Source organism: Marisediminitalea lipolytica, from assembly GCF_001758465.1.
Lineage (GTDB): Bacteria > Pseudomonadota > Gammaproteobacteria > Enterobacterales > Alteromonadaceae > Alteromonas > Alteromonas lipolytica.
The window spans coordinates 1-57,671 of record NZ_MJIC01000014.1 but is presented as its reverse complement, the minus strand read 5'-3'; the positions used below and the strand labels follow the sequence as shown (position 1 = coordinate 57,671).

Below are 57,671 nucleotides of genomic sequence, written 5' to 3'. Positions count from 1 at the left end.
ATTAAAATTTTGTCCAGTTTTAAGGTATCAATGGGCAATTTTGACAGGTAGGAAAATGAGGTAAACCCGGCGCCGAAATCATCAATCGCCAGGCGCACACCAAGCAGCTTGAGCTGCCACAGCAGCTCCTCCAGATAGTGGGAATTTTCGGCTAACGCCGTTTCGGTTAATTCGAGCTCGATAAACGAAGGCGGCAAATAATAATGCTGCAAGCGTTCACCAATAAACTCAACAATTCGCGCTGACTGTAATTGTTTTGCCGAGATATTAATGGCAATGCTGGTCAGCTCACTGCTGAAACGTCTGAGTTCACTGGCCACTTTGAGCCCTTCGTCCAGCACCCATTCGCCAATGGCTTCTATTTGTCCGTCAAGCTCTGCCAGTCTGACAAATTCAGAGGGCGGCACCCAACCAAAGCTGTGATGACGCCAGCGCAATAATATTTCACCACAGTCAATCATACCGTTATTAGCTTTCACCTTTGGCTGAAAAGCCAGCTTGAATTCGTGATTGCGTAACCCACTTACCACCTCTGCACTCAACTGCTGCTGGCGGCGGTACTGGCTCAAGGTAGAATTATCCAGATGCGAAACACTTACGCGATGACTGTCTCGCACGATGGTATCTAAAAGACTGTTAATGAGGATATCATGATCCAGCTGGGCGTCCTTCAGATGCCTGAAGCCAACCCCGATATGACAAAAGATGCTTTGCTCCTTAATTGAAAAGGTGCGTTGCAACTGCTGGCGCAACTGACAGCACAGCAAACGAGTGCTCTCAGTAGTTGACGCTTCAAGATACACAGCAAAGACCCCCGGCTGGGTGCGTTGTAACAGATGAGGCTGAGAAATCATACTCTGTAGCCGCTGGCCAATGTGCGCCTCGGTATCCAGGGTCGCTGCTTCACCATACGCCAGACTGATATCCGAGATATTCATTAATTTAATGAGCACCACAGACTCGTAATCTCTGAGTGAAGGTGCTCGCAGTACCTCATTAAAATCTGCCAGATGCTGAGCCGAGGTTTTACTCTCCAATTCACAGGATTGATTAAGCACCTGTACTACCTCATTGCGCAGTTCCAGTCGGTTCCAGGGTTTGGTCAGGTATTTAATAATCATCCCCTGATTCAACAACTCCACTGCCGCCAGTAAATCGCCCTCTCCACTAAGCATAAACACGTGGGTTTCCGGAGCATACTGATGGGCAAACCGAACCAAATCCACACCATTTACACCTGGCATTTTGTGATCAGTAATAAGCAAGCAGATAGCTTGCTGTCGCAGAATGGACATCGCCTTTCGGCCTGACGTGGTGGTAATCACCTGGCAATTTAAATCTCTGAGTTCCCTTTTCAGGGCCTGTAAGACCCCTTTTTCATCGTCCACCAGCAGTATTTTTACCGCCGCGTCACCGCTGGCGCTGTGTAAGTCTTTAGTCATGCGACCGACCTCTGATTGGGTAACCACAATCAATGATGCCGTGCTACCGATACATCTTTGACATTTATTTAGTCACAAAATATCACAATGTCACTATTGTCGCAAATTATACAAATTACTTAATTGCCTTGCTTTATAATTAATGCTATAACTGCAACCTGACTTAATTTTAAACAGCGAGGGCTAACTGTGAAAACATTAACATCCGGCGAAATTGCCGAATACTGTGACGTTAATCTACGTACGGTTATCCGGTGGCTGGAAAGCGGCAAGTTAAAAGGTTTCAAACTTCCGGGGCGCGGCAATAACCGGGTGCTGATAAACGACTTTATCGAATTCTTAGAACGCCACAACATGCCAATTCCGGAAAGTCTGAAGCCCGAAGCTTCACCGCTCATCCTTATTGTTGACGACGAAATGCCCGTAGCCAAATCTATCCAGCGGGTTGCCCGCCGGGCGGGGTATGACACCCTGATCGCTACTGGCGGTTTTCAGGCAGGCATGATGTTAAGCCAGCATTCACCACGAATTATGACGCTCGACCTGAGCATGCCTGGTATGGATGGTTACAGTGTATTGCAGTACACCCGCGAGCAGGAATCTCAAAAAGGGCTTAAAATTATTGTTATTTCCGCACTGGACGATAGCAGTCTGGAAAAGGCGAAGGAACTGGGAGCTGATGCCACCCTGACCAAACCTTTTTCAAACCATGATCTGACCCAGCTGTTTGACCAGTTTATGCAGGTCTGAACCCAGACTTTAAAGGGGGGAATGCCGTGAAGTTTTTATTTTCCATTCTGTTAGCACTATGCGTAACACCGGCGATAGCCAGACTCGATAACACGTCGAATCCCCCCCGAGTCTATTCTTTTGGCGTTGTGCCACAACAATCGGCCTTTAAACTGGCCAAAATGTGGACTCCCCTGCTCCAGCACCTGTCAGAACAAACCGGCATCTCTATCCAGTTTGTGACCGCGAAGGATATCCCCAGTTTTGAAAATGAGTTGGCCGCGGGTAATTACGATTTAAGTTACATGAACCCTTATCATTATGTGGTGTTTAGTGACAAGGCGGGGTACGTTCCTTTAGTCAGGGACAGTAAAAAAGGCCTGAAAGGAATTATTGTTACCCGCCATGACAGCCCCATAACATCCATTCAGCAACTTCAGGGGCTTGCTCTTGCTTTTCCAGCACCAGCGGCCTTTGCTGCCAGCATTATTCCGCGTGCAGAGATGAACCGAGCGGGAATAAGTATTGTTCCCCGTTATGTAAATTCCCATGATTCGGTCTATCTTAATGTAATCAAATCATTGTTTCCGGCAGGGGGCGGGATCATCCGGTCACTGGAACATTTACCCGAAGCTCAGCGCTCGCAACTTAGAATATTGTGGCAGAGCAAAACCTACACCAGCCATGCGATAGCTGCGCACAGCCGGGTTCCGCCTGCTCAACGCAAACAGCTGGTCGCCTTTTTTGCAGGGTTGTCGCAGAGCGAACAAGGCCGTTCCCTGCTAAAGCAATTAAACTTTAGCCAACTCGACGCTGCCACCGACAGTGACTGGGACGACATTCGAGAATTAGGCATTCATTCGCTGTCCAGACCGGATTACTAAGGTTTTATGATGCGTCTGTCTCTGCGAACAAAAACAATGGCAGGTACGGCTCTAATCGAAGCAACATTGCTGTTGATTCTGATTATCACCAGCCTGTCGTTTATCAACGCACTTATCGAAGAGAACGTTGTTAAACGTGCCGAGACTACCGCCAATTTGTTTTCTTCTATTTCCAGAAACGCCCTGCTTTCGTTGGACCTGGCCACCTTGGAAACGTCAACCGACGAGTTGATGACCAATCCCGATATTATTTACGTGCGTATTTACGACAGCAACTATCAGACGCTGGCCTCGCGCGAGCGTGAAGGCTATCAAAGCAGACCATTTATCGAGGATAACTCAGTTCAGGATATAGACGACTCCGTTTATGACATCAGCAAAAGGGTGACGGTGTCCGATCAGTTTTATGGTGAGGTGCAAATTGGCATCGATGTCGCTTCAGTACAGGCATCAGTTCTCACTATCCGCAACTGGATTATCTCGCTGGCACTGCTGGAAATGATGCTGGTGGCCCTCTTTTCTTTCGGGCTCGGTACCTATCTGACATCCCAGTTAAAGTCACTTCGCAAGGGGGCCAGGGATATGCTGGCAGCGATCCCAACCCAGCAGTATGCTGACGTTACGATACCTATTAAAGGCAAAGATGAGCTTGCCGAGCTGGCGCAGTCATTTAATACCCTGGTCGACACGCTGGCATCAGAATACCGCACGCGCAGTGAGGCTGAACAAGAGCTTATCGATTTTAATGCCTCGCTGGAACAAACCATTAAAGAAAGAACTCAGGCGCTCACCGACAAAAACGAAGAGCTGCTGTTATCAAACAAAAACCTCAAAGAAGCCCAACAACAGCTTTTTCAGGCAGAAAAAATGGCGTCAGTGGGTCAGCTCGCCGCCGGTGTTGCCCATGAAATTAATAATCCGGTGGGCTTTGTCAGCAGTAATCTGAATACGCTGAAAGACTATCTTTCGCTGTTTCAGATATTAATGGATATGGCTAAAAAGCTTAAAAGCGAAACCGAAGAAAGTGCACTGCACCAGCGTATCAGCGAACTTCAGGCCTTTTATACGCAGCATGATATGGACTTTATCAGTGAAGACGTAGGCCCGTTAATTGACGAATCAATTGAAGGATTACAACGAGTCAGCGAAATCGTAAAAGGCCTTAAGGTATTCTCGCGGGTAGATTCTGACGAGCAGCAATGGTTCGACTTAAACCACTGTATCAATACCACGCTCACCATGGTGAATAACAAACTAAAGTACATCTGTAAGGTCGAAAAACAATTCGCGGATCTGCCCAAGGTGTTCTTTAATTTAGGCAAGCTAACCCAGGTATTTACTAACTTACTCATGAATGCCGGCCAGGCCATTGAGGCCACGGGTAAACAAGGCGTAATTAGCATTGTTACGCAGCGAGAAGGTAACAACGTAAAGGTTCGAATTCAGGATAGCGGTTGCGGAATATCCCAGGAAAACCTGGATAAATTATTTAACCCGTTCTTTACCACTAAACCGGAAGGCCAGGGCACAGGGCTGGGACTATCAATTACGTATGGGATTATTCAGGAGCATGGCGGCCAGATAGTGGTGAGCAGTACGCCTGGAGAAGGGAGTCTGTTTGAAATTACATTACCCATAAACGGTCAGCATGACCAATCCCCTGTCGCCACTGTGTAGGGCAATGGTCGGGTGCATCGAGGTATCAATATGGTAAACACAGAACAGTCAGAAAGCCCCAAATACACGGTATTGTGTGTCGATGACGAACAGAATATCCTGCGTTCAATCAAACGTGCATTGTTCTCGTTAAAAATCGAACTGGTGCTGGCCGACAGCGGCGAACAAGCGCTGGAGATCCTGGCAAAAAAACCGGTACACGTGATTATTTCCGATATGAAAATGCCCCAGATGACGGGAGCAGAACTGCTGGAAAAAGTCGCCGAAAAATATCCTGATACGTTTCGGGTTGTGCTAACCGGCTTTGCCGACATTGATGCCACTATAAAAGCCGTTAATCAGGGGCGTATTCATCGATACCTGCAAAAGCCCTGGGACAACCAGGAACTCATCTGCACCATTGAAGAAGGCCTGGAACGGGTTAAGTTAAAAGATGAAAACGCGCGTTTACAAAAATTAACCCGGCTACAAAATGCTAAACTCAAAGAGATAAATAACGATTTGGAACAAACGGTACAAAAGCGTACCCGCCAGATAAAAGCCGCACTTAGCCGCATTGAAATGCGCAACCGGGCTCTGGAGCAAGTGCTGTTTAATGTTATTTCCATCAATCCCGATATCGATGGCAAATTTGCTATTGAAGTCAGTGAATTAACCAAAAAATTAGCACGCAAGTCGGGCTGTAGTGCCGAGGACATCAAACTCTTCGGCTACGCCAGTCTGATTGGCGAATTGGGTTTGTTAGGGCTACAGCCGGAAAACTTCAGACCCCCCTTTGCCAAACTGACCTATCAGCAGCAAAAAGATTATTTATCACAAACGCAACTGGCAAAAACCATACTGGCGCCAGCCGATCACCTGCAACCAATAAGCGAAATTATTGAGTTACAGTTTGAACACTATAACGGCAGTGGCCTAAACAAAAAGGTAGCCAAAGAAATTCCTCTGGGCGCACGCATTCATGCGGTAGCGCGGGATTACTGGCGTTTGGTGAGTGGACGGCTTAGTGCTCAGCGCCTGGAACCCAAAGAGGCTAAAGCTGAACTCAAAAAGCACCGAAATACCCGCTACGACGGCGAAATACTGGATATTTTATTGTCTGATCCCAACATTGATAAACCCAGTTACATCGAGAATCACCTCAACAGTGGGCAGCTTAAAGCCGGCATGGTACTGAGTAATAACCTGTACAACGAGAATCACATTCTGTTACTTCCCTCCGGGCATGTTTTTACCGAACACACTATTGCCAAACTCAAGCAGTACGAAAACGAGCACCAACGCAAGTTTGATATCGCCATTGAAAACGAAAATACCGAAGAGACGATTTAGCGCTGAACTCAGGCGCTGGCAAAAAAAGCCCACATCAGTGGTGTGGGCAAAATGGGAAGAAACACAAATGAAGAGAAAAAGAACTAGTTACTTAACTGGCCGGTAGCCGATTCAATGTGAGCACGAACAAACCATTGGAACTGCTCTAACTGCGCTAGCTGGCCAGTAATCATGTCTTCCGATACGGGATCTAAATCTGCCAGTGAGGCAATAGCACTGCGATGGTCCTCATTAACACCAACATACACTTTATCCAGCGCTTTCAAATGGTCGACAACCAGACCTTTACCTACCGGATAATCATCCCAACGACGACGATCTACAATAGATTTAGGCGTTCCTACTGGTACGCCACCCAAGGTAGCAATACGCTCTGCGATGGTATCCGTCATTTCGCGAACCGCATCTACCTGAGGGTCCAGCATTTCGTGTACACCGATAAAGTTAGGTCCTACCACATTCCAATGAATATGTTTAAGGGTTAACTGTAAGTCAATCAGCGCTACCATGCGGTCGTCCAACACAGCAATCGCTTCTTGTGCTGCATTATTTTTGATACCGGGGGCGGTAAATTCTGCAATTTTAACGTTGCTCATAAATACTCCTGTTCGTGAGTGAAAGCTGAATGAATCAACCTTCTGAATTTGTTCACTTAAGCTGTTGCATAGCCTGTGCCTGATTGCCCTTTAATCACGCAGCCCCCACCAGTACTGACTTGCAGAAACTAAGCCCGCCACGACCCCGGTTTCACTGTTACTAAAACGCCGGTAAAAAATGCAAAGATATGTAAATTGTTCAGACCCACCAGCAGCTTAAGTGTTAGGTTTGTCAGGAAGTGTTAATTCAGACTGATTTCACATTTATTATGAAAGCTAACACCCGCATTTCAGGTCAGATAGATTTCAGTAAAGACAGGCTTGATAACCTGCACAAGATCCATAATCAGCGTTATGATTAAACCTGATCTCATTGACCGGACTAAGTTTGTCCGGGGTTAGTAAATCATGCACAATGACAGCAAGACAACGACGAGAGAATTGGCAATGCAAGAGTTTGACTATATCTGTATAGGCGGCGGAAGCGGTGGTATCGCTTCGGCTAACCGCGCGGCAAAACATGGCAAAAAAGTACTGTTAATCGAGGCAAAAGCCGTTGGCGGCACCTGCGTTAACGTAGGCTGCGTGCCGAAAAAGGCGATGTGGTATGGTGCTCAGGTAGCCGAGGCCATTCATAAGTATGGGCCGGATTACGGCTTTGACGTGACCGTGAATAAATTTGACTGGTCAACACTGGTGGCCAATCGCCAGGCTTACATTTCGAGAATTCACGCTTCTTACGACCGCGTACTGGGCAACAATAAAGTGACCTTGTTAAACGGTTTCGCCAAATTTATCGATAGTAAAACCGTTGAAGTTAATGGCGAACAGTACACTGCGCCGCATATCTTAATTGCGACTGGCGGTAAACCTTTCCGACCTGATATTCCGGGCGCTGAATACGGTATCGACTCCGACGGCTTTTTTGAAATCGACGAACAGCCAAGACGCGTTGCCGTTGTGGGCGGTGGTTACATTGGCGTAGAACTGGCGGGCGTATTAAACGCTTTAGGGTGCGAAACCCATTCTATCCTGCGCCAGGAATTACCACTGCGCGGATTTGATGCCATGCTGCAGGAAACACTCAAAACGCTGATGCTTGAAGAAGGCATTGATATTCATGAAAAAACCGAGATTAAGCAGGTTACCAAGCTGGATAACGGCGATCTGGAATTAGCCTTAACCGATGGTAATACACTCACCGTGGATTGCCTGATTTGGGCGACTGGCCGTAAACCGAATACGGCGGGAATTGGCCTGGAAAACACCGACGTTGAAATGCGTACTAACGGCCAAATCGTGGTCGACAAATTTCAAAATACCAATATTGAAGGCTTGTACGCCGTGGGAGATATTACCGGGCAGCCAGAGTTAACCCCCGTTGCGGTAAAAGCGGGGCGCATGCTGAGCGAGCGTTTATTTAACGGCCAGACTAACGCACATCTCGATTACGATTTGGTGCCGACGGTTGTATTCAGTCACCCGCCTATCGGGACTATCGGCATGACAGAAAGCGAAGCCGAAGCGAAATATGGCAAAGATAACCTGACCATCTACCGCTCGAATTTTGCCGCCATGTACACAGCGGTAACACATCACCGTCAGTTAACCAGCATGAAGCTTATTTGCGCCGGTGAAGACCAAAAGGTGGTTGGCTTACACGGCATTGGCTATGCCATGGATGAAATTCTGCAAGGTTTTGGGGTGGCAATAAAAATGGGGGCCACCAAAGCTGACTTTGATGCCTGTATCGCTATTCACCCCACCAGCGCCGAAGAGTTTGTAACCATGGCGTAGCGCCAGGCTACCGACTGTTTAGCAACATGAAAAATGGCCCGTGATTGCGGGCCATTTTTGTATTTGTAGCAATGTAGCAAGGACAGTCACTATTTATAACAAGGACAGTCACTCGCTAGACTCATGGTCAGTTGGATTTTGCCTTTGTGCTGGCACAATTAACACACAACTTTTCTAGTTTAGTGAAACCGTGTGTCCAGACCTCGTAAAGCCCTTATCAACCTTGCAGATACCCCTTACTACCATTGTGTTTCCCGCTGTGTGCGACGGGCATATTTGTGTGGAAAGGACGAAATAACAGGTAAGAGCTACGAGCATCGCAGGCAATGGGTAGAAGACCGGTTGTTGTTTCTGGCAGAGGTATTTTGTGTTGATGTATGCGCTTATGCGGTAATGAGCAACCATACCCATGTGGTCTTACGCATCAATAAGCAAAAGGCCGATGCATTAAGTGTTAAAGACATCATCAGACGATGGCACCGGCTCTACAAAGGCATGCTATTGTCTCAGCGCTACATCGACCCAGCTCAATGCAATTCTTTGACTGAAGCTGAAATTGAAACCGTGACAAGCCTTGCTGAAATTTACCGGCAGCGGCTTTATGACATCAGCTGGTTTATGCGGTTGCTTAACGAATTCATCGCCCGTCGGGCTAATAAAGAAGATGAGTGTACAGGTCATTTCTGGGAAGGTCGGTTTAAGTCTCAGGCGCTCCTGGATGAAGCCTCTTTAGCCGCCTGTATGGCATATGTCGACTTAAATCCTGTACGCGCCTGTTTAGCTGATAAACCAGAAACATCAGCGCACACAAGCATTCAAAAACGAATCAAGGCAGCCAGGTCAAATCGACAACCGGAGCAATTACTTCCTCTCGCAGGCAATCCAAGTAATAACATGCCTGACGGCCTCCCTTTTCGGGTAGAAGATTATATTCAACTGGTTGAACTGTCAGGACGGCATTTCCACCCTGGAAGAAATGGGAAAATTGATGATTCAGCATCCCCAATTCTGCTCCGAGTTGGATTGGAGCAGTGTGATTGGAATAAGATGGTAACCGGGATCGAGACTGCATTTAAGTCTTCAGTGAGTGTTCAAAAATCAACAAATCAACGCAAAAAACATGCAGGTTCTGGTTAAATTAACCGGAACTTTTACGCATAACGTCGATTAAACGTTACTTCTCCATTCCAAGTCCCCGCTCACTGAGAGAGTGAACGACTTAGCACCAACAACAGAGATCTCTTTTTCAAACCAACAGCTTGAATTTAGCATTCTGAGATAAAAGTCTGTAGTGACTGTCCACATCGAAGAACTACTGTCATAAAGTGACTACTGACTACCGTGACTGTCCTCATCGAAGAACTACTGTCATAAATTGACTAGAGTGAATGTCCAAATTGAAAAGGGTAGGAGTGACTGTCACAAAATGACTCAAAATGACTAAAACTGCCTGTCGATGTAAACAGGCAGTTTTATCCAATGCGTACTATAGTTTCGTTAAGAAAGTAATGAGGTACGCAGACCATGTTGGGTGATGAAGTTATATTTGCCGATGATGAAGACGTTGAAAGTCAGCAAGAGGCGCTGACTGCCTGGAAAATTCTTGTGGTCGACGATGAGCCGGAAATACATGCCATTACCCGACTGGTACTGAATGACTTTACCTTTGAGCAACGACCGCTGGAAATCATTACTGCCAACAGCGCCAACGAGGCCAGACAAATTTTACTGGCTGATTCTCAGAGCACTATCGCCGTCGCTATTGTCGATGTAGTTATGGAAACCACCCAGGCCGGCCTGGAACTGGTTCGCTGGGTTAGAGAGAACCTTAACAACCATGTTATCCGGCTTATTTTGCGCACCGGTCAGCCTGGTGAAGCGCCAGAAGAAAGGGTGATCCGCGATTACGATATCAATGACTACAAAAATAAAACCGAACTTACTGCTCTGCGACTAAAAACCAGCATGTACGCGGCCTTGCGCGCATACCGCGATATCAAGCTAATTGAGCGCCACCGCTTGGGCCTGGAAAAAATAATCACGGCCACAACCAAGTTTATAGAGTGTGATACCCTGCCCCAGTTTGCTTCCACTATTCTTAATCAAATCTCGCTGCTGCTGGGCATCGAATCTTCAGATATTATTTGTTGTGCCATCTCACGGGATAAACAAAACGGTAATAAATATAAAATGCTGGCCAGTAACTTACAGGCGCAGTCTCTGGCTGCCATTCCTGTGAGTGTGCAGCACCGTATTGAAGACGCCCTAAATCAGCATAAAAGCATTCAGGGAAGTGATTATTTTGTTAGCTATTTCACCACCCGCCGGGGACTAGAAAACGTGTTGTATGTGGCAAAAAATGAGCCTTTAGAGCCGGTTCAACATCACCTGCTGAACTTTTTTGCCAACAACATCGCCGTCGCCCACGAAAACATAAAATTACGTGAAGTGATCCGGGAATCGCAAAAAGAACTGTCCTACATTATCGGCGAAGCGGTAGAGGTTCGCTCTAAGGAGACCGGTTCTCACGTAAGACGAGTGGCACATATCTGCGCCCTGATGGCCCAACATTTTGGTCTGCCAGAAACGGATATTGAAGTACTTAAACTCGCCGCTCCTCTTCATGATGTAGGTAAGGTGGCGATCCCTGACGTTATTTTAAATAAGGCCGGGCCTCATGATGAGCATGAGCGCGAGATTATGCGCACGCATGCCAAAGCAGGCTACGACATGCTGCGAAAAAGCACCAATCCTATATTGCTGGTAGGTGCAAAAATCGCTCACGAGCACCATGAATGCTGGGACGGCAGTGGCTATCCCAATGGCCTTACCGGCTGTGAAATTTCAATAGTAGGACGCATCGCCGCAGTAGCGGATGTGTTCGATGCCCTCGGCAGTAAACGCTGCTACAAAGGCCCCTGGTCAGAAGACCATATCCGCCAGCATTTTATCGAGCAGCGAGGCAAACAGTTCGATCCTAAACTGGTAGATTTATTACTGACCCATTTTGATGAATTCACCGCCATTCGCGCCCAGTACCCCGACCCCGAATAAGAGATTCTCAGTTTACCGCCAATCTTATCCGATGAACGGCAGCCTATTGCGGTAAACATACTTTATACTGACTGTTAACAACCCGGAGGCTCTGCGCCTCCGGTGTTAGTATTACAACAATAAAGACGATGAGAATAACAATGACGTTGACGACAACAATGTATCTGAAAAAGCAAAAATTAACGCACCTAAGCGCGGCTATTCTTACCTCTCTGTGCCTGCTCAGCACACCGCTGGCAGCAGAAGAAAACAGCGAAAGCAAACCCGAAGAAAAGTGGGATGTAACAAAGCCTCCTTATCCACTGCACGACCTGACAATTAACACCAACGAAACCACCTGGTCGAGTCTGGATGTTGCGCCAAACGGCGAGTATTTTCTGTTTGATATGCTTGGGGATATTTACAAAGCCGATATTGATGGTGGCAACGCCACACCGCTCACCCAGGATTTTGCCTGGAATATCCAGCCCGCCATCTCGCCTGATGGCAGCAAAATCGCATTTATTTCAGACCGTGGCGGCGTGTCTAACGTCTGGGTAATGGACGCCAATGGGGAAAACCTGCGTCAGATCACCAAAGAAAAGAACAACACCATTCACTCTCCAAAATGGAGTCCGGATGGGCAGTATCTGGTGGTCACTAAAGGCATTACTTCGTCACGCAGTATTCCAGCCGGCGAAATCTGGATTTATCACCATACCGGCGGCTCGGGCCTGCCAATTAAAGAGCGGGTGAACGGCCAGCGCGAACAAAATAATATTACCGACCCGGCCTTCTCCCACGACGGTAAATACATCTACTACACGCAAAATACCGTACCGGGCTATCGCTTTGATTATAACCGCGATCCGCTGGAAGGCATTTTTGCAGTAACCCGCTTTGATCGTACTACCGGCGAAGAAGAACGTATTATCAGCGGTACCGGTGGCGCAGTGGTACCAACACCATCACCAGACGGTAAATACATCGCCTTCTTGCGTCGCGTAAAATATGACACCGCCCTGTTTATTAAAGATCTGGCTACCGGCGAGGAAACCCTGTTAAGTCGTGAGATGGAGCGTGACATGCAGGAAGGTTTTGGGGTAGAAGGTTACTATGCCTATTTCGACTGGATGCCAGACAGTAAAGCGATTGTTTACTGGGCCGGCGGCAAGTTTCACAAAATTAACGTAAACGATAAGTCAGTCGCCAGTATTGATGTAGCGGTAGAAGCTAAGGTGCAATATGCCGATGCCCTGCGTTTTGATGTGGATGTAGCCCCGGATACCTTTAACGTTAAAATGATCCGCTGGTCGCAAAAATCGCCCGACGGTAAGAGCATGCTGTTCCAGGCCCTCGGCAAACTCTACGTAAAAGATTTAAAAAGTGGCAAAACCAAACGTCTCACCCGCCAGGATGAGCACGATGAGTACTATCCACGTTATTCAGCCGACGGTAAGCGTATTATCTATACCACCTGGAACGATCAGGAACAGGGCGCGGTAAGAATAATCTCGGCCCGTGGCGGTAAAGGCAAAGTGATTACCCCTGAACCGGGTCATTATGTGGAACCCGCATTTTCACCGGATGGTGAGTACATTACTTACCGTAAATTTACCGGTGGTTACCTGCTGGACCCTAAATACTCAGTAGAACCCGGCTTGTATGTAATGAACCTGGACAAAGGCGAGCCAGTAAAAGTAAGTAGCAGCGGCTCGCAACCGCATTTTGCCGGTGATAATGAACGCCTGTATTTTACCGAGTACAACTTCGAATCGCCCTATGGTGCAACTCAGTTATCCAGTGTTAACCTGAACGGCGATGATCATCGCACCCACTTGTTTGGTGCCGATAAAGTGGCCGAGTACCGCCTGTCGCCCGATCGTAAATGGGTAGCTTTTGTGCATCAATTTAATACTTACGTTACTCCATTTGTGGATAACGGTAAAAAGGTCACCATTGGCCCGGATATGTCTTCCATGCCGGTGACTCAGCTTTCAGACCGTGCAGGTGAATACCTTACCTGGGCACCAGACAGCAAGCGTGTAGGCTGGTTCCACGGCCCTTATTACTTTGAACGCACGCTGGAAGATGCCTTTGCATTTGCAGGCAGTAAAACGGCCGAAGAGTTACCGGATCCGCTCGCAGAAGGGCTGGATTTAAGCTTTACCGCCACCAGCGACAAACCTACCGGCTACAAAGCGTTAGTTGGCGGTACCGTGGTTACCATGCGTGACGCCAATAACAGCCAGGAAATCATCGAAGATGGTGTGGTACTGATTTTAGATAACCGCATTGCTGCTGTTGGCAAACGTGGCGACGTAGAGATCCCAAGCGACGCTATGCTTATCGACACTACGGGTAAAACCATTTTACCGGGCCTGGTCGATACTCATGCGCACGGTGGTCAGGGGCGCAACGAAATCATCCCGCAGCAAAACTGGATGCAATATTCCAATCTTTCCTTTGGGGTAACCACTATTCACGATCCGTCGAACGACACCACAGAAATCTTTGCGGCGTCTGAACTGCAACGCGCCGGTGACCGTGTTGCGCCACGCACCTATTCTACCGGCACCATTTTGTATGGGGCCGAAGGAATTGGCTATAAAGCCGTAATTAATAATTACGACGATGCTTACTTTCACGTCCAGCGCCTGAAAGATAGCGGAGCTATCTCGGTGAAAAGTTATAACCAGCCACGCCGTGACCAGCGTCAGCAGGTGCTGTGGGCAGCTAAAAACCAGCAGATGATGGTGGTACCGGAAGGCGGCGGTAAATTCCAGCAAAACCTGACCATGCTGGTTGATGGCCATACTGGCCTTGAGCACTCTTTACCTGTTGCCCGCGGTTATGATGATTTAACCCAGTTGTGGAAAGCTACCGACTTTGGCTATACGCCAACCTTTGTGGTGTCTTATGGCGGCCTGATGGGCGAGGAATACTGGTACGATCGCACCGAGGTGTGGAAAAACGAGCGCCTGCTGCGTTACGTTCCTTCTACCATTCTGGATGCCCGCGCTATTCGTCGCCCAACCGCACCGGATGATCAGTACAACCACGTAAATGTAGCCAGCTACGCCAAAGAGCTGCGTGACAACGGCGTAAGTGTGCACATTGGTGCCCATGGTCAGCGTGAAGGCTTAGCGGCACACTGGGAAATGTGGCTGATGAATCAGGGCGGTTTTACCCCTTGGGAAGCCCTGCGCGGCGCTACTATTGATGGTGCAACGCATCTAGGCATGGGCCAGGACCTTGGCAGCATTGAGCCGGGTAAACTGGCCGACCTGATGATCACCGATGGCGATGTGCTTAACGACATTCGCCGCAGTGAGTATGTCACCTACACCGTGATTAACGGGCGGGTGTATGACGTTGCAACCATGAACGAAATGGGTAGCAAGCAAAAACGTCAGCCGTTCTTCTTCGAAGGCAACAATGAAGCCTTTATGCCACAGCAAACCGCGGCCGAAGTAGAAGCGAAAGCCCACCAGTATCACTGGAAGCATACTAACCACTAGTTAAGCGCTCTTAAACGCCAAAAGCCGAAATCACAGGTTCCGGCTTTTTTCTATTGGTTTACAGATTGCAGTCTCTAGCTACCTAAATCTGCCACACGTTTGGCATCGAAAATTTCAATCCAGTAGCCGTCGGGATCCTTAATAAACGCGATATTATTCATACTGCCGTCAGACAGGCGTTTCTGAAATTCCACACCCAGGGATTCAAAACGCTCACAGGCGGCTTCGAGTTCTGGCACATGAAAACCAATATGGCCAAAACCACGGGGGTCGCTGTTGCCGTTGTGATAAGTAGTAGTTTCTGCTGTATCGCCCCAGTTGTGAGTAAGTTCCAGCATCGCCGGGCGACCAAAAGTTTGTGCTGTGCGCTCAACAGCGTCACTACTGATTTCAGAAAAATCCTCGCCAGTGGTTAGAAAATACAGGCTGAACTCCATCTCGGGAAAATCCAGCTTGCGCAGCAGCGTCATACCCATTACGCGGGTATAAAAATCCAGCGAGCGTTTGGGATCGGCAATCCGCAGCATGGTCTGGTTAAACACAAAACCATTAGTGGCTGGGTCTTTTGTTTCGCACAATCCCTCTGCCTGTTCAAAATGTCGGGACATCATTCGCCTCATCAAGTTTATTCATGATTAAATAAACTGGGGATGAAAAGCCATAACGCAAGACAGGTAATGAATTGGGGCTGGCTTTTGTGTTGGCAATCCTGTTTACATCTGTTGTAAGCTGATTTCAACCCGGTAAATGGAGAGCTTCATTGGCGAATTCAGTTTCAACTAAATTAACCGCATTTCTTGAAAAAGTTTCCCTTGCCCGGCAGCAGGCACTGCAGAACAGTATCCAGCCCACGCCGGAGATTGCTCGCACTAATATGCAAAACCTCTCGGCAATGAGTGGTGAAGGACCCGAAATTCAATATGTGTCAGACGGTAGCTTTTTTATCAGTGCCGCCACACGTACAGAAATCCCCTTTCGTATTTATTCGCCGGCTCCGACTCAAAAGCTGCCGGTGATACTTCACCTGCATGGTGGCGGCCATATGTGTGGTGACCTGGAGTGTTATGATGCCATCAGCCGGAAGATGGCAAAGTTTACCCATAGTACCGTTATCACCCTGGATTATCGGTTAGCGCCTGAACATCCCTATCCTGCTGCCATAGACGACTGCAAATTTCTGTTAACCCACTATCGTGAATTGCTGTCAGGTATACAATTTAACGATGAGATTATCCTGGCGGGAGACAGTGCTGGGGGCGCATTGGCAGCAACATTGTCAGCCTCGCAACAGAACAACGGACCACAGATTAGTAAACAAATTCTTGTCTATCCGAGTCTCGACTACACGATGAATCAAGCTTCTATAGACACTTATCAAACCGGATTCCTGCTGGAAAAAGCGGGCATTGCCTGGTATTTCGAAAACTACCTGCAACATGGCGAAGAAAGACGCCAGATTTCGCCCCTGTATATGCCTGCAACATCCGGGATGCCAAGCACTCTCTTAATTGTCGCTGATTGCGATCCGTTGCAGGATGAGGCTTATGCCTATGCCGATACCCTTAAAAATGCGGGCGTATCAGTGGAGTTAAAAACGTTCACAGGCATGGTGCACGGCTTTATGCAGTTAAATAGCCTGGTTGAAGAAGAATGCGCTCAGGTTTACCAATGGATGGATAAGTTTATCAACAGTTAAACCATTTAACGCGACTGTCTTCACCAGCCAGATTTACCTGGGCACTGCATAGCTTTAAAGGCTTGTTACAAATTGACACTGGTGCCCTGCCGGGCCTGACTGCTATAAATCCTCCAATATGTATTTTCTTTTATAAAAATAATTTGGCCAGCTTTTTACATTAGCTTGCAGGAGGAAACCCAAACATGAAATTGGTTGGAGTATTGTTATTTTGTAGCGCGTTGTCCTTACACGCTTTGGCCAGAGACAATGATAAACCCGCTATTGAACGTGCGGTAAAAGACTATATTGAGTCTCAGCACAAAGTTCTGCCGGATATGATGGCCAGGGGGATTGATAAATCACTGGCCAAACGAACTTACTGGCGCTCTTCTAATGGTAACGAGTTTATCCTGGAGTCTAGTTATGAAGACATGGTTGATCTCGCCGCTCGCTACAATATAAATGGAGATAAATTCCCGGAATCCCCCAAAATGAACATAGAGATCTATGACATCGACAAACGAGTTGCCTCGGTAAAACTCACCACAGACGACTGGATTGATTTTATGCACCTGTATAAAAACGAAGAGGGAAACTGGAAGGTCATTAATGTGCTGTGGCAATTTAATGACACCACTAATCATGTGAGTAATTAAGGCTGGCAAAGTGTTCAGCGCTCCTGAACTGACCAAGTACAAAAACAGTACTCAATCAATTCTGGAGTTTCTGATACTGCACTGAACAGGCGTTTATCTGATTGATATTTAACTTTACAAATCGCTTGTATGTGCAGTGTTTCCTTGCAGAATTATCGCCAGCTTCGATGCCAATGCAGTGGCTTTGCTTTTGGCGTTTTGCAATGACTGTTCATGCCGATGATCAGCAAACTCCTGATACTCCGAAGCAATCTCGTAAATATCTGCCACGCCAAGATATTTGCTTAGCGTGCGCAAATGCGGCACCAGATGACCTGACGATTCGTTAACGCCCCCCTTTTCAAAGCCAAATTCGCCACTTGACGTAATGATCACTAAGGTTTTGCCCGATAACAGCGGTGCCAGTGGCTTTTCGCCACGGGCTAAGTCAAAGTCGAAGGTTTTATTTATTCGGATAACTTGGTCAAACCAGGCTTTTAACTGTGCCGGCATACCGTAATTATACATCGGCGCAGACATAACTATGAGATCAGCGCGCTCTACCTCGGCTATCAGTTCATCCGACAACGCGAGAGTTTGCAATTGCTGCCTGTCCCTTTTAGCCTCAGGAGTGAATACTGCCCCAATCCATTCCTGAGTAATGAAGTGCGGAGGGTTACTGCCAACATCACGATAGATATACTCATCTATCTCGATTTTCTTTATTAATTGATTAATAAACAGCTTTGCCAGCTTTTTAGATATTGAATCGTGCTCAGGATTAGCATTGGATACAGCTCTTACGCTTGAATCCACGTGCAATATAATACTCATTTTCATTACCTTTATTAGTTAACTCTGGCTGTTATTTTGAAGCGATTGAACATAGGTAACAAACGAGTAAAATGCACTTATAGATGACTTTAACTCATCCATTCTGAATATTATGATGACAGGAGAATGGCAATGCAGGTTTCTTTACCCGCTCTGAAAGCCTTTGATGCTGCAGCACGGCTCGGAAGTTTTAAGGCCGCTGCAACCGAATTATCGATTTCACCTACTGCGGTATCTCATCACATTTCAAACCTGGAACAGCGTTTAAGTGTGACGCTTTTTGAACGCACTGCAAGGAAGATAAAGCTCACCTCTGTAGGCTTGGAACTATCGGCTGCTACCGGTCATGGATTTCAAATCATTGACGCTGCCATCCAAAAAATAGCCCTAGCGGAAAAACATATTACAGTGTCTACGACCTCGTCATTTGCTGCGTTAGTGCTAATTCCATCGCTACAGGCGTTTTATAGCAGGTACCCCGATGTCCAGGTAAATATAACAAGTGGCGAAAGTATCGATACCCATAGCTACCATTTGCCGGTCAGGTTTGGTGAAACAGCCAAACAGAACGCAGATGATATTCTAAGTACGGAACGCTTTAACATGTTTTGTATTGCTCAGTCGGCCCCCCAATATGAGCAGGCCGAGCACCTAACCATTTACACGACTAACTGGAAGAATAGCGAACTGCCAAAAGTACCTCTTCAGGCCTGGCTTGAGCTTAATGGTTTACAGAATAAGCCTGTAACGGTCAGAACTTTTGATCAGGAGCTGTTTGGGATCCAACAGGCAATGCTAGAAAATGCGTTAGTGTTTTGTTCTACCACACTCGTGAATGGTTATGTTAAAGCCGGTGTGCTCAAAGCACTTAATACGAGAGCTGTTGATTCAGCGCTTTGCTATTACATTGCCGATAAGGCAAAACGTTGCGACCGACATAACGTTAAGTTTATTGAATGGCTGGAAAATCTCATCAATAATTGAGGACCACATGTAATCCCCAAAGATAATAGTCTAATTCTGAAAACCAAAAAACGGCCTTTCAGGGCCGTTTTTTGGTAATTTATATATTAGATTTAATTCACTACATAGTCGGCTTGCAATACGCCTGAACCGTAGTCGCCTCCTTTCCAACTAAGGTCATATAGACCATCAAAGTCTACAATTAACGCTCCGTCAGCAGGCAATGGATTACCGCGACTTGCGCCAACTAGTTTCTTTTCGACTTCTTTAGGAGTAAGAGTTGGATTAGATTGTAAAAGCATTGCAGCTATCGCAGATACATGTGGCGCAGCCATACTAGTGCCGGATAAGAAGTAATAATTGGTATTATCGGCAAAAGCTGATTTATACGGGCCTACAACATTACTACCGGGAGCAGAAACATCTAGATCTTTGTGCTTTTGTCCCAAAGCTTTTACTGGTCGGGAGCTGTAGTCAGCAAGATAATACTGAGTATTATTACCCAGTAGATCATTACTGTTGGTTTTCTCCGGGACATCTTCCTGCCAACGATTAGGCATTGCCAGCATCTGAGACCAACCAATAGCGCCTACAGACACTACTTGTGGCAATCCTCCAGGATACCCCATTCCGGCTTCCCCCTCATTACCCGCTGATGCGACCACTACAACATTCTTACTCAATGCGTAATCAATAGCATCCTCGATAATTGGCGAACGGCTTGCCCCACCCAAACTCATGTTAATAACAACTCTGCCATCAAGCTCTAGGTCCGCAACATATTTAATACCTGCGGAAATCATTTCATCCGTACCACCACTAAAGCCTTGCAGTCCCTCTGGGGTGTCAACGACCCATGCATCCAAGACTAAAACAGGAATAATCGTTACTTTTGGAGCAATGCCCTCAACCCAATAACTACCATTAACGCTAAATCCTGCTATGGTGCTGGTTACATGAGTACCATGACCACTCGCATAGTTCGACGCTATACCACGATCATCTCGTAGCGGTCCGAGAACGATGCCTCCAACTTCATTATCCCAATAGACATCATGACTAAAACCTTTCGCCAAGTCGTAGGCAATATTTGCATCAGAGAAAAAGAATGGAGCTTCAGGAAGAAGCCCTGTATCTAATACCGCTACATAAACGCCTTCACCGTCTGTTGTGATATTCTCAACGTTTACCATATCAGCATTGAAAGCTCTAACAATTGGTTGCCCTGTTGTTTCACTAAACCTACCTGTGTTAACCAGTTCCTGTAGCGCTTCTTCACTTACTTCTTGTGACTTCACCATATCAGGCTTGTACAGTGGTACATTCAGCTGTTCCTCTGCAACACTTTGATAGGGAAGAAAAATAGCCACACTTACTGCACATATGATGGAGGTTATTTTCCCCTTATATTTTGTCGTCATTATTAACTCCGTTTTCTTTAATTATTAATTGGTCGGTTCCGCCTCTTAATTTCCAAACTTAGCGGTGACATACTAACTGAAACTAAATTTTTAACTTCAGTTCTTAATAACATAATCTAATAGTCAAAGAACAACAAAGAACAATTTTCGAAAAAACTCGAGGTAATTCTGTCGGCTGCTTTGAGTTTAGCGCTACTTAAAGCGCTGTAAATCACGGTTGTATCGCTATGGACAACAAGAAAGTGCCTGTCCTATTTATTTCCGCTGCCTTTATCATAAGCTCCTGATTAGTTATTTCGACGCGCTAAAAGCATGCCGATAAATCCAAGTGACAATAGGGCTAATCCGGCTGGCGCTGGTGTAGGTACAACGTCATCCGTGATAGCGTCTGTATCGGTCATCATGCCATAGAGTCCAGGGGCATATGGATCTGAAAAACCATAAGCATAAATACTCTGATAATCTGTAGCAAAAGGGCGGCCAGCGCCGGAGCCATCGCCGTTATCCCCTTCGACCCCATCAAAAACGAATCCTGCGTCTCATATCGAAATAGAAATTGCGGGAATAAGAGGGAGCGCACCTTCTGTGCCGGAATAAAATTCCCATACCCCTACGAATACGCCAGGAAAATCGGTATTAGAACCAAATGAATCACCATCGAGAGTGAGTGTCCACCCGTCCGCCACCCGTCCGCTCAATCTACAAAGTGAACGCGATCTATCTGCACCACATTTCAGTGATCCTAGAGTCCAAGGCCGCCAAGTACCTGGCAAAAGCATGAATTTTTTGTCTTTGACTTATGACGACTCAGTAAGGGAACCGACTATCAAATAGCTACTTCACTGGCCGCTTTGTACACGTTAATAAAACCCTCAGTCTTGAACAACCACATCTGCCCATCAATCTCTGCGAAAAGTTGCGAGTGAGAAAGCATCTCCTTAGTTACAAACTCAATAGCCTGGTCGGTGTACATCACATGAGACATAAAATTCACCTCTGCTCCAAGTGTTTCACTCACCTCCGGGCTGGGAAGACATGCGGCCAACGTTTTTACCTTCTGTCCATTAATCCGAATGAATGAGTCAAATCGCTCATCACTCGTGGTTATTTCACATTCACCAGTTACCGTAAAAGAAAATGTTGCACCATAAGCTTTCGATTCAACAGCTACAGAACCATAACTAACCATTTTTCTCGTTTCCCGACTAAAGAATGTCGTCGTAGAAAGTGACCCGGTCTCCTTGAATGAAGATTGATTAGGTACTGCGTTTTCAAAATCAATGCGATTCATAACGCTATTGAGTAGCTGTTCCATTGCCGCACGGTCGTAATGCGATGTCGTTTTTTCTTGCTTGGTATTTGTGGTGGACTGGCACCCGCCGAAGGCTAACACTGGCGCCAAAATCACCATACTCGCTATTTTATTCATTTAACTCTCGTTGTTCGCTGCTGAAAATGAAAGTATATAGCGGATATTCTCGCTCTATTTCAACACGCTACCGCAATTTATGGCGTATTTGAGGAACGTTTGTTCACTACTTAACCGATAAGGCTGGTCGCAATAGCCCCCCGGTTTTATCTGCAATAAATACCCTCCGTATTGCTCTATCTTCAACAAGAAAGTGCCTGTTCTGTTTATTGCATGCTGTTTAATCTGTAAGAGATCCTGAAGAAAAAGCAAAATCAGCCAGACACTTTTTCCCACGTTAATACCCCGGAATTCACAGGCGCTCTGATGGTGACCTTATTGCCATCAATTTCGAGATAGCGCTCCTGTATCTGATCCTGCCAGGTTGGGTTCATACTCACGTCCATCTGATGTCTGACCATGGTATTTACCTCATCCACCGAGTATTTACCCGCATAGGCAATGTAACCTTCAGCGGCAGCCGCCATTTCTTCCGGGGTGCCTTCGTGCAGGTCGCCGCTTTGATAAACCGGCCGCCCACTCGCCATTAATTGTGCTGAAACATACCCATCGGCGGTGTATATCAGAAAACCGCGACAATCTTCCCCAAGAGGGAAATAGTCTGTGCCGTCATCGTTCTGCAACGTGTATTTAAGCAGGCACCAGGTGCCGATGAGTTGTTCTTTAAGTGACTTTGCCATGATTAGTCCTTTATTTCTTGGTGAAGAATCACGACAACAAGTTCCAGCCAGCCCCGTTAGCTACCAGAAAAAATAAAAGCGGAATAAGGCGTTATATGAGTTATGTTGTCGCTCAGTGAAACGGAATCGGTAGCAATGCTATCCTGCCAGCGGAACAATTATTGTACATCCGGTGGTAAGCTGTTTAGCCGATATTTGTCGATAGCTGCCCGGCTACGGGATATTACTCCTCATACAGCAACACTGCTTACCCAAAAGCAGTCATAGGCTGAAGCAGGATTTGAGTATTAAGCCTGCATCTACACACTTTTTTATTTTGCCGGATAAGGCTCGAGCAACTCATTTACTAATTTGGTGAGTGCTTCCTGGGCGGTGATTCTGTCGGCCGCTTTGAGTTCCGCACTCCCGGCAGCGCTGTAAATAAAGCTGCCGTTTTGAATAATATCGATATGCAAATTCTGATACTGACTAACTTGCTCACCCACCGGCACCTTAAAAATACTGCCCAGTGAAATCCCGCCGACACGCCCTAAAAGTCCGGTTCCCACGCCAATATTCAGCGATGAACCGCCTTCTTTGTGAGCCGTAGAAGGTAAAAAAGCAACCTTAATATCAGCCTTGTCTTTAGTCTCCGGCCTTAATCCTTTGCGCTGCATAATACTGGTAATAGCAGTTATCAGATGAGACTCGATAGTTTCGTTCAGGGAATTTAGCGGCGGCTCCACATAAAATGTATTAATGGCCGTAAAATTAACGCCTTCAGCAAACTTAACCTGTGGGGAATGACTCGCACAACCGTTTAAGGCCAGGGCAATAAAGAAAGCCAGTAAGAAAACCAGGTGGCCTGACTTTACCACTTTAACTAAGCGCATGATTGTATCCATACTATTTCTTGGTTTTTACGGGAAAAGGCAGTGGTTGGGATCGCTTTTTATTACGAATATCCCAACTTTGATAAACCACGCGCTAAAAAGTAATCGTTTTAGCGTGAGTGGCAATTTCCGCCCGCCAGCCTTTAGCGGCAAGCGCCGATTTTAAAGCCTGCTTGGCAGTGTCTTCTCCGTGTACCAGATACAGTCTCGGCTTGGGGTTTTCAAAATGGCTGAACCAGTCTATTAGCTGCGACTGACTGGCATGGGCCGAAAATCCGCCCAGCGTATGAATTTGCGCTTTTACGGCAATATCTTCACCGGCCATACGAATATGAGTGGCGCCATCCACTAAAATTCGCCCCGGCGTGCCAACCGCCTGGTACCCCACAAAAATCACGTGTGACTGACTACGCCATAAATTGTGTTTAAGGTGGTGGCGAATGCGCCCCCCATTGCACATGCCGCTACCGGCAATAATAATGGCTCCGCTGGCTATTCGGTTTACCGCGATGGATTCTTCTGTGGTAACAGCGTAGCGTAGGGTAGGTAAAAAGGAGTGCAGGCTTTTCTGGTTAGGATCGCGGGTATGACTGTGTTGCTCGATGGCCTGCTTATCCTGCTGGTTATAAACATTTTGGTAGCGGTGATATATCTCGGTTACTGCGATAGCCATAGGACTGTCCAGGCACACCAGTTGCTGCGGCAATTTCCCCTGTTGATAGAGTTCACCCAACCGAAAAATAATCTCCTGGGTGCGCCCCACCGCAAAAGACGGAATTAAAATATTGCCGCCATTTTGAGAAGCCCGGGTAATTACGTCTTCAAATTCGTCGAGGGTTTCTTCCATAGAGCGATGTTCGCGGTCGCCATAAGTGGATTCCATAAGTACAACGTCCGCATCGGCAACCGCCGCCGGATCGCGCAGTAATGCCGCCTGAGAATTGCCCAAATCGCCAGAGAACACCAGCTTATGTGGCCGCCCGGCTTCCATCGCCGTTAATTGCACAACAGAAGAGCCCAGAATATGCCCGGCCTCACGTAAAGTGATACTGATATCCGGCGCAATCTCCATAGTGGTGTTGTAGTCGAGTCCATGGCAAAGCTTAAGCGTTTCTTCCACATCGTCAAGGTTGTACAGTGGTGTAAGTTCAGCTTTACCAGCTCTACGCCGTCGCTTGTTTTCCCATTCCACATCGCGCATTTGTAAAGACGCCGCATCTTTTAACAACACATCAATTAAGTCCTGGGTCGCCGACGTCATGTAAATTGGCCCCTGATACCCATCCTTAACCAACAGCGGTAACCGGCCAGAATGATCCAGATGCGCGTGAGAGAGCACAACCGCATCAATTTCACTTATCGAAAACGGGAAAGGATCGTCGTTGTGGGCTTCTTCATCCCGTCCCCCCTGGTAAAGCCCGCAGTCGAGTAAAATCCGGCACGAACCGGACTCAACCAGATGCATAGAGCCGGTGACACCGTCAACCGCACCATAAAAAGTGACCGTTGCCATAAATTATTCTCCTGTCTTTCCGGCCATTACCGGGGTCAATAAAGCCGCCAGCGTGTTAAGCCGGGTAGCTGCTTTGTGCCAGGTTTTAGCGGTATGCCATGCCTCGTGCAAACTATCTACCGCTACCGACATGTGTGACACTTCAATATGGTGCAACGTACCCGCCAGAATAAGCTGGTCTTTAATCTCGTCTTTCAGACGCAGCAGTTCTTCCTGAGTAAGCGGCGTATCACTTACCACCATATTGGCCGTTTGCCGCATATACTCGAGCACCTTAACAAGATAGCCCTGCAAGGCCTCCTCAAGTTCAGGCTCTTTAAGTTTTTCGCGGTTAGTCCAGTGGCTGGCCAGTAAGTCGCTGGCCAGAGCACAATCATACAAATAACCTTCTATGCGCATCATGGTTGCCAGTTGTGCGGTGGTTTCTTCATTAAGCGCCGCGGTTTCAAGCTCAACAATAAAGCGGGACACCTGCTGAGTAAGCGACTTGATCACATTAGACTGCTGATGAAAGTGACGAATATCATGCTGGCTGGAATCAATCGCTGACGCAAAGAGATTGATCACCCGCTTTTGCAAACCTATCAATTCGTTGAGTAAAGCGTTGGTAGCCAGCGCCGGGGTTTGGGCAATATTTTTATCGATATAGCGTGGATTAGATTCAGTTTCTTCCCAACTGGTAAAACGCTTTTCCAGCCAATCTGCCAGCTTGCCAATAAAGGGATAAACCAGCACCAGTCCCAGCAAATTGAACAAAGTATGAAATAACGCGAGCGACATGGCCGTGTCAGCGTTCAGATGCAACAGTTTGCTTAACGACGTAATAATGTAAAACAGGACAGGCAGGATAAGCAGCGCCACAACGGCGGTTATCAGATTAAACAATACCTGCGCCGCTGCTGCCCGTTTAGCGGGCGATGTGGCCCCGATTGCGGCAAAGGCGGCGGTTGAGGTAGTGCCAATATTTGCCCCGATGATCATCGCACCGGCAGCATACATCTCCAGCATACCACTGGCGGCAGCTGTAATTGTGATAGCAATCGACGCACTGGAGGACTGGGTAAGAATGGTGATCACAATGCCAATCACTAAGTACAGCAGAATACCACTCATCCCCTGGCCACTAAGCTGGCTTATCGAGAAGGTTTGGGTAATGCCTTCAAAAGCGTCTTTGAGGACATCAAGGCCAATAAAAAATAAGCCAAAACCCACAATTGCCTGGCCAATGGCAGACGCCCTGCCCTGCTGCTGAGAAAGCTTTAAAATCATGCCAATCCCCACCATGGGTAGCGCAAAGCCGGCGATATTAAGATTAAAGCCTAAAATTGCCACCAGCCAGCCGGTCATGGTGGTACCAATGTTGGCGCCCAGAATAATGCCCAGTACCTGGCGCATATTCAGCAAACCGGCATTAACAAAACCCAAAGAGGCAACCGTGACCGCACCAGAAGATTGCACTATAGCCGTCATCAGAAAACCACTAAAAATGCCACGCGCGGGGGTCCTGGTCCAGCTCGCCAGAATGTGCCGCAAGCTTGAGCCTGCTGCCGCCTTGAGGCCATCGGTCATTAACCCTATAGCCAGAATAAATAACCCCAGTCCGCCTAAGCCAGCACCGACAACACCTATTACTTCGCTCATAACACCCTGAAGAAGGAAAGACACAGTCACATTATTATCGTGCCACGCAATAAAGCCGCTGTATCAGATCAATAATTATTATTAACTGAATGAATTCTAGTCGCTGAAAGCCAAATAACCCATAAACAAAAAGCAAAAGCCTGCTTAGCGCGATAGAAAAGAGAAAGGGAGTGAGAACGAGGCGACAATCCCGCCGCCTCTTTTTACGCTTAATTAACGGTTACGGCCGTACTGTTCGTGAGAAGACACCCAGTCGGAGCTTGATATGGCTGATGCCAGGGAGATTTCGCCTGCCAGTGCTACCGCGCCCACGATTTCGGCAAACTTATACACTTTGTCACGCCCATAACAGCCCAGCAATTCCAGACACTCGCGCTGAGTACCAATACCGGTACCACCGCCATAGGTAGCCACAATCAGCGATGGAATGGTAAGTGAAATATACAAATCCCCTTCATCGGTGAGTTCGGAATACATAATACCGGCGGAGGATTCAGACACGTTAGCCACGTCCTGCCCGGTAGCAATAAACATAGCGGTAATACCGTTAGGTGAATGTAAGCCAGTGTTATTAACGCCAGATAAAAACGAACCAACGCCAGCCACGCGGCCATGGTAGTCAATCTGTTTAGGATCAACGCGCATCACCGACAGTAAGTGCTCACGTTTTATGGTCGCTTCGGCAATTACCCGCTTACCACGGGTACGCATAATATTAATCTGCGAGGCTTTCTTGTCCGTTGCAAAGTTAGATTCTAAATAAAAGTTTTCAATCCCCTCATAGTGATCGAGGATCCAGCCACAGGCGGCAAAGGTGGCGCGTCCAACCATGTTCTGACCTGCTGCATCACCGGTGCGGTAGTTAAAACGCAGGAAGGCAAATTTGGTCGACAAAAAACTGTCGATGTAAGTGAGTTTGGCAATCGACGAGGTCGCTTCGGCTTCTTCGCGGATTTTGTCGATATTCGCATTCACCCAGGCCACAAAATCCCGTGCGCCGCGGGCATCAGAAAACACAAATACCGGCGCGCGCTGCATGGCATCATCCACCACGGTGGATTTAATCCCACCACTCATATTCAGCAATTTCATGCCGCGATTATACGAGGCCACCAGCGTCCCTTCGGTGGTGGCCATCGGGATCATAAAGTCCCCTTTTGCATGCTCACCGTCAATGGTCACCGGGCCAGCCATGCCAATGGGTACCTGGGCCACGCCAATAAAGTGTTCGATGTTGCCGCGCAGGGTTTTAGGATCAATCGAGTATTGCCCTACATGATGGATATTGGCCCCGGAAAAGTCTTCAAAAAAGCGCTGCCGCTTTTGTATAATTTCCGGTGAGTAATCATCGTGAGGGTCACGCGGAATATGGCCCTGTTTCAGACTTGGCGCCGACACGTTATCTTCTACACTAAACTTTAATTTACCGAAGGGCGATGCGCGAAATACCAGTTCCAGAGTATGCTTTTCAGGGCTAACCGGTAACGATTTATTCAGGTAAACCGTAATAACCTGCTTAAGCTCAAACGGCACCTCACCATTTTCGTTAATATCAGCCATCGACATTATTTGTTCAGGCCCCACTTGCAGGGTAATCGCCTCTGGTGAGATTTCCTCGCCATTAATAGAAATACTATCAACCTGTTTAAGCACCGCATCCTTAAGACGATTTTTCAGCATAAACTGTAAACCGTCTTCGGTTTGGGTCAGGCTACCATGGGTGTACAACTGGCGAAGTAAAATACTGGGTATAAACATAACAACGGCTTCCTTGGCAAAACGTATTTCTAGTGTAGAGCTTTATGAGGTAACCACAATATATTAACAATTGGTATTAGGAAAGGCGCTCAGCCAGTCTGTTTGACTTATCACAACTGATAGACCAGTCGATTTAGCAGGTACACATTTAGGACACGGGCTGCAAATATGGGACATTATTTTTCTGCCGTCCCCTTGTAGGCCACGCCAGGCCTGACATCCGCAACGGGCACATCAGTACTCCCTTAAAGTTGATTCATCTTCAACAGCAGGAAGGGACGCCATGCAAAGTCAAACTTTATTCCGCCAACAGGCCGTCGTTTCACAGCAGCAAAGAATAGACGGTACCATTTTACTCAAACCTAAATTACCTACGCTGGGTATAACCCTGTGTTTGGTTTGCTGGCTAATTGCTGTAGTCGGCTGGCTGATTTCCGGACGTTATACCTATACCCAAACGGTCAGTGGCTGGCTGGAGCCTGCGCAGGGTATTACTCACGTTTACTCGCCATCGGCCGGAGCCATTGTAAGTGAGCTACTGGTGGCCGACAACGAGGTCGTCAGCAAAGGGACACCACTACTCAGACTCTCCCGCGATGCCATGTTTAATGATAACCAAAGCATTAATCGTGCATTGATTACAGAATTGTCTAACCAGATTGAACGCCTGCAACACCAGTATAATCTAACCGAGCAGGGGTTCGTTACGCAGCAGCAACGCCTGCACAAAAACGCTTTGAGGCTCACAGCAGAGCGCGAGCGACTTGCCGAAATGAGAACGCTGCTCAACGACAAAATGACCCTGCTGGATAAGCAAATCCAAACGCTCAGCCGTTTAGCTGAACAAGGATTTTACAGCCAGCATCAGCTACAAACGCTCGAAACACAAAAAATTGATGAGACATACCAGCGTCAGCATCTCGAGCGCGAGTGGATTGCCCTTCTGCAAACCATTGAGGATAATCAACTGGAACAAGACGCGGCAGAAAACAACCATCACCTGGCATTATTGAATCTGGAAAACCAGATCAGCGAGTTACAAAAAAGCCTGGACCAACAGCACAGTCAGCAAGAGCTGCTGATTACTGCCCCCACTGATGGCCGGGTCACCAATTTGCTGACTCACTCCGGTCAGTTTACGCAGCCGAATGTACCTTTACTGTCCTTAATGCCGCAAAACGAAAGCGTTACCGCAAAATTGCTGGTGCCGGTTGCGGCGGCGGGGCAAATCGCCCCCGGCCAACGGATAGCCATACGCTACGATGCATTCCCCTATACCCAGTTTGGTACCTATGACGCTGAAATAATCTCAATGTCAGAGCATTTATTGCTGCCGCAGGAGGTAGCGCAAACACCTATATCTATCAATATGCCCGTTTATCTGGCCAGAGCAACCCTGAGCACAATGCAAATTGAGCACCTCAATCAGCAGATTTCGCTACGGGCGGGCATGACTTTTGTCGCCGAAATTGCCATTCGCGAGCGCAACTTACTGGAATGGCTGTTTGAGCCACTGTTCGAGCTGAAAGGAGGCCTACTATGAATCCTTCACTCACTTTTAAACTACCATTGCAATTATCCTGGCGTCGCTCGACACCGCAGGTTCTGCAAGCAGAGAGTGCAGAATGCGGGCTGGCCTGCATTGCCATGATAGCAGGCTATCATGGTCTCAATGTCGACCTCGCTCAACTGCGCAGTCAGCGCGCCTTTAGCCAGCAAGGGGCAAACCTGAAACAACTGATTGATTTTGCCCACACGCTTAATCTTAACAGCCGGGCGCTGAAACTGGAGCCTCAGGACATGAATGCGTTGCAACTGCCCTGTATTTTGCACTGGAACATGCAGCACTTTGTGGTGCTCACCAGAGTTACCCGTCGGGGCATCGAAATTCAGGATCCCGCCGCCGGTAAACGCCGGCTCAACTGGCAACAAGTCAATGATGCCTTTACCGGCATCGCGCTGGAGCTGCAACCCGCCTCCGACTTTACCCGAGCGGATTTACGACAGCCCTTAAAAATTGGCCAGCTTTGGCAACGCATTGTAGGAATTAAGCGTTCACTCATCGTAATATTTGTGTTGTCACTGCTGTTACAGTGCTTCGCGCTGGCATCCCCCTACTACATGCAGCTGGTGATCGACTCAGTCATCGTCAACAATGATGCGCCGTTACTTAATGTGCTGTTTCTTGGCTTTTTGCTGCTCATTATTGTGGAAAGTATTACCAATCTCACCCGGCAAGTAGCGGGCATTGCCATGTCCAGCCACCTGGCACAGCAACTGTCGGTCAATGTATTTACCCACCTTATCCGTTTACCTTTCAGCTATTTTTCGCAGCGTCACATCGGTGATCTGGTAGCCCGGTTTGGCAGTTTGCAGGACGTCCGGCAGTTTATCAGCCAGGGTATCGTGGCCATCATTCTCGATAGCCTTATCATGCTCTGCACCCTGGTTTTGATGGCGTTGTACAGTGTAAAACTGGTCTGTGTGGTACTGGCGTTTTCGGTTGTTTTTTTAATATTGCGGCTGTTATTACTGGCTCCTATTCAGCGTTTACAGCAAGAAAAAATCGCCTGCGCCGCTAAAGAGAACACCCACTTTATCGAGACCATTCGCGGCATTCAGTCCATTCGTATGCTCAGGCTGGAATCCTTCCGTTTACATGGCTGGCAACACTTGCTAACCGATACACTTAACCGCGACATTCAGTTACGGCGCTGGGAACTGGGGTTTAATATTGTCCATATATTTTTGTTTGGAATGGAAAACCTGCTGGTAGTGTATCTGGCCGCCACACTTGTTATGGAGCAGGCGTTTACGGTTGGCATGCTCTACGCCTTTACCAGCTACAAAAACCGCTTTAATACCTCGGTTAATGGCTTGCTTGAGCAGTTGATACAGTGGCGGATGCTGCGAGTGCATCTGGACAGACTTGCCGATATCATTAATACACCAGTGGCGGTTAGCTCACTGGCTCATCCATCGTCCTGCGTGGCAGAACGCCCAACCATCGCCCATCAGGTAACACTTCAACAGCTGAGTTTTGCTTATCAGGGTCAGCCACCGCTGTTTGACAACATCAACCTGAACGTCGCAGCCGGGCAGCTGATTGTGATCACCGGCGCCAGCGGCAGCGGTAAAACCAGTCTGGCCAAATGCCTCACCGGTTTATTGCCCGCATCTTCGGGGCAAATACTTATCGATGGCAACCCGTTAAACAACCGCGATCCCAATCAGCGCATCAGCGCGGTTATGCAGGACGATATCAGTTTGTCTGGCTCTATTATCAACAATGTCAGCGGCTTTCAGCAGCACATTGACATGCCACGCCTGATTGAATGCTGCAAGCTGGCTTGTCTGCATGACACCATTGCTACACTGCCAATGCAGTACTACACCCTTTTGCAAGAGGGTGGCAGTAATCTGAGCGGAGGGCAGCGTCAGCGGCTGTTTCTGGCCCGCGCCTTATATCAGCGCCCGGCCTTGTTATTGTTGGACGAAGCCAGCAGCCATCTCGATGTAAAAAGCGAACAACTCATTAATCACCACCTTTCCCGCTTGCCCATGACCCGGATTGTGATTGCGCACCGGCGGGAAACTATCCAAATGGCCCATCAACGGTATCACCTGGCAGGCGGCCGGTTGACGGAAGTAGCTATTAATTTTACGCCTGATTTACTAACCCCCACTCAACAAGGAGATCATCATGTTTGATCAAGAGTTATTACACCCTGAGCATCTGGAGCAGTTGTCTAAGCGTGAACTTCAGGTGGCGCATAAGATTATCGAAGGCTTACCCAATAAAACCATTGCATCGCAATTGTTTATCAGTGAGCGAACGGTGAAGTTTCATTGCGCTAATATTTACCGCAAACTGGAAATTCGTAACCGGGCAGCATTAATGGCAAGGTATTTCAGAACGCTGTATACCCAAATTCCAACGGTGTAAGCCGGAATGGATGAAGCGAAACATGGCCGGTACGAACGTACCGGCCGGTTTGTTTTCTTACAGGATAAAGCGGCTTAAGTCTTCGTTATCCACTAAGGTTTCCAGGTGCTGATTCACGTAGTCGGCATCAATGGTATAGACCTCACCCTGCTTTTCAGAAGCGTCGAAGGAGATATCCTCCATCAACCGTTCCAGCACAGTGTGCAGGCGGCGGGCGCCGATGTTCTCGGTTTTCTCATTAACCTGCCAGGCTGCTTCGGCAATTCGCTGAATACCGCTTTCGGCAAACTCAACGGTTACGCCTTCGGTTTTCATCAGTTCAATGTACTGCTCAGTCAGCGATGCATTTGGCTCGGTCAGAATGCGTTTAAAGTCTTCTACCTTCAGCGCCGACAGTTCCACGCGAATTGGCAGACGGCCCTGCAGTTCCGGGATCAGATCCGACGGTTTGCTCATCTGGAAGGCTCCAGAGGCCACAAACAGGATATGGTCGGTTTTGATCATGCCGTGTTTGGTAGACACTGTTGAACCTTCTACCAATGGCAGCAGGTCGCGTTGAACACCTTCACGGGAGACATCTGCAGAAGTGGTGCCTTCACGCTTACAAATCTTATCGATTTCGTCGATAAACACGATACCGTGTTGTTCAACCGCTTCCAGTGCCTTTTCTTTAAGATCTTCTTTGTTGACCAGACGCGCAGCTTCTTCTTCCACCAGCACCTTCATGGCATCTCTGATGCGCATTTTCTTTTTCTTCTTCTGCGAACCAGAAGAAGACAGGTTTTCGAACATGCCCTGTAGCTGATTGGTCATTTCTTCCATCCCCGGCGGGGCCATGATCTCTACGCCAATCTGTTGCTGCGCCACATCGATTTCGATTTCTTTGTCATCCAGTGAGCCTTCACGCAGTTTTTTACGGAAAGACTGACGGGTACCGCGATCTTCAGTGCGCTCTTTTTCGCCCCAGGCATTTTCCGGCGGCGGGATCAGAATATCCAGAATACGCTCTTCCGCGGCTTCTTCAGCGCGGTAGCGCACCTTTTCCATTTCCTGCTCTTTGGTCATTTTTACGGCGATATCAGCCAGGTCGCGGATAATGGTTTCGACTTCCTTACCCACATAGCCAACTTCAGTAAATTTAGTTGCTTCTACCTTAATAAAAGGCGCATTGGCTAACTTGGCCAGGCGGCGGGCAATTTCGGTTTTACCCACACCCGTCGGGCCAATCATCAGAATGTTTTTCGGGGTCACTTCCTGGCGCAGCTCTGGTTTAAGCTGCATACGGCGCCAGCGGTTTCTAAGAGCAATGGCAACGGCGCGCTTGGCACCCTGCTGGCCAATGATATGGCGGTCCAGCTCGTGGACTATTTCTCTTGGTGTCATTTCAGACATAATTAATCCTTATGTGGGACTGACTCTGGTCAGCAAGGCAGCGGCATTAAACGCCACTGCAAACACAATTTAATCCGGCTCAACTCGCAATTAATAATCGAGCACTTCAACCGTTTGATTATGGTTGGTAAATACGCATATGTCGGCAGCAATCGATAAACTCTGGGTAGCAATATCGTGCGCTGAAAGCTCAGTATTATTCAGTAGTGCGGTCGCCGCAGCCTGGGCATAGTTACCACCAGAGCCAATAGCGATTAAGTCCTGCTCGGGCTGCACTACATCACCATTACCGGTAATAATAAGCGAGGCGGTTTCGTCGGCCACGGCCAGCAGCGCTTCGAGGCGTCTTAACATACGGTCGGTGCGCCAGTCTTTTGCCAGCTCAACGGCGGCTTTGGTTAAATGGCCCTGATGCAATTCCAGCTTGGCTTCAAAACGCTCAAACAGCGTGAAGGCATCGGCCGTACCACCGGCAAATCCGGCTAATACTTTATTTTTGTACAGGCGGCGAACTTTACGGGCATTGCCTTTCATTACGGTATTGCCTAAAGACACCTGGCCATCACCGGCCATTACAACCTGATTATCTCGTCTGACTGATACTATTGTAGTCACGTTTACTCCACTGTAGTGGTTTGGCACAGCGCAGTTAAAGCCCGCCGTGCATGGACAATGATAAGAAAGTGGGGGGGCGTTGGCGGTTTTTCAAGACTTAAAAATGGAATAAAAAAAGCCGGCGATTGCCGGCTCCTGAGCATTATTAACGGTTATAAATTCCAGAACCAAATCTGACAAGTGGTGATGTTGACCTTGCGCAGCGCATGTTTAGCCCGTTCGGCATCCCGCTTGGCATCATATGGCCCCAGAATCACGCGGAACCACTCACCGTTATCGCCATCGCTGTGGCGAATTTGTGCTTCAAAGCCCTGAAACGCAATTTTAGCGCGCATTTCATCGGCCTGAGCGCGAGTGCGGAACGAGGCGCACTGCATCAGGTAACGTTTATCCGATTTTTCCTGCTCGGCAACTTCCACTTCCACTTCGTAACCCGGCAGCGTTTTAATGTACTCCCACTCTTCCTCAGGAAGCTCGGGGAGTTCATCTTCTATCGGCGCAGGTTCAACCGTTAACGGCTGGGCCGTTTCCGGATCGGCATTGTCTTTAATTGACCATAAAAACCAGGCAAAACCCAATAACAACGCCACCACAACAGCTACGGTTACCCACGGCACGGTGACCTGGGGTTCCTGCTGATTGCGGCCGCGCTTTGCCGCACCTTTGTTTGTCGTTTTCTTCGTATTTTTCTTTTGTGGCGCACGCCCACGAGAAACGTAATCGCGTTGAGACATAATGCTGTTTCGATTTCCCTGAGTGGATGATAGTTATTATTTACTGCAGGCAGTGTACCTGCTCTTAGTAAAAAATGCTGCCCTAAAGTGTGGTTAAACCTGAAAGTTTACACTGCCAGGAATACCACTAACTTAAATCTACCGGATCGATGTCCAGACTCCAGCGTACTTTATTGGCCAGCGGTAAGGATTCCACCTCTTTAAGGTGGTGTTTAAGCCAGCTGTGTAAGGCACCGCGCTGCGGGCATTGCAGCACCAGCATAAAGCGAAAACGCCCCTGACGCTTTTCAATCAGGCAGGGCAGCGGTCCGATAAAGCCGCCTTTAGCAGCATTAACACTGGGCCGGTAACAGTCCCTGACCTGTTGCAAAAAATTGAGTGCCAGCCCGGCCTCATTAGCCTCAGCACGGAAGATAGCCTGACTGCTATAAGGCGGCAGTAACGCCAGCTTGCGTTCCTGTAGTGCCTGACGGGCAAAATGGGCAAAGCCGTTGTTAATCAGATCCTGCAATAAGGGATGGCCCGGATTATCGGTTTGCAGCCACATTTCACCGGGCTTATTGGCTCGCCCGGCCCGCCCGGCTAATTGTGTTATCAGCTGAGCCAGTTTTTCTGCCGCGCGGAAATCCGCAGAAAATAACGCACCGTCACAGTCGAGTACCACCACCAGCGTAACATGGGGGAAATGATGCCCTTTGGAGAGGATCTGCGTACCCACCAGCAACTGATATTTACGGGCATTAATTTCGTCCAGCCGGGTGATCAGTTTGTCCTTTCCTTTTACTGCATCGCTGTCGATACGCACCTGCTTTACGTCAGGAAATAATGTGCCCAGACCATGTTCGAGCTGCTCAGTGCCAATCCCCGATGTTTGCAGGTCGTGACTATGACATTCGCCGCACTGCTCCGGCAAACGCCGGCTGGCGCCGCAGTGGTGGCATTGCAGTCGTCCCTGGGATTTATGGTAGGTGAAAGGACGTTCGCAGCTTTTGCAATCTACGGTCTGGCCACAGTGATGGCAGATTACCGCAGGCGCAAAGCCGCGCCGGTTTAAAAACACCAGTACCTGATTGCCCTGCTGCAAATGGCTGCGCATGATACTAACCAGCCCCTGGGCGATGCCCGCATGTAACGGCTGATCGCGTGAGTCGAGAACTTTTAGCTGGGTATGGCTGGCACCACCGGCACGCTGGCTCAGGGTTAAATGGGTATAGCGTTTGTTCAACGCGTTGTTCAGGCTTTCCAGTGAAGGCGTTGCGCTGCCTAAAATCAGCGGTACGTTTTCGCTGTGGGCTCGTTTTACTGCCAGGTCGCGAGCGTGATAGCGTAAGCCATCCTGCTGCTTAAACGACTCATCATGTTCTTCGTCTACAATGATCATCCCCGGGCGTTTAAGCGGCGTAAAAATAGCCGATCGGGTGCCTATAATAATGCCGAGTTCGCCGCGTCTGGCCTGCTGCCACACATTGAGTCGGGCCAGGTCGGTCATTTGTGAATGCAGCACACCCACGGTAATACCAAAACGGCGCTCAAAGCGCCCTACCGTTTGCGGCGTCAGGCCGATTTCCGGCACCAGGATCAACACTTGCTTCCCCTGCTTCAGCACCGGCTCGATTACCTGCAAATACACTTCGGTTTTACCGCTACCGGTAACGCCATCCAGTAAATAAGGCACAAAGTGATGCGCCTGCTGGTTAATTGCCGCGATAGCAACGCCCTGCTCTGTGGACGCGGTTGGCGGGGTTTGTTGCAAGGTAAAGGATGACCAGTCAGCACTGGCCTTATGGGCAATGGTGGTTGCCGTGATTAACGCTTTTTCCTCAAGCGCTTTGAGCACTGCAGAGGAAAAACGGGATTTAACCTCTTCCTGAGCCATGGGACCAGAGGCCAGCAACGCAATACATTCGAGCTGTTTCTTACCCTTTAGCGTTTTGCTAAGCGCTTCCTGCTCACCGGCTTCAGTTAACGTATACGCCGGGCTTTTATCGCTCAGCGGCGACCCTTTGCGCAGCCGGGAAGGCATGACAGTAGCCCAGACTTCACCAACAGGGTGATGATAATAACTCGCCAGCCAGTCGGTGAGACTCAGTAAGGTTCTATCGAACAGCGGTTGCTCGTCGAGCACTTCGCTGACCGGCTTTAATGCGGGCGTCGAGTCATCGGCCCCTGGCGGATCGTCATAGCTTGCCGTTACCACACCAATTAGCTGACGCCGCCCAAAAGGCACACTCACCCGCACACCAGCAGCCAGCTTTGACTCGCAGGTATAACTAAAGGTTTGTCGCAGAGGGACCGGAACGGCTACATCAATGACTGGCATACGCGGCGTAATAAAATAAGGGTATTAAAAAAGAGAAATCACCTTCATTTATCCTATCATGAGCTGACTCGCCCCGTGATAATAAACTTTATAAATAATCACCTTATCATTTTAGTCTGCATATCAGTTGCATTTGCCACTTTCGTACCGTTAGTAATGAACAAATAGGTTTCACAATAGTCATAATGATATGAGAAGGAACTTCAGAGTTAGCCTGTTGATGAAGCAGGCAGCGATCACAACGCATTGGAAGCTAGCGAAACCGGTGCTGTGGTGGACGACATGTTTTGTCAGGGTTCTTAACGCTATCTTTGCCACGCCTGACCTGTCGTTAATTAAAGTGGCTAAGAAAACCCTTGATTGATTAATCGACATCCATTAATATGCGCCGCTCTAAAAAGCGGGTAAGCTTTTTCCCGTATTGAATATAGTCACGTATGGTGGCCAACTTCGGGTTGGTTAGCGATGCGGCCTTATTTTGAGGTAATCCAATGAAACAAGATATCCATCCAAAATACGAAGAAATTACTGCTAACTGTTCTTGCGGTAACGTAATCAAAGTTCGTTCAACACTGGGTAAAGACATCAACCTGGACGTATGTTCAGCTTGTCACCCTTTCTACACTGGTAAGCAACGTAACGTTGACACCGGTGGTCGTGTTGACCGCTTCAATAAGCGTTTTGGCGCACTGGGCAAAAAATAAGCCCTATATTGAAGAAACAGCCTTGAAGAGAAAGCGCCCATGCGGCGCTTTTTTTGTGCCTGTTTTCCAGTTTCTATCACTTTGTTAATTGATTGGGTTAATGGTAAAACCATTTTCCATAAATAAAACAAATTGTGATTATTTCTTCCTCGGCGTGGCGATTGATGACGGATCGCGTTATGTTAGATATCATTAACAAGTTTGTAAGGTACTATCGATTTTTCAGTTGATAGTTATCATACCAACGGACATACGCTGTGATACAGTTCGCCTATAATAACAATAACCTAGCGACTGCTAAGCAAGATAAAAATTACAGGACTTACAAAAATGTCAGATTTTCGCCAACGTGCCCTCGACTACCACGCAAAACCTACGCCGGGTAAGATCCGCGTAGAACTATCCAAACCGGCAGAAACGGTTGATGATCTTGCTCTGGCTTACAGCCCGGGTGTGGCAGAACCCTGCCGTGAGATCGCAGAAGCTCCCAACGCCGCCTATACCTATACGGGTAAGGGCAACATGGTTGCGGTTATCAGTAACGGTACTGCTATCCTGGGTTTGGGTAACTTAGGCCCACTGGCGTCCAAGCCGGTAATGGAAGGTAAAGCGTTACTGTTTAAGCGTTTTGCTGGTCTGGATTCTATCGATATCGAAGTTAAACACCGCACCACCGAAGAGTTTATCAATACGGTAGCTAACATCGCCGACACCTTTGGTGGTATTAACCTTGAAGATATCAAAGCACCCGAGTGTTTCGAGATCGAGCAGGAGTTGATTAAGCGCTGTAAGATCCCGGTTTTCCACGACGATCAGCACGGTACCGCTATTGTAACCGCTGCCGGTATGCTTAATGCGCTGGAGATACAGGGTAAGAATATCGGCGATGCTAAAATTGTCTGTATGGGTGCCGGCGCCGCTGCGGTTGCCTGTATGGAGCTGTTGATTAAATGTGGTGCACAGCGTGAACGCATTTATATGCTCGACCGTAAAGGGGTAATTCATACCCGTCGTGACGACCTGACTCCGCACAAAATGCTGTTTGCCAATAACACCGACAAGCGCTCGCTGGAAGATGTTATGGAAGGTGCGGATATTTTTGTTGGTGTATCCGGCCCGGATTTATTGCCACCGGAAGCGTTAGAGCTGATGGCGCCCAATCCTATTGTATTTGCCTGCTCTAACCCGGATCCGGAAATCAAGCCCGAAGTAGCACTGGCGGTTCGTTCTGATTTGATTATGGCTACCGGTCGTTCTGATTACCCGAATCAGGTAAATAACGTACTGTGCTTCCCGTTTATTTTTCGTGGTGCACTGGATGTTCGGGCGACAGCCATTAACGATGAAATGAAAGTGGCGGCAGTAGAAGCATTACGCTCGATATCTAAAGAGCCAGTACCAGAATCTGTGCTTAAAGCCAGTAAAACAGACAGCCTGACTTTTGGTAAAGACTACATTATTCCTAAACCAATGGACCCACGCCTGTGCGCTCGAATCGCCAAGGCAGTGGCACAAGCCGCTATCGATTCTGGTGTTGCCCGTCTGGAGGTTATTCCTGACTACCAGTAACGGCTATGGTTTGCTGATACGAATGCCATCCTCCAGGATGGCATTTTTGTTTGAGCAGTACTCAGGCTTCGCGCAACTGGCTTGGAGTAAGCCCGGTCCAGCGCTTTACTGCCCGACGGAAATTAGTCAGGTCACTAAAGGCCATTTTTAGCGCACTTTGCTCGTTATTGAGTTTTTGTACCTGCAGGTAATATATGGCTTGCTGACGGCGAATATCATCGTGCAACAGACTGAAGGTGGTGTCGTGCTCAGCCAGCTTTCGTTTTAGCGACGCCGGGCTTAAACCCAGCACCCGAGCAATGTCAGGCAACGTAGAACTAGCTGAGCGTCGCAGATGAAAGCGCACGGCATCCAACAGCGTCAGGCGGTATTCGCGCTGTTCCAGAAAACGCTGCAGAGCAAACTGTTTAAACGCTCGATTGTGTTGAATACAGGGCGTTTTAAGTGCTTGCCGACTTACCCGGATGGTAAAGAAGGGCTGATCAAAGGCAATTCTAAAGCCCAGCCCTTCTTCGTATTCCTGGATGTGTCTGGGCCGTGCAAACGGAAAAGTAAAATGAAATGCCAGTCGCTTACCGGTGCAATGACGCGCCAGTGCCACCAGCGCAGCACAATACGCTTCGGCCATGAACCGGAACTGTTTTCCACTGCCCATGGCATCCTGCAGCACCAGTAACACGTCGTCGCCATCTTCATAGCGATAAGCCGAAACAAAAGGACATAACCGGGTCTGAAAAGACGCCAGCCCGCGCAGGCATTCAGCAAAGTCCCGGGCATGGGTAAAATAGGGTAACGCATCATTAACGAAAGCCGAAACCAGGTGATGGCCAAACTGAAAAGCCAGGTCGAAGCCTTTACTGTGCTGCGCAGCATTCACCGCTAATCGCTGCAGCTGAATACAGCTTAGCGCTTTTGCAGTCACTAAGTCTTCGCTAAATATACCCGTTCCGCGCAGTAGCTTATTTTCATCAGCACCACGGGCCACAGCTACCTGCACCAGGCTGCGGGCAAGCTGTCTGGCTGGCAGGGATTTATCCGTACGGGTAAGCAACTGGTTATGCGGCATCAGGCAACCTGTTGAGAAGACTCATCAAGCTGGCGATTCAGCCCACAGAGCATTTCAGCCAGCGTGACCTGTTGTTGTAACTGCCCGCACACACTGCGTACTGAATGGAAAATTGCTGTTGTCTGACCGCCACTCTTAAAAGCAACGTTACGTACGCTGCACTCTAATTGTTTGGCAAACTCCTCAGCCTGGCCAGCGCCAATTTCAGGCATCAGGATAACAAAACGATCGCCGGCGTAGCGGCAGGCCAAATCCACAGCACGCAGATTCATTACGATCAGTTGCGATATTTCGCGTAAGAAACGGTCGCCTTCGGCATGGCCGTAGCGTAGGTTAAACTCCGAGAAGTCATTAATATCCAGTACTACCACGGCTGCTTCCACACCCTGCTCTTGCAGTTCCATTGCGCGGGCCCGCCAATAATCGGCACGATATAACTGGGTGATCACATCGATTTGATCGTGGGCGCGATACCACATCTCACGGCGCTGCAGTTGCTTGTTTAAAGCCAGTTGTTCCTGGTGCCAGAAATACAGGGCCACACTCATTACCACCATGCCCACGGCAGCCGGAATCGACTCCACGACGCTCAGCCAGTGCACTGCATCACTGTAAAAAGTAAATTCGTCAAACACATCTAACAGTGCTGAGAAATTAAAAAAGCTCAGGCCTGCCACCAGCAAACCGGTCACCTTACCCGGCGGACGGCTCATCATAACAGCGGTTATCCAGCACAATGTCAGCAGGCAAACACTGCCCTCGCCAATGACATCCAGCCATTCCACATCAGCCATATCCTTTAACTGACCATTACTAATACAAAGTGTCACCGCCAGACCAAAAACCAGCATGACAAATGCCAGTAGTCCCCGGTGCCGTGTTAATAAACTAAAATCCATACTCTTACCTGTTTGCTGTTAACCGCAGTCATTATTGTTAATTTGTTTGCGAATAAGCATAGGGGTCATTCTGGCTCAGTAATATGACACTGAGATGATAGACATCCGCATAAAAGCGATTTTTTTGAGTATTTATCGTTAATAAACATAAAGTTAAAAGGGGGTCTTTTTAGCTCAGGCAGTTTGCAAAAAGTCCCTTTTCAGCCCTTTTCGCTGGTTTTTCAAACACTCCTCCACACTCGCGTCATAGATTTGTCATTTTTGCTTTCTAGGGTAGCGACCAACACACACAACTTAAGAGAACACACATGAATCATCGTATTTCTGGTCTGGCGTTAGCGGTAAGTACCGTTTGCTGCTCTTTTGCAGCGGTTGCTGCTGATAATGCCGGCCTTATTGGTCAGCTAACCAATCAAGCACAGGATCGCGTATTCGCTGGTGCTAAAATTGTTATCACCGAACTTAACAAAGAAACCGAATCCCGCCGTGACGGCACCTTCCGCTTTAATAATTTACCCGCGGGCGATTACACCCTGGTTGTGTCTTATTTAGGGGCTGAACCGGTCACCCGTAAAATTACCCTTACTGAAGGCGAAAACATTACACCGGTTATTACCCTTGAAGGCGCGAATGAGTCTCTTGAGGAAGTGATGGTGCGTGGTCAGCGTGGCGGTCAGGCCAGCGCTATCAACCAGCAGCGCATGGCTGACAACATTAAATCGATTGTTTCTGCCGATGCGATTGGTCAGTTCCCGGATCAAAACGCCGCAGAATCATTGCAACGTCTGCCTGGCTTATCTATCGAGCGAGACCAGGGCGAAGGCCGCTTTGTTGGTATTCGCGGTATCGATCCTAACCTCAACAACGTCACTATTAACGGTCTTAACGTGCCTTCGCCTGAAGGTGGCGTCCGTTCGGTAGCGCTTGACGTCATTCCCTCTGAGCTGATCCAGACACTGGAAGTATCTAAGTCGGTCACCTCTGATATGGACGCCGATGCCATTGGTGGTTCAGTAGAAGTTAAATCGGTAAGCGCATTCGACCGTAAAGGCCAAACGGCCAGCCTGTCGGGCCAGCTCAGTCAGAATGAACTGCGTGATAAAACCAGTCCCAAGCTTTCCGGTACCTACACTAATCTGTGGAACGACACTTTTGGTGTGGCCGCAGCACTGTCTTACCTGAAACGTGACTTTGGCTCTGATAACATCGAGTCAAATGCCGATGACGAAATCGAACAGCGCCACTACACCATTACCCGTGAGCGTTTAGGTGCGGCGTTAAACCTGGATTACCGTCCGGACTATAACAATTCTTATTTCCTGCGCACCCTGTACAGCGAGTTTTCCGATGAAGAATACCGCCAGCGTAATACCTTCGTATTTGATGGTGAAGATTCTGAAGTTGAGCGTGAGTCGAAAGACCGTTACGAAGAACAGTCTATTTTAACCATTGCCGCCGGTGGTGAGCACATCATTGGTGAATGGACCCTGGATTATCAGTTAGGTTATGCCAAGTCTGACGAAGACGAGCCGGATGCACTTTACTACACCTTTATCACCGAAGATGACAGCATTGTTGGTGACATGGAGCGGGTTATCCCTACCATCACCTATGCTGACTCGGTTAATGACTTTAACAACTACGAAGTTGACGAAATCAGCTTTGAAGACAACTACACCAAAGACACTGAAAACAGCATTAAGGCTAACCTCAGCAAAACCTTCGCGAACGATCCGTACTTAAGCGAAATCAAAGCGGGTGTGAAATACCGTAGCCGTAAGAAAACCGTAGACAGCAACATCTACATTTATGACGGCGATTTTGATGACATGGACGCCAGCCAGTTTTCTGCGGGTGACGTGGACTGGGGCTTAGGCAATTTTGGACCGGGTCTTAACCGCGGTGCCATGCGCACTTATTTCAACCAGAACAGAGCCGGCCTTGAGCTGGCAGAGCTAGACTCTGAGCTGGAATCTAACGGTGCCTCTTATGAGTCCAACGAAGATATCTTTGCCGCTTACTTTATGGGCACGTTCGATATCAATGACGTCCACATTGTTGCCGGTGTGCGATACGAAAAAACCGACTTTGATACCAGCGGTATGCGTGTAGAACTGGTAGAAGACGAGCAAAACGATGTTGAAGAAGTGGTCAATACTGCCTGGCAGGCCGATCGCAGCTACGATCACTTCCTGCCCAGCGTTAACGTTAAGTACAACATTTCAGACAAACTGATTGTACGTGGTGCCTTTACCCAGACCATTTCGCGCCCGGGCTTTGAAGAATCAGCGGCGTTCCAGATCATCGAAAGCAAGACCGAAGAAGATGATGGCGTGTTTGTTACCGAGCGTGAAGCCGAAGTGGGTAACCCGCAGTTACTGCCTTATGAGTCTGATAACTATGATCTGTCGGTAGAATATTATCCAGGTCAGATTGGTGTGCTGTCTGCTGGCTTGTTCTACAAAAAGATTGATAACTTTGTGATTTATGCCGACATGGCCGGCACTGCTGGCTGGGAAGGCTATGACGAAGTCATTCAGCCGCGTAATGGTGAGTCTGCTGACCTGACTGGTCTGGAACTTTCCTGGGTTAAAGCCTTTGATAACGGCCTGCTGTTATCTGCTAACGGCACGTTCTCATCGTCAGATGCGACTACCCTGGTAGACGGTGAAGAGTACAAAACCAGCCTGCCAAATCAGTCTGATACCGTAGGTAACCTGACAGTAGGTTACGAAGATAACAGCTGGAGCTTACGTCTGGCCATGACCTACAAGAGCAAAAACCTCGAAGAAATCGACGGTGACATGCTGCGTATGGAAGACGCTCACCAGCAATTCGACTTTATGGGTAAATACTTCATCAACGACGATCTGACCGTGTATTTTAACGCCGTTAATATCAACAACGAGCCTTACTATCACTACTTTGACCGTCGTAGCCAAAACGCCCAGTACGAAGAGTACGGCCGTACTTTTGAAATTGGCTTTAACTGGCAGCTTTAATCACTCTGTAAAAAACAAGGCGGGCTGAGGCCCGCCTGCATGCTAAGGTTTTCAATGAAACTTACACACCTTGTTACGCTTACCGCATTGTTTTCTGCCGGACTTATGGCCGCAGAAGCGGCTAATCCCGTCAGCTATGATGAGCGTTATTACCAAACGAATACCATTACCTCTGCGGTGGATGACGCCGACAATGGCTACACTTTTCTGGTAGTGGGAGACTGGGGCCGCAACGGCCACTTTGCACAGCGCAGTGTAGCCAAATGGATGGACATTGCGTCTTACCAGTTTGACGCCGACATGATTATTTCTACCGGCGATAATTTTTACAGTAATGGTGTTGCCTCGGTTAACGATCCCTACTGGCAAACGTCTTACGAAGCTATTTATCAGGGACCACACTTATTTATCGACTGGTATGTAGTTCTGGGTAACCACGACTACCGCGGTAACTGGCAGGCACAAATTGACTATTCAAAGGTCAGTCGTCGCTGGAACATGCCGGCCCAGTATTTTGATAAATTAATTCCGCTGGAAGACGGTGGCTCGTTACACCTGGTGTTTTTAGATACCAATCCTCTGAACCCGGATTATCAGCACGAAGAAAAGTACGCCGAAACCCAGCGCCAGGATAGCCAGGCGCAACTGGCGTGGTTTGAAAAGACGCTGAAGCGTAATGAAAATGCCGACTGGACCATTGTTATTGGCCACCACCCACTGTACTCAAGCGGTAAGCGCTACGGTAAAACCGCAGCCGTACGCGGCATAATTGAACCACTGTTAGAAAAATACCAGGTAGACGCCTACATTGCTGGCCACGAGCATGATTTACAACACAATCAGCCCCAGGGGCGCAGTGTTGAGCACTTTGTTTCTGGCGGTGGCTCTGAAATCCGCCCGGTTGCTCAGCGTGAATTTACCGCATTTGCCAAATCCTCAGCAGGCTTTGCTGTGGTCAGAGTCAATCAGCAGCACACCACGTTAGAATTTATCGATGATCACGGTGACGTTATCTATCAGTATCAGTTAAACAAAGCCGGGAGCAACGCCCAATGAAAGCCCTGAAATTTACCCTGCCATTACTTACCAGTCTGGTGATGAGCGCCTGCTCTGTTAGCGAACCGGCAAAAGACATAGCTGAAACCTTTACACTCAGTCCGATTGCGGTGGCTGGCGAAAGTTTAAAACCGGTAGTCAGCGATCATTTGCAAGGCTATCTGGTAACCAGTGAGGCTACGGGGTTAATATGGCTGTCACCTGAGGGTCAGCAACTTTCCCGCCTGCCCGGTCACATAGCTCAGGCTGACTGGCGCCCCCTGCCAGGCTCGGACAGCACTATCATTGTTGCCGCTATTGATCAAAACACGTCGGCCCTGCACCTCGCCACCCTGAACACAACAAACGGTGAATTTACGTTACATGCCAGCATTGGGTCTGAGGTGGCTGATCGTGAAACCATTTGTCTGAGTCGTCAGGATGACGAGTTACACCTGTTTAGCTCTGACGCCCGTGGCATGATGTCACACTACCTGGTAACCAGCACGCCAGACTGGGCATTAACCCCAATACGACAGATGATGGTCGGGCCCAACCTATCGGCCTGTGCCGTTAGTGATGCCAGCAACACGCTACTTATCACTGAAGAAGAAACCGGTGTATGGCAATACAGCGGTGACGCCGAAGGCGAAAACACCCGCACTCTGGATTACTTTGCCTCAGGCCCGGAAATAGAATCTGTCGCCGCCCTGAAAGATGGACGCTACTTTGTGGTGGCCACCGATGAGCCTGCACTTTATGAACGCGGTAAACACAACTTTACCTGGCCGTTAACAACGCAGCGTGAACTTAAATCAGTCAGTGTGGCCAGTACACCAGAGCTGATTTATGTGGGCCTGTTTGATGAAGCATCAGGAGAGCTGCTAACCGGCCGGTTAAAAAATACAGCGCCCCTGATAGCGGAAAAGGAGCAGGTAACCACGCTAACCGCTGATATTCAAACCACGCCGGTAAATCGCTATGGTGACGCGGCTGATGATCCGGCCATCTGGATAAACAAAGCCAATCCTGAGGCAAGCCTGGTTCTGGGTACGGATAAAAAGTACGGTCTGAATGTGTATTCATTGCAGGGAGAGCTGTTGCAATCACTGCCTACCGGCAGGGTTAATAATGTAGATGTGCGCTATCAGGTTAGCACCCCAACGGGCAAAAAAGATCTGGCAGTGGCAAGTAACCGCTCTTCCCAGACCCTGTCAGTCTATGACATTGCCTCGTCAGGTGTAGTAACCCACGTAGCAGAGCTGCCAACCACTTTATCTGACGTTTACGGGTTGTGTAGCGGCGTTATTGATGGTGAGTTAGTTATTTTTGTTAATGATACCGATGGCCGCTATCAACAGTACGCCCTGGGGTATCAGGATAACCAGCCGGTAGCCAGTCTGATGACTGAATTTACCCTGCCCAGTCAGCCTGAAGGTTGCGTGGTAGATGACACTAATAAAATGGTGTACATGGGCGAAGAAGCCGTTGGTATCTGGCAGAAAGATTTATCCATGTTACTGAGTGAGCCTGGCCTGATTGCCCGCATTGGTAATGGCGTTGCTGCTGATATTGAAGGTATGGGAATTTACGAACTGGACGCCAGGCGTTATCTGGTGGCATCGAGCCAGGGCAATAGCCGTTTTGCCGTGTATGCACTCGATGATGGCAACCGCCTGTTAGGTACCTTTCGCATCGGAATTAATGCCGATGAACATATTGATGGTGTTTCTGAAACCGACGGTCTGGAAGTTACCAGCATGGCAATGGGCGAAAAGTTTCCCCAGGGCCTGATGGTGGTGCAGGATGGCCGAAATGTGATGCCATCCGCTCCGCAAAACTTTAAGCTGATTAACGGCAGCAAGCTGGCCGACTTTATTCGCCGTAAACGTTAAGCGCGGCTTTAGCTGACACCTCGCCGGCGGTATTTTTACCGTCGGCGCTACCAGCCCCTACCACTCCGCCTAATTCAATCCATTTCCCCTTAATAATCAGCCATTAACGATGATTCAGACTGCATCTCCATGCACCATTTTCACGCAATAGCTGGCTAAAAACGGAGCTATCAAACTTGCAGGATTGTGAAAATAGCAAATACTTAACGTAAATCGGTTTTGGGAGTGTTTTATGAGTTTAACAGTACTGGTGGCTGATGATTCCAAGCTTTCCAGGCGAAGTGTTATCCGCGCTTTACCGCCAGAGTTAGAAACTACCCTGTTTGAAGCGACTAACGGCAAAGAGGCCATTGATATTCTGGCACAATCCCCCGTGCAACTGGTATTACTGGATTTAACCATGCCTGAGGTAGATGGTGTGGGCGTACTTGAATACCTGTCAGAACAACCCTCATCACCGGACGTAATTGTTATTAGTGCAGATTTTCAGCCGGAAAAACAGCGAACAGTAATGTCTTTAGGTGCCAAACGCTTTTTGCGTAAACCGTTGGATAAAGAAGAACTGGCCATGACCTTATTCGAACTGGGTTATTTATGAACGACGTTATCGCCTTATCCGAAGACCAACGCGACGCGTTGCAGGAACTCATGAATATTTCTATGGGTCAGGCGGCCAATAGTCTGGCTCACCTGATCGAAACTAAAATTGGCATTTCCATTCCCAATATTACCGCCGTAACGCCTACCGGACTCTACGAATTAGTGAGTCATAATCAGCAGTCTTACTATACCAGGCAGTCATTTATGGGTGATATCCACGGTGAAGTGATGTCAATTCTGACCCAAAGTGGCCTGGAGGAAGTCGCTGAACTGCTGGAGTACGAACAGCCGCTTTCTGACAATGATATTAAGGAAACGATCCTGGAGTTGTCGAATATTCTGGCTGGTGCCTGCCTGGCCGGGTTATCCGAGCAACTCGAGCTGGCAACTAACCTGCAAATGCCAACCCTGTTTGCGCCGCAAAAAAGCGACTTCTCGCAATACGACTGGCAACACAGTTTAGTTATGGAAGTAAAGTTTGATATTCAGGTGTCATCTTTTACCATGCGGGTTGTGTTTTGCCTGGATGATGCTTCACTCACCAAACTGAAGTCGACAATTGACGAGTTGCTGGGTTAAGCATTCATGAACGAACCGCTGCTGGATAAACTCCCCGTAGGTATTTGTTTAGTTAATGAATCTTACGAAATCGTTTATCTGAACGCGTTTTTTCTTGATCGAATGCCATCAGATTTGCGGGAAGTGGCGTTGGGCAAGCCGCTGGCAGATGTTTTCCCCGAACAAATTAAATTTTTAAAGCGCCGCATCAAGTCGGTATTTGTGCTCAAACACCCCAGTTTTAGTTATTGGGAGCAGCGCCCGCATATTTTTCCGTTTAAAAGCAGCCGGCCTATCACGGGTGAAGAAACCCAGATGGTCCAGAATATGGAAATCGTGCCGCATAAAGACAGCGAAACTCAACAGCAATACGCCTGCATATTGATTCAGGATGTCACTGCCCAGGCCAGCTATTTTAAAGCACAAACTCAACTGGCAGAGCAGCTTAAAGAAGAACACGAAGCACAACGAAAACTTATCCGTAAGCTGGATCGAGCTCAGTCTCAACTGATTCAGGCTGAAAAAATGGCCTCCACCGGTCAGTTAGCCGCCGGTATTGCTCACGAAATTAATAACCCCATGGGATTTGTTACGGCCAATCTGAATACCCTTGAGCAATACGCGCAAAACCTGCTCGAAACCTGTGAAGCCACCAAAAAACTGTTTGCCAGTCACGCACCAGAAAGGTTAGAGGATCTCGAAGCACTGTTTGAGGCTACCCACGTGGAGCTTATTGAAGAAGATATGGGAGCGCTGCTGCAAGAGTCAAAAGATGGCCTCGACAGGGTTAGTGAAATTGTCTCAACCCTGCGTTCTTTTGCCGAAGAGCCTCAGCACGCCTGGAGCTACCTGAATCTGCAGGAAACCGCCAGCCAACTGGTACAACTAATTAGCACCCAGTTTAAAAAACCCAAATACAAAGTTTCGTGCCAGCCCGAACAGTTAAAGTGGTATTGCGAAACTGCCAGTTTTAAACAGGCATTAACTAACCTGATGATGAATGCCGCACAGTCTATTGAAGACAGTGGTTTAGTGATGCTGGATATTAAACAAACCCAGAGCGGCGTTGCAATCAAAATTGTAGACACGGGGTGCGGCATCAAAGAGACCAACTTAAAGCGCGTTTTTGAACCCTTTTTTACAACCCGGCCCGAAGGTAAAGGTCAGGGACTGGGGTTGTCTGTGGCGTATTCCGCCATCGAAAAACACAAAGGCAAGCTGGTTATTAACAGCCGCGAAGGAAAAGGCACGGTTATCGAAGTTCGTTTGCCCCGGTTACAGGAAGATGACGACACAACAGCAAATGAGTCTGCATCCACTGCGCCTTCTGAATCGTTATAACCATTATACGCTCACAATCAGAGAACATTATGGAACAGGAAACTTTACTGCCTTTACTGTGCTCCACCGCACAAGGAAATAAGCAGGACTTTGCGCAACTGTACAAACTGACAAGCGGCCAGGTGTATGCTGTAGTACTCAAACTACTGCAAAATACCGCGCTGGCCGAAGAAGCAACCCAGGATGCCTATATTAAAGTCTGGCATAACGCGGCCAGTTACCAGCGAGGTAAGGGTACCGTATTAACCTGGATTATCAGCATCGCCCGCTACCGGGCACTGGATTTAATGAGGCACAATAAAGTTCGTAAAGAATCCTCACTGGATGATCACCACTCTCCGCCCGCAGAGGACAGCGCTGCCATGGTAAGCGAACAGGGTCATCCCAGACTTAATGACTGTATGGATGAACTGGATAATCAGCAACGCCAGGCGATACATCTGGCTTACTTTAAAGGGCTTTCTCATCAGGAAGTTGTTGATCATTTGTCCTCTCCCCTTGGCACCATTAAAAGCTGGATTCGCCGTGGACTGCAAAGCTTACAAAGGTGTTTATCAGCATGAATTATAAAAACGAAACCTTACGTAACGCCTTAGCCGCAGAGTATGTGCTTGGTACCTTGCGAGGAGGAGCGCGCCGGCGTTATCAAAAACTGATGATGGAAAGCCAGCTCATCACAGAAACGACCTGGATGTGGGAGCAATACTTAAATGGTTTAGGTCAGCAAATCCCGCCCATCGAACCGCCGCCCAGGGTATGGCAAGCCATTGAAAAACAACTGGGCTTGGTGAAAAGCGATGTTAGCGACAATGTTACAGCGTTGCCGGCACCGCGGGAGCGACAGCCTTTCATTTGGCAAACTATTGCGGGACTGGCAACGGCGGCAGCAATTATTATTGCCGTAGTGCTGGCGCCTGTCGCACCGCCGAAAACCGCTCCTTTTACCAATATTGCGGTGGTGGCTGATGGGGAGGCTAAACCTTTATGGTTGATCGAAATCAGCAGCGACACCCTGCAAATAAAATCAACGTCTAATCTAACGGCTCGCACAGATAAGGATTTTGAACTCTGGATGGTGCCCGCCAATGGCGAAGCACCGATATCGCTGGGCTTATTACCAGAAGGCGGTCAGCTAACCGTGAGTCGTCCGGACTGGTTTAAACTTGCCACTATAGCCGCACTGGCAGTTAGCCTGGAGCCCAATGGTGGCTCACCAAATGGCTCGCCCACTGAGGTACTCTACATCGCCCCTATCAGTGCGGTATAAACCTGAAAGAATGGCCCTTATGGGCCATTCTTTCAGGTTTACTAAAACAAAATTTAAAGCACCTTTTATTTTATTAAACTTTTTGCATCCACTGCTGCATCTAACCCGTTTGGTTTATTACACCGGCAGTGGGGTAAGGCTCCTATAATGAACCTCTCTGCTGCCCATTGCTGAACTTAGACCTTTTAAACCGCAAGCCAGGGATGGCGACCTTTAAGGACAATAATATGAAATCTGTATTTCACATCAGTCTGACGCTAACAGCTTTACTGACCGCATCACTAATGACTTTTTTTGCACTTGCTTTGATTCAACTGGCAGAGGCCGTAACCCAAACGCCGCCGTCATCAGCAACAGCGGTGGAAGCTAAGGCTTTTAGCGTAAGTCAGAAGACCAAGACGATTCTTCAGCCCAGGGTTTTATAATAGTACATACCTTGCTCATCCAGTCTGCGGGCCAGGGCCCCCTGCTTGACCAGGTAATTAAGATGGGCAAGGCCTTCAGCCAGCGCAAAAAACAACACCTGACCGCTGAGTTCGCGCGTATACAACACAGGCAGGCAAGCGACCAGGGTTTTCTCTGTCATGCAGTGTTGAGTAAGTTTCTCAAGTAACTCCTGATGGTGTACAACAAGCTCATCACAGCGGCTGTGCAGCCCGGTGTAAGGCTGGTTATGAGCTGGCAATACCAGACAGTCTGCCGGAAACTGTTTTAACGCCTTAAGACTAGCGAAATACTCGGTTAATGGATTTGCTTCAGGCTCGCGACTGTAGACCCCAATATTGGGTGAGATATAAGGCAATATCTGATCGCCGCCGATCAGAAGATTATCCTTCGGATCAAACAAACACACGTGCTCCGGAGAATGACCGCCGTAAGTGTGGATTTGCCAGGTACGTGCGCCGATGGTCAGGGTGTTACCACTTTCAAGGCGTTGATAAGCCAACGGGATAGGCGATACCGACGCCTCATAGTTGGCGTGGTCCCTGACATAGCTGTTTGCTTGCTCTGCACTCAGGCCCGCCTGCACAAAGTAATCCGCCTCAACCGACGTATCGGCGCCCGGATTGGGTGAGAAATAGGCAATCGCACCGTAGTATTCTAATGCACTCATGTACAAGGGTACTTTATATTCCCGGCATAACCAGCCAATTAAACCACAGTGATCCGGGTGCATATGGGTGGCAATAACACCGGCCAGCGGTTTGTCGAAAGTGGCCAGGCAACGCTGCCAAATCGCCTTGCTTTTATCGCATTGTACGCCGGTATCAACAATGTACATCCCGTCGTCGCCTTCGAGTACATACAGGTTTATATGGTCCAGCACAAACGGCAGTGGCATGCGCAGCCAGAAAACCCCGTTAGCGACTTCGCAAACAGAGCCTGAGGCTGGTATCGGGTGGTGACTTGGCGTTATCATTAGCACTATTGAAAAATTAGTAAGGTCACCAATATATCATTGCGGACCAATAACTTCTGCCTAAGTACGCCAGACAGACGAGCCTGCGCTATAAAATGAACTCCCCTCAATCCGGCCACGGTATGGTACTGACAGCCCGAATGCTAACCAAGGGTTCGCATCAGCTTGTCGAGATTTGGCTGGCAACAGAAAACGGCCCGGTAAAGCTTTTGTCGACGCCGGAAAACGCCACTTGTTTTACCGGCCAGGCAGATGCCGCTCAGGTGGCCGCGATCAGTCGTAGCCATAATCTGCACACCTCGCTGACTCCACTGCCACTGACCACGTTTAGTCATCAGCCGGTTACGGTAATTAAATGCCAGCAGGATAAGCAATTGCATATTCTTAAACGCAGGTGCGAAGAACAGCAAATCACGCTGTACGAAGCCGATATAAAAACCCCTGACCGCTTTTTTATGGAGCGTTTTATTACCAGTGGTTTGCAATATCAGGGGCTGTCTGACAACGCGCTAGGCGCGATTGTAAATGCCCGCGTAAAACCGGCAAATTATCGCTGTAATCTTGCGGTATTTTCCTTTGATATTGAGTGCGATGAAAAAGGCCACCTATTCTCTATTGGCGTTGATTCTGCTGCCATAAAAGTGGTGCTGATGATTGGTGAGGCAACAGAAACCGAATCACTTCCCTTTGATATACAGTGGTGTACAGATGAAACCGATGTGCTGCGCAGGTTTATCCAACTGGTGCAGCACCATGATCCGGATGTACTGATTGGCTGGAACATAAAACAGTTCGATTTACCGGTACTGAATAATGCCGCCAGCCGATGCGGCGTGCCCCTTGCCCTCGGTCGTCAGCAGAGCGATGTTGAAATCAAACTGTTTGACGATAACCGTGCGCTGGTTGACGTACCAGGCCGTGCGGTTATTGACGGTATTGAAGGGTTAAAAACCATGACCTTTCAGTTTGACTCTTTTGCCCTGGATAACGTTGCCAGTGAGCTGCTGGGTAAAAATAAACTGATTGACGACCCGGATAAACTGGGTGCCATTAAACACCTTTTTAACCATGATAAAGTGGCGCTTGCCAGGTATAACTTTGAAGATTGCGTGCTGGTTAACGAGATAGCCAGCCACGTTAAGCTGATTGATTTTCTGATCCTGCGCAGTGAGTTAACCGGATTACGTTTAGGCCGCCCCGGTGGTTCCGTTGCCTCCTTTATCAATTTATATCTGCCCAAGCTGCACCGCGCGGGTTACATTTCGCCTAACCGCCCTGCCGATGGTGGACTTGCCAGTCCCGGCGGCTATGTAATGAGTTCTAAGCCGGGTCTGTACCGTAATGTACTGGTTCTGGACTTTAAAAGTCTGTACCCCTCTATCATTCGTACCTTCAAAATCGATCCTCTGGGATTGATTGAAGGCCTTAAATCGACGGAACAGGCGATTCCCGGTTTTAAAGGCGCGATGTTTGACCGCACCAAACATTTTTTGCCCGACATCATTACCAACCTGTGGCTACAGCGAGATGAAGCCAAACGGCAGCAGGACAAACCGCGCTCCCAGGCAATCAAAATTCTGATGAACTCTTTTTATGGTGTGTTAGGCAGTGGGGGTTGTCCGTTTTATGATCCGCGACTAGCCAGCTCTATTACCCTGCGCGGACATGAAATTATGCAGCAAACGGCGCAATGGATTAAACAATTGGGCTACGAGGTCATTTATGGCGATACTGACTCGACCTTTGTGCACATCACCAAGACGGTGGATTTAGCGGAAGCCCGTACTATCGGCAAAGCCTTAGAGCGGGAAATCAATACCCGATGGCAAGAGCGTATAAGGCAAGAATTTGATCTTGAATGCGAGTTAGAAATTGAATTTGAGACCCACTACGAGCGCTTTTTCATGCCAACGATTCGCGGTTCTGAAGCCGGCAGTAAAAAGCGTTATGCCGGTTTAATACGGCGGGATAACGAAACACAACTAGTGTTTAAAGGGCTTGAAAATGTAAGGTCAGACTGGACGCAACTGGCCAAGGATTTTCAGCAGGCGCTTTACGCCCGTATTTTTAATGATAAACCTGTCGAAGATTATGTGGCGGCGGTGATCGCAGGTATAAAAGCGGGTGAATTTGATGACAAGCTGGTTTATACCAAGCAACTGCGAAAGCCTTTAAAAGAATATACTAAAACCGCACCGCCCCATGTTAAAGCGGCGCGCCATGCCGATGACATGAATACCCAAGCCGGTAAGCCACTACGCTATCAACGACGCACTAAAATCCGCTATGTAATGACAACGGCCGGACCGCAGGTAGTGGAATATACCAGCCAGCCACTGGACTACGATCATTATATTGATAAACAAATCCGGCCGATAGCAGACAGTATATTGCCTGTTATCGGCCTGGACTTTGAGTCACTGGCGAGTCAGCAACTGGGGTTGTTTTAGACCAGCCTTAGGCTAACCGCATTGAACCTGTTTGCTCGTAACGTTCGTGCCAGCTTAACGCTTCACTAAGTAAGTGAGGCGTATGCATACCACGACCACTGGCACAGGCTCTTTCATGGTAATCAAGCAATTGCTCTTTAAAGTCTGGGTGGGCACAGTTATTAATCACTACCTTAGCGCGCTGGCGAGGAGATAAACCGCGCAAATCAGCAAGCCCCTGTTCGGTAACAATGACTTTAACATCATGCTCGGTATGATCGACATGTGACACCATGGGCACAATAGCGGAAATTGCGCCGTTTTTAGCAGTAGATGGCGTCATAAAAATAGATAAATAACCGTTCCGAGCAAAATCGCCAGAACCACCAATTCCATTCATCATGCGCGTCCCCATTATATGGGTAGAGTTTACGTTACCGTAAATATCCGCCTCTATCAGACCATTCATAGCGATAATGCCTAGGCGACGGGCGATTTCAGGATTGTTGCTGATATCCTGCTGGCGCAGAATTATTTTCTCGCGGTAGAAGTCGATATTCTCGTTGAGTTCTTTAAGCGCATCCGGGCTTAATGAAAATGCCGTAGCAGAAGCCACTGATAAGGTGCCACTTTTCAGCATTTGCAGCATGCCATCCTGAATCACTTCAGTGAAAGCCGTTAAATTTTTATAACCCCCTCTATCCAGACCACTCAGCACAGCATTGGGAATATTGCCCACCCCAGACTGTAAGGGCAGAAGATTTGCCGGTAGCCTGCCCCTTTTAATCTCGTGCTCAAAAAACTCCAGAATATTGGCAGCGATTTGTTCTGATACCGCATCAGGAGAGGAGAACGGACTGTTACGATCAGGCGCTGAAGTTTCTACTATCGCGACAATCTTTTCTTTTGGTATCTCCAGGTACTGACTACCTATGCGGTCTGCTGGTTCATTTAACAATATAGGCTTACGATGCGGCGGTAATGCAGTTCCGTAGTAGATATCATGCATGCCTTCGAGCTTAAGACTTTGCTGGCTGTTAACTTCCAGAATGACCTTATCTGCCTGCTCTACCCACGTTTTGTTATTCCCCACTGACGAAGACGGAATAATACGGCCATCTTCATGAATACCGGCGACTTCAATAACCGCAACATTAAGCTCACCTAAAAAACCAGACCAGGCGTATTGAGATACTTCAGAAAGATGAAGATCTATATAGTGCATTTGCCCGCTGTTAATTTGCTCGCGACAAATGGGATCAGACTGATACGGCAGGCGCAGGTTAATTTCATGAGCATCGGCCATAACACCGTCTAGTTCAGGTGCGGTAGACGCTCCAGTCCACAGATTAATCTTAAAGGTTTTCCGGAGATCCCGTTCCATCTGCGCTTTATTAACTAATGCGGCTGGTAAGGCTTTAGGATAACCCGCACCGGTAAAGCCACTCATACCCACGGTATCACCATCATGAATAAAGTCTGCTGCTTGATCAGCGGTCATAATCTTTTGTTGTAAATCGGGGCACAGAACTCTGGAATGAGAAAACATGAGAACTCCATAAGAAGAAAAAGAAAAAAACGCACCAGAGTGTGAAAAAGGTGCGTCGGGTTGCGGCGAGTGCGCTGCAAAAACTGACACTTTATAGACTTATACAAAAGTATATATAAGACCTAAGTGGTAGATAAGAGCGAATATGTAGAGGCTACGTTAAATACTGATTCTATTTGTTCCGACGATATAAAATAATTGTAACCCGCTCTATTAAGGTGCTGTTTTATATGTTTATTTTCGATATTTATAGTGCTTATTCATAGAATTGCAGATCAGATTAAAACTTATACTCAGATGCTGTATCAACGATAGCGACAGTGCACTTTTTGACTCTACGGTTGTGCGACGGAGATCCCGGATAAGCACTGTGTGCTTTCGGGGATGACGGCTCTTTCATTTCATAGCGCTGCGTACAATGCGCTTTTGAACTCTACGGTTGCACCATGGGGCTCCCCGATAAGCACCATGTGCTTTCGGGGATGACGGTTCTTTCTTTTCTTAGCGCTGCGTACAATGCGCTTCTGAACTCTACGGTTGCACCATGGGGCTCCCCGATAAGCACCATGTGCTTTCGGGGATGACGGTTCTTTCATTTCTTAGCGCTGCGTACAATGCGCTTTTGAACTCTACAGTTGCACCATGGGGCTCCCCGATAAGCACCATGTGCTTTCGGGGATGACGGTTCTTTCTTTTCTTAGTGCTGGGTGTAGTGCTCTTTTGAACCCTACGGTTGCACGATGGGGGTCCCGGATAAGCACGGTGTTCTTTCGGGGATGACGGTTCTTTTTCTTTTCTTAGCGCTGCGTACAATGCGCTTTTGAACTCTACGGTTGCACGATGGGGATCCCCGATAAGCACGGTGTGCTTTCGGGGATGACGGTTCTTTTTCTTT

At 48.2% G+C, this 57,671-nt stretch carries 45 protein-coding genes (1 of these 45 running past the window's edge); 26 read left to right on the top strand and 19 right to left on the bottom strand.

What is annotated here, in order from left to right:
• Nucleotides 1–1,442, bottom strand: the 5' portion of a protein-coding gene (locus BFC17_RS11310; RefSeq protein WP_070176595.1) for an EAL domain-containing protein. The gene continues 238 nt to the left of window position 1, outside the view; 1,442 of the gene's 1,680 nt are visible here — the first part of the coding sequence; the start codon lies at nucleotides 1,440–1,442; its stop codon lies off the left edge, out of view.
• 189 nt (nucleotides 1,443–1,631) lie between these two features.
• Between BFC17_RS11310 and BFC17_RS11305 the strand changes: the two genes are divergently transcribed.
• From BFC17_RS11305 to nosR, 4 genes are read left to right on the top strand one after another with little or no spacing between them, the layout of a single operon-like run.
• Nucleotides 1,632–2,192: a response regulator gene (locus BFC17_RS11305; protein ID WP_070176594.1), complete on the top strand. Its 561-nt coding sequence runs from the start codon at nucleotides 1,632–1,634 to the stop codon at nucleotides 2,190–2,192.
• Between the two features lie 26 nt (nucleotides 2,193–2,218).
• Nucleotides 2,219–3,055 carry a phosphate/phosphite/phosphonate ABC transporter substrate-binding protein gene (locus BFC17_RS11300; protein ID WP_070176593.1) on the top strand — a complete coding sequence of 279 codons (837 nt, stop codon included), beginning with the start codon at nucleotides 2,219–2,221 and terminating at the stop codon, nucleotides 3,053–3,055.
• Nucleotides 3,056–3,091: 36 nt separating this feature from the next.
• Nucleotides 3,092–4,732 (top strand): sensor histidine kinase, encoded by a 1,641-nt coding sequence (locus tag BFC17_RS11295; RefSeq protein WP_229680949.1) that lies wholly within the window; start codon nucleotides 3,092–3,094, stop codon nucleotides 4,730–4,732.
• Nucleotides 4,733–4,762: 30 nt separating this feature from the next.
• Nucleotides 4,763–6,064, top strand: coding sequence for a response regulator c-di-GMP phosphodiesterase, NosR family (gene nosR / locus BFC17_RS11290; protein ID WP_070176591.1), 1,302 nt, complete (start codon nucleotides 4,763–4,765; stop codon nucleotides 6,062–6,064).
• A gap of 83 nt (nucleotides 6,065–6,147) precedes the next feature.
• Here the strand turns inward: nosR and dps are convergent, their stop codons facing one another.
• Nucleotides 6,148–6,660, bottom strand: a complete 513-nt coding sequence (gene dps / locus BFC17_RS11285) for a DNA starvation/stationary phase protection protein Dps (RefSeq protein WP_070176590.1) — start codon at nucleotides 6,658–6,660, stop codon at nucleotides 6,148–6,150.
• Nucleotides 6,661–7,107: 447 nt separating this feature from the next.
• Between dps and gorA the strand changes: the two genes are divergently transcribed.
• The 4 genes from gorA to BFC17_RS11265 all read left to right on the top strand — a co-directional run bounded on the left by gorA (nucleotide 7,108) and on the right by BFC17_RS11265 (nucleotide 15,011).
• On the top strand, nucleotides 7,108–8,457 hold the full coding sequence (gorA, locus tag BFC17_RS11280; protein ID WP_070176589.1) for a glutathione-disulfide reductase: 1,350 nt from the start codon (nucleotides 7,108–7,110) through the stop codon (nucleotides 8,455–8,457).
• A 192-nt stretch (nucleotides 8,458–8,649) separates the two neighbouring features.
• Nucleotides 8,650–9,594: a transposase gene (locus tag BFC17_RS11275; RefSeq protein WP_070176588.1), complete on the top strand. Its 945-nt coding sequence runs from the start codon at nucleotides 8,650–8,652 to the stop codon at nucleotides 9,592–9,594.
• A 387-nt stretch (nucleotides 9,595–9,981) separates the two neighbouring features.
• Nucleotides 9,982–11,511: a DUF3369 domain-containing protein gene (locus tag BFC17_RS11270; RefSeq protein ID WP_070176587.1), complete on the top strand. Its 1,530-nt coding sequence runs from the start codon at nucleotides 9,982–9,984 to the stop codon at nucleotides 11,509–11,511.
• Between the two features lie 140 nt (nucleotides 11,512–11,651).
• Nucleotides 11,652–15,011 (top strand): amidohydrolase family protein, encoded by a 3,360-nt coding sequence (locus BFC17_RS11265; RefSeq protein ID WP_373287163.1) that lies wholly within the window; start codon nucleotides 11,652–11,654, stop codon nucleotides 15,009–15,011.
• Between the two features lie 74 nt (nucleotides 15,012–15,085).
• Here BFC17_RS11265 and gloA read toward each other — a convergent pair whose 3' ends face one another.
• A complete protein-coding gene (gene gloA, locus BFC17_RS11260; protein WP_070176585.1) occupies nucleotides 15,086–15,619 on the bottom strand; it encodes a lactoylglutathione lyase in 534 nt (177 codons plus the stop codon).
• Nucleotides 15,620–15,771: 152 nt separating this feature from the next.
• On the opposite strand from gloA, the gene BFC17_RS11255 reads away from it, so the two are divergent.
• Together BFC17_RS11255 and BFC17_RS11250 are read left to right on the top strand one after the other, a co-directional pair.
• Complete coding sequence (locus tag BFC17_RS11255) at nucleotides 15,772–16,707, top strand: alpha/beta hydrolase (RefSeq protein ID WP_070176584.1); 936 nt, start codon at nucleotides 15,772–15,774, stop codon at nucleotides 16,705–16,707.
• 185 nt (nucleotides 16,708–16,892) lie between these two features.
• On the top strand, nucleotides 16,893–17,345 hold the full coding sequence (locus tag BFC17_RS11250; protein WP_070176583.1) for a nuclear transport factor 2 family protein: 453 nt from the start codon (nucleotides 16,893–16,895) through the stop codon (nucleotides 17,343–17,345).
• 114 nt (nucleotides 17,346–17,459) lie between these two features.
• On the opposite strand, the gene BFC17_RS11245 is transcribed toward BFC17_RS11250, so the two are convergent.
• Nucleotides 17,460–18,158, bottom strand: a complete 699-nt coding sequence (locus tag BFC17_RS11245; protein WP_070176582.1) for an FMN-dependent NADH-azoreductase — start codon at nucleotides 18,156–18,158, stop codon at nucleotides 17,460–17,462.
• A 132-nt stretch (nucleotides 18,159–18,290) separates the two neighbouring features.
• On the opposite strand from BFC17_RS11245, the gene BFC17_RS11240 reads away from it, so the two are divergent.
• Nucleotides 18,291–19,142, top strand: coding sequence for a LysR family transcriptional regulator (locus tag BFC17_RS11240; protein WP_070176581.1), 852 nt, complete (start codon nucleotides 18,291–18,293; stop codon nucleotides 19,140–19,142).
• A gap of 92 nt (nucleotides 19,143–19,234) precedes the next feature.
• Here BFC17_RS11240 and BFC17_RS11235 read toward each other — a convergent pair whose 3' ends face one another.
• The 7 genes from BFC17_RS11235 to BFC17_RS11200 all read right to left on the bottom strand — a co-directional run bounded on the left by BFC17_RS11235 (nucleotide 19,235) and on the right by BFC17_RS11200 (nucleotide 28,435).
• Complete coding sequence (locus BFC17_RS11235; protein WP_070176580.1) at nucleotides 19,235–20,542, bottom strand: S8 family peptidase; 1,308 nt, start codon at nucleotides 20,540–20,542, stop codon at nucleotides 19,235–19,237.
• 826 nt (nucleotides 20,543–21,368) lie between these two features.
• On the bottom strand, nucleotides 21,369–21,971 hold the full coding sequence (locus tag BFC17_RS11230; RefSeq protein ID WP_070176579.1) for a hypothetical protein: 603 nt from the start codon (nucleotides 21,969–21,971) through the stop codon (nucleotides 21,369–21,371).
• Nucleotides 21,972–22,225: 254 nt separating this feature from the next.
• Entirely contained in the window at nucleotides 22,226–22,651 is a 426-nt protein-coding gene (locus tag BFC17_RS11220; RefSeq protein WP_070176577.1) for a lipocalin-like domain-containing protein, read from the bottom strand.
• 311 nt (nucleotides 22,652–22,962) lie between these two features.
• Nucleotides 22,963–23,535, bottom strand: coding sequence for a DUF4136 domain-containing protein (locus tag BFC17_RS11215; RefSeq protein WP_070176576.1), 573 nt, complete (start codon nucleotides 23,533–23,535; stop codon nucleotides 22,963–22,965).
• A gap of 82 nt (nucleotides 23,536–23,617) precedes the next feature.
• The gene (locus BFC17_RS11210; RefSeq protein WP_070176575.1) at nucleotides 23,618–25,036 is read right to left on the bottom strand and encodes an MBL fold metallo-hydrolase RNA specificity domain-containing protein; all 1,419 of its coding nucleotides are present in this window, start codon (nucleotides 25,034–25,036) and stop codon (nucleotides 23,618–23,620) included.
• Between the two features lie 3 nt (nucleotides 25,037–25,039).
• Nucleotides 25,040–26,677, bottom strand: coding sequence for a Na/Pi cotransporter family protein (locus tag BFC17_RS11205; protein WP_070176574.1), 1,638 nt, complete (start codon nucleotides 26,675–26,677; stop codon nucleotides 25,040–25,042).
• 213 nt (nucleotides 26,678–26,890) lie between these two features.
• A complete protein-coding gene (locus tag BFC17_RS11200; protein ID WP_070176573.1) occupies nucleotides 26,891–28,435 on the bottom strand; it encodes a hydroxymethylglutaryl-CoA reductase in 1,545 nt (514 codons plus the stop codon).
• 283 nt (nucleotides 28,436–28,718) lie between these two features.
• Here BFC17_RS11200 and BFC17_RS11195 point away from each other — a divergent pair, with 283 nt between their 5' ends.
• Genes BFC17_RS11195 through BFC17_RS11185 form a run of 3 tightly spaced genes read left to right on the top strand, consistent with a single transcriptional unit; the run spans nucleotide 28,719 to nucleotide 32,381 of the window.
• Nucleotides 28,719–29,978 carry an HlyD family secretion protein gene (locus tag BFC17_RS11195; RefSeq protein WP_070176572.1) on the top strand — a complete coding sequence of 420 codons (1,260 nt, stop codon included), beginning with the start codon at nucleotides 28,719–28,721 and terminating at the stop codon, nucleotides 29,976–29,978.
• Complete coding sequence (locus BFC17_RS11190) at nucleotides 29,975–32,146, top strand: peptidase domain-containing ABC transporter (protein WP_070176571.1); 2,172 nt, start codon at nucleotides 29,975–29,977, stop codon at nucleotides 32,144–32,146. Before BFC17_RS11195 ends, BFC17_RS11190 begins: the two co-directional genes overlap by 4 nt.
• Complete coding sequence (locus tag BFC17_RS11185) at nucleotides 32,139–32,381, top strand: helix-turn-helix domain-containing protein (RefSeq protein WP_070176570.1); 243 nt, start codon at nucleotides 32,139–32,141, stop codon at nucleotides 32,379–32,381. The genes BFC17_RS11190 and BFC17_RS11185 overlap by 8 nt, the downstream gene beginning before the upstream one ends.
• A gap of 57 nt (nucleotides 32,382–32,438) precedes the next feature.
• On the opposite strand, the gene hslU is transcribed toward BFC17_RS11185, so the two are convergent.
• The 4 genes from hslU to priA all read right to left on the bottom strand — a co-directional run bounded on the left by hslU (nucleotide 32,439) and on the right by priA (nucleotide 37,442).
• Entirely contained in the window at nucleotides 32,439–33,773 is a 1,335-nt protein-coding gene (gene hslU, locus BFC17_RS11180) for an ATP-dependent protease ATPase subunit HslU (protein ID WP_070176569.1), read from the bottom strand.
• Nucleotides 33,774–33,863: 90 nt separating this feature from the next.
• Nucleotides 33,864–34,388 carry an ATP-dependent protease subunit HslV gene (gene hslV / locus BFC17_RS11175; protein WP_070176568.1) on the bottom strand — a complete coding sequence of 175 codons (525 nt, stop codon included), beginning with the start codon at nucleotides 34,386–34,388 and terminating at the stop codon, nucleotides 33,864–33,866.
• A gap of 152 nt (nucleotides 34,389–34,540) precedes the next feature.
• The gene (locus BFC17_RS11170) at nucleotides 34,541–35,122 is read right to left on the bottom strand and encodes an SPOR domain-containing protein (protein WP_070176567.1); all 582 of its coding nucleotides are present in this window, start codon (nucleotides 35,120–35,122) and stop codon (nucleotides 34,541–34,543) included.
• Nucleotides 35,123–35,249: 127 nt separating this feature from the next.
• Complete coding sequence (priA, locus tag BFC17_RS11165; protein ID WP_070176566.1) at nucleotides 35,250–37,442, bottom strand: primosomal protein N'; 2,193 nt, start codon at nucleotides 37,440–37,442, stop codon at nucleotides 35,250–35,252.
• 491 nt (nucleotides 37,443–37,933) lie between these two features.
• On the opposite strand from priA, the gene rpmE reads away from it, so the two are divergent.
• Together rpmE and BFC17_RS11155 are read left to right on the top strand one after the other, a co-directional pair.
• On the top strand, nucleotides 37,934–38,146 hold the full coding sequence (rpmE, locus tag BFC17_RS11160; protein WP_070176565.1) for a 50S ribosomal protein L31: 213 nt from the start codon (nucleotides 37,934–37,936) through the stop codon (nucleotides 38,144–38,146).
• A 330-nt stretch (nucleotides 38,147–38,476) separates the two neighbouring features.
• Nucleotides 38,477–39,715: a malic enzyme-like NAD(P)-binding protein gene (locus tag BFC17_RS11155; protein WP_070176564.1), complete on the top strand. Its 1,239-nt coding sequence runs from the start codon at nucleotides 38,477–38,479 to the stop codon at nucleotides 39,713–39,715.
• Nucleotides 39,716–39,776: 61 nt separating this feature from the next.
• Here the strand turns inward: BFC17_RS11155 and BFC17_RS11150 are convergent, their stop codons facing one another.
• Entirely contained in the window at nucleotides 39,777–40,781 is a 1,005-nt protein-coding gene (locus BFC17_RS11150; protein WP_070176563.1) for an AraC family transcriptional regulator, read from the bottom strand.
• Nucleotides 40,781–41,680, bottom strand: a complete 900-nt coding sequence (locus BFC17_RS11145) for a GGDEF domain-containing protein (protein ID WP_070176562.1) — start codon at nucleotides 41,678–41,680, stop codon at nucleotides 40,781–40,783. The genes BFC17_RS11150 and BFC17_RS11145 overlap by 1 nt, the downstream gene beginning before the upstream one ends.
• A gap of 308 nt (nucleotides 41,681–41,988) precedes the next feature.
• Between BFC17_RS11145 and BFC17_RS11140 the strand changes: the two genes are divergently transcribed.
• From BFC17_RS11140 to BFC17_RS11100, 9 genes are all read left to right on the top strand, one after another.
• Complete coding sequence (locus BFC17_RS11140) at nucleotides 41,989–44,682, top strand: TonB-dependent receptor (RefSeq protein WP_070176561.1); 2,694 nt, start codon at nucleotides 41,989–41,991, stop codon at nucleotides 44,680–44,682.
• 54 nt (nucleotides 44,683–44,736) lie between these two features.
• Nucleotides 44,737–45,738 (top strand): metallophosphoesterase, encoded by a 1,002-nt coding sequence (locus BFC17_RS11135; protein WP_070176560.1) that lies wholly within the window; start codon nucleotides 44,737–44,739, stop codon nucleotides 45,736–45,738.
• Nucleotides 45,735–47,612, top strand: coding sequence for a phytase (locus tag BFC17_RS11130; RefSeq protein ID WP_070176559.1), 1,878 nt, complete (start codon nucleotides 45,735–45,737; stop codon nucleotides 47,610–47,612). Before BFC17_RS11135 ends, BFC17_RS11130 begins: the two co-directional genes overlap by 4 nt.
• Before the next feature lie 232 nt (nucleotides 47,613–47,844).
• Entirely contained in the window at nucleotides 47,845–48,210 is a 366-nt protein-coding gene (locus BFC17_RS11125) for a response regulator (RefSeq protein ID WP_070176558.1), read from the top strand.
• A complete protein-coding gene (locus tag BFC17_RS11120; RefSeq protein ID WP_070176557.1) occupies nucleotides 48,207–48,791 on the top strand; it encodes a chemotaxis protein CheC in 585 nt (194 codons plus the stop codon). The genes BFC17_RS11125 and BFC17_RS11120 overlap by 4 nt, the downstream gene beginning before the upstream one ends.
• A 6-nt stretch (nucleotides 48,792–48,797) precedes the next feature.
• Complete coding sequence (locus tag BFC17_RS11115; RefSeq protein ID WP_070176556.1) at nucleotides 48,798–50,111, top strand: sensor histidine kinase; 1,314 nt, start codon at nucleotides 48,798–48,800, stop codon at nucleotides 50,109–50,111.
• A 29-nt stretch (nucleotides 50,112–50,140) separates the two neighbouring features.
• Nucleotides 50,141–50,674, top strand: a complete 534-nt coding sequence (locus BFC17_RS11110) for a sigma-70 family RNA polymerase sigma factor (RefSeq protein WP_070176555.1) — start codon at nucleotides 50,141–50,143, stop codon at nucleotides 50,672–50,674.
• The gene (locus BFC17_RS11105) at nucleotides 50,671–51,378 is read left to right on the top strand and encodes an anti-sigma factor (protein ID WP_070176554.1); all 708 of its coding nucleotides are present in this window, start codon (nucleotides 50,671–50,673) and stop codon (nucleotides 51,376–51,378) included. Before BFC17_RS11110 ends, BFC17_RS11105 begins: the two co-directional genes overlap by 4 nt.
• Before the next feature lie 227 nt (nucleotides 51,379–51,605).
• Complete coding sequence (locus BFC17_RS11100; RefSeq protein ID WP_139142061.1) at nucleotides 51,606–51,803, top strand: hypothetical protein; 198 nt, start codon at nucleotides 51,606–51,608, stop codon at nucleotides 51,801–51,803.
• Here BFC17_RS11100 and BFC17_RS11095 read toward each other — a convergent pair.
• A complete protein-coding gene (locus BFC17_RS11095; RefSeq protein WP_070176552.1) occupies nucleotides 51,785–52,798 on the bottom strand; it encodes an MBL fold metallo-hydrolase in 1,014 nt (337 codons plus the stop codon). The genes BFC17_RS11100 and BFC17_RS11095 overlap by 19 nt on opposite strands.
• 95 nt (nucleotides 52,799–52,893) lie before the next feature.
• On the opposite strand from BFC17_RS11095, the gene BFC17_RS11090 reads away from it, so the two are divergent.
• On the top strand, nucleotides 52,894–55,248 hold the full coding sequence (locus tag BFC17_RS11090; RefSeq protein ID WP_083271691.1) for a DNA polymerase II: 2,355 nt from the start codon (nucleotides 52,894–52,896) through the stop codon (nucleotides 55,246–55,248).
• 7 nt (nucleotides 55,249–55,255) lie between these two features.
• Here the strand turns inward: BFC17_RS11090 and BFC17_RS11085 are convergent, their stop codons facing one another.
• Nucleotides 55,256–56,776, bottom strand: a complete 1,521-nt coding sequence (locus tag BFC17_RS11085) for a succinyl-CoA:acetate CoA-transferase ScpC (RefSeq protein WP_070176550.1) — start codon at nucleotides 56,774–56,776, stop codon at nucleotides 55,256–55,258.
• Nucleotides 56,777–57,671: the final 895 nt, after the last annotated feature.

Coding starts and splice junctions, on each gene's coding strand:
- BFC17_RS11190 (WP_070176571.1), top strand. CDS start 29,975: ATGAATCCTTCACTCACTTTTAAACTACCATTGCAATTATCCTGGCGT.
- BFC17_RS11235 (WP_070176580.1), bottom strand. CDS start 20,542: ATGACGACAAAATATAAGGGGAAAATAACCTCCATCATATGTGCAGTA.
- BFC17_RS11205 (WP_070176574.1), bottom strand. CDS start 26,677: ATGAGCGAAGTAATAGGTGTTGTCGGTGCTGGCTTAGGCGGACTGGGG.
- BFC17_RS11110 (WP_070176555.1), top strand. CDS start 50,141: ATGGAACAGGAAACTTTACTGCCTTTACTGTGCTCCACCGCACAAGGA.
- BFC17_RS11140 (WP_070176561.1), top strand. CDS start 41,989: ATGAATCATCGTATTTCTGGTCTGGCGTTAGCGGTAAGTACCGTTTGC.
- BFC17_RS11100 (WP_139142061.1), top strand. CDS start 51,606: ATGAAATCTGTATTTCACATCAGTCTGACGCTAACAGCTTTACTGACC.
- hslU (WP_070176569.1), bottom strand. CDS start 33,773: ATGTCTGAAATGACACCAAGAGAAATAGTCCACGAGCTGGACCGCCAT.
- dps (WP_070176590.1), bottom strand. CDS start 6,660: ATGAGCAACGTTAAAATTGCAGAATTTACCGCCCCCGGTATCAAAAAT.
- BFC17_RS11155 (WP_070176564.1), top strand. CDS start 38,477: ATGTCAGATTTTCGCCAACGTGCCCTCGACTACCACGCAAAACCTACG.
- BFC17_RS11250 (WP_070176583.1), top strand. CDS start 16,893: ATGAAATTGGTTGGAGTATTGTTATTTTGTAGCGCGTTGTCCTTACAC.
- BFC17_RS11295 (WP_229680949.1), top strand. CDS start 3,092: ATGGCAGGTACGGCTCTAATCGAAGCAACATTGCTGTTGATTCTGATT.
- BFC17_RS11135 (WP_070176560.1), top strand. CDS start 44,737: ATGAAACTTACACACCTTGTTACGCTTACCGCATTGTTTTCTGCCGGA.
- priA (WP_070176566.1), bottom strand. CDS start 37,442: ATGCCAGTCATTGATGTAGCCGTTCCGGTCCCTCTGCGACAAACCTTT.
- BFC17_RS11270 (WP_070176587.1), top strand. CDS start 9,982: ATGTTGGGTGATGAAGTTATATTTGCCGATGATGAAGACGTTGAAAGT.
- BFC17_RS11230 (WP_070176579.1), bottom strand. CDS start 21,971: ATGAATAAAATAGCGAGTATGGTGATTTTGGCGCCAGTGTTAGCCTTC.
- BFC17_RS11120 (WP_070176557.1), top strand. CDS start 48,207: ATGAACGACGTTATCGCCTTATCCGAAGACCAACGCGACGCGTTGCAG.
- BFC17_RS11170 (WP_070176567.1), bottom strand. CDS start 35,122: ATGTCTCAACGCGATTACGTTTCTCGTGGGCGTGCGCCACAAAAGAAA.
- BFC17_RS11125 (WP_070176558.1), top strand. CDS start 47,845: ATGAGTTTAACAGTACTGGTGGCTGATGATTCCAAGCTTTCCAGGCGA.
- BFC17_RS11145 (WP_070176562.1), bottom strand. CDS start 41,680: ATGGATTTTAGTTTATTAACACGGCACCGGGGACTACTGGCATTTGTC.
- BFC17_RS11185 (WP_070176570.1), top strand. CDS start 32,139: ATGTTTGATCAAGAGTTATTACACCCTGAGCATCTGGAGCAGTTGTCT.
- nosR (WP_070176591.1), top strand. CDS start 4,763: ATGGTAAACACAGAACAGTCAGAAAGCCCCAAATACACGGTATTGTGT.
- BFC17_RS11240 (WP_070176581.1), top strand. CDS start 18,291: ATGCAGGTTTCTTTACCCGCTCTGAAAGCCTTTGATGCTGCAGCACGG.
- BFC17_RS11220 (WP_070176577.1), bottom strand. CDS start 22,651: ATGGCAAAGTCACTTAAAGAACAACTCATCGGCACCTGGTGCCTGCTT.
- gloA (WP_070176585.1), bottom strand. CDS start 15,619: ATGTCCCGACATTTTGAACAGGCAGAGGGATTGTGCGAAACAAAAGAC.
- BFC17_RS11215 (WP_070176576.1), bottom strand. CDS start 23,535: ATGGATACAATCATGCGCTTAGTTAAAGTGGTAAAGTCAGGCCACCTG.
- BFC17_RS11085 (WP_070176550.1), bottom strand. CDS start 56,776: ATGTTTTCTCATTCCAGAGTTCTGTGCCCCGATTTACAACAAAAGATT.
- BFC17_RS11095 (WP_070176552.1), bottom strand. CDS start 52,798: ATGATAACGCCAAGTCACCACCCGATACCAGCCTCAGGCTCTGTTTGC.
- BFC17_RS11245 (WP_070176582.1), bottom strand. CDS start 18,158: ATGAGTATTATATTGCACGTGGATTCAAGCGTAAGAGCTGTATCCAAT.
- BFC17_RS11090 (WP_083271691.1), top strand. CDS start 52,894: ATGAACTCCCCTCAATCCGGCCACGGTATGGTACTGACAGCCCGAATG.
- BFC17_RS11195 (WP_070176572.1), top strand. CDS start 28,719: ATGCAAAGTCAAACTTTATTCCGCCAACAGGCCGTCGTTTCACAGCAG.
- BFC17_RS11105 (WP_070176554.1), top strand. CDS start 50,671: ATGAATTATAAAAACGAAACCTTACGTAACGCCTTAGCCGCAGAGTAT.
- BFC17_RS11200 (WP_070176573.1), bottom strand. CDS start 28,435: ATGTTTATACCCAGTATTTTACTTCGCCAGTTGTACACCCATGGTAGC.
- BFC17_RS11210 (WP_070176575.1), bottom strand. CDS start 25,036: ATGGCAACGGTCACTTTTTATGGTGCGGTTGACGGTGTCACCGGCTCT.
- BFC17_RS11150 (WP_070176563.1), bottom strand. CDS start 40,781: ATGCCGCATAACCAGTTGCTTACCCGTACGGATAAATCCCTGCCAGCC.
- gorA (WP_070176589.1), top strand. CDS start 7,108: ATGCAAGAGTTTGACTATATCTGTATAGGCGGCGGAAGCGGTGGTATC.
- rpmE (WP_070176565.1), top strand. CDS start 37,934: ATGAAACAAGATATCCATCCAAAATACGAAGAAATTACTGCTAACTGT.
- BFC17_RS11130 (WP_070176559.1), top strand. CDS start 45,735: ATGAAAGCCCTGAAATTTACCCTGCCATTACTTACCAGTCTGGTGATG.
- BFC17_RS11115 (WP_070176556.1), top strand. CDS start 48,798: ATGAACGAACCGCTGCTGGATAAACTCCCCGTAGGTATTTGTTTAGTT.
- BFC17_RS11265 (WP_373287163.1), top strand. CDS start 11,652: ATGACGTTGACGACAACAATGTATCTGAAAAAGCAAAAATTAACGCAC.